The sequence below is a fragment of the Candidatus Enterococcus myersii genome (assembly GCF_017316025.1).
Taxonomy (GTDB): domain Bacteria; phylum Bacillota; class Bacilli; order Lactobacillales; family Enterococcaceae; genus Enterococcus_C; species Enterococcus_C montenegrensis.
Genome location: NZ_JAFLVT010000007.1, coordinates 57,672 through 115,342, shown reverse-complemented (window position 1 = coordinate 115,342; position 57,671 = coordinate 57,672). Strand labels below are relative to the sequence as shown.

General features: G+C 37.2%; 48 protein-coding genes (2 of these 48 cut by a window edge). 40 read left to right on the top strand and 8 right to left on the bottom strand.

What is annotated here, in order from left to right:
* The 3 genes from JZO76_RS05410 to hpf all read left to right on the top strand — a co-directional run.
* Positions 1 to 1,085, top strand: the 3' portion of a protein-coding gene (locus JZO76_RS05410; RefSeq protein ID WP_206903162.1) for a helicase-related protein. It extends 226 nt beyond the left edge of the window; 1,085 of the gene's 1,311 nt are visible here — the last part of the coding sequence; its start codon lies beyond the left edge, outside the window; it ends in the stop codon at positions 1,083 to 1,085.
* Complete coding sequence (locus JZO76_RS05405; protein WP_206903161.1) at positions 1,075 to 1,755, top strand: ComF family protein; 681 nt, start codon at positions 1,075 to 1,077, stop codon at positions 1,753 to 1,755. The genes JZO76_RS05410 and JZO76_RS05405 overlap by 11 nt, the downstream gene beginning before the upstream one ends.
* A 158-nt stretch (positions 1,756 to 1,913) precedes the next feature.
* Positions 1,914 to 2,468 carry a ribosome hibernation-promoting factor, HPF/YfiA family gene (gene hpf, locus JZO76_RS05400; protein WP_206903160.1) on the top strand — a complete coding sequence of 185 codons (555 nt, stop codon included), beginning with the start codon at positions 1,914 to 1,916 and terminating at the stop codon, positions 2,466 to 2,468.
* 92 nt (positions 2,469 to 2,560) lie between these two features.
* Here the strand turns inward: hpf and JZO76_RS05395 are convergent, their stop codons facing one another.
* A complete protein-coding gene (locus JZO76_RS05395) occupies positions 2,561 to 3,058 on the bottom strand; it encodes a hypothetical protein (RefSeq protein ID WP_206903159.1) in 498 nt (165 codons plus the stop codon).
* Between the two features lie 320 nt (positions 3,059 to 3,378).
* On the opposite strand from JZO76_RS05395, the gene secA reads away from it, so the two are divergent.
* The 11 genes from secA (at position 3,379) to phoU (ending at position 16,310) form a co-directional block, all read left to right on the top strand.
* Positions 3,379 to 5,886, top strand: a complete 2,508-nt coding sequence (gene secA / locus JZO76_RS05390) for a preprotein translocase subunit SecA (protein ID WP_206903169.1) — start codon at positions 3,379 to 3,381, stop codon at positions 5,884 to 5,886.
* A 133-nt stretch (positions 5,887 to 6,019) separates the two neighbouring features.
* A protein-coding gene (gene prfB, locus JZO76_RS05385; protein WP_206903158.1) for a peptide chain release factor 2 occupies positions 6,020 to 7,133 on the top strand; the annotation gives its coding sequence in 2 pieces (ribosomal slippage) (positions 6,020 to 6,091 and positions 6,093 to 7,133; 1,113 coding nt in all).
* Positions 7,134 to 7,235: 102 nt separating this feature from the next.
* Positions 7,236 to 7,922 carry a cell division ATP-binding protein FtsE gene (gene ftsE, locus JZO76_RS05380; protein WP_206903157.1) on the top strand — a complete coding sequence of 229 codons (687 nt, stop codon included), beginning with the start codon at positions 7,236 to 7,238 and terminating at the stop codon, positions 7,920 to 7,922.
* Positions 7,915 to 8,799: a permease-like cell division protein FtsX gene (gene ftsX / locus JZO76_RS05375; RefSeq protein ID WP_206903156.1), complete on the top strand. Its 885-nt coding sequence runs from the start codon at positions 7,915 to 7,917 to the stop codon at positions 8,797 to 8,799. The genes ftsE and ftsX overlap by 8 nt, the downstream gene beginning before the upstream one ends.
* A 167-nt stretch (positions 8,800 to 8,966) precedes the next feature.
* Positions 8,967 to 10,418 carry a cardiolipin synthase gene (gene cls / locus JZO76_RS05370; protein ID WP_431520966.1) on the top strand — a complete coding sequence of 484 codons (1,452 nt, stop codon included), beginning with the start codon at positions 8,967 to 8,969 and terminating at the stop codon, positions 10,416 to 10,418.
* Positions 10,419 to 10,916: 498 nt separating this feature from the next.
* Entirely contained in the window at positions 10,917 to 11,771 is an 855-nt protein-coding gene (locus JZO76_RS05365) for a phosphate ABC transporter substrate-binding protein PstS (protein WP_206903155.1), read from the top strand.
* Between the two features lie 387 nt (positions 11,772 to 12,158).
* Positions 12,159 to 13,079: a phosphate ABC transporter permease subunit PstC gene (pstC, locus tag JZO76_RS05360; RefSeq protein WP_206903154.1), complete on the top strand. Its 921-nt coding sequence runs from the start codon at positions 12,159 to 12,161 to the stop codon at positions 13,077 to 13,079.
* The gene (gene pstA / locus JZO76_RS05355; RefSeq protein ID WP_206903153.1) at positions 13,079 to 13,963 is read left to right on the top strand and encodes a phosphate ABC transporter permease PstA; all 885 of its coding nucleotides are present in this window, start codon (positions 13,079 to 13,081) and stop codon (positions 13,961 to 13,963) included. The genes pstC and pstA overlap by 1 nt, the downstream gene beginning before the upstream one ends.
* Positions 13,964 to 14,024: 61 nt before the next feature.
* Positions 14,025 to 14,831: a phosphate ABC transporter ATP-binding protein PstB gene (gene pstB / locus JZO76_RS05350; RefSeq protein WP_206903152.1), complete on the top strand. Its 807-nt coding sequence runs from the start codon at positions 14,025 to 14,027 to the stop codon at positions 14,829 to 14,831.
* A 32-nt stretch (positions 14,832 to 14,863) separates the two neighbouring features.
* Entirely contained in the window at positions 14,864 to 15,622 is a 759-nt protein-coding gene (gene pstB, locus JZO76_RS05345; RefSeq protein ID WP_206903151.1) for a phosphate ABC transporter ATP-binding protein PstB, read from the top strand.
* Between the two features lie 10 nt (positions 15,623 to 15,632).
* Positions 15,633 to 16,310 carry a phosphate signaling complex protein PhoU gene (phoU, locus tag JZO76_RS05340; protein WP_206903150.1) on the top strand — a complete coding sequence of 226 codons (678 nt, stop codon included), beginning with the start codon at positions 15,633 to 15,635 and terminating at the stop codon, positions 16,308 to 16,310.
* A gap of 186 nt (positions 16,311 to 16,496) precedes the next feature.
* On the opposite strand, the gene JZO76_RS05335 is transcribed toward phoU, so the two are convergent.
* Positions 16,497 to 17,783 carry an MFS transporter gene (locus JZO76_RS05335; protein WP_206903149.1) on the bottom strand — a complete coding sequence of 429 codons (1,287 nt, stop codon included), beginning with the start codon at positions 17,781 to 17,783 and terminating at the stop codon, positions 16,497 to 16,499.
* Positions 17,784 to 18,002: 219 nt separating this feature from the next.
* On the opposite strand from JZO76_RS05335, the gene liaX reads away from it, so the two are divergent.
* Genes liaX through JZO76_RS05320 form a run of 3 tightly spaced genes read left to right on the top strand, consistent with a single transcriptional unit; the run spans position 18,003 to position 20,248 of the window.
* Positions 18,003 to 19,523 (top strand): daptomycin-sensing surface protein LiaX, encoded by a 1,521-nt coding sequence (gene liaX, locus JZO76_RS05330; RefSeq protein WP_206903148.1) that lies wholly within the window; start codon positions 18,003 to 18,005, stop codon positions 19,521 to 19,523.
* A gap of 57 nt (positions 19,524 to 19,580) precedes the next feature.
* Positions 19,581 to 19,886 (top strand): PspC domain-containing protein, encoded by a 306-nt coding sequence (locus JZO76_RS05325; RefSeq protein WP_206903147.1) that lies wholly within the window; start codon positions 19,581 to 19,583, stop codon positions 19,884 to 19,886.
* A complete protein-coding gene (locus tag JZO76_RS05320; protein ID WP_206903146.1) occupies positions 19,886 to 20,248 on the top strand; it encodes a phage holin family protein in 363 nt (120 codons plus the stop codon). Before JZO76_RS05325 ends, JZO76_RS05320 begins: the two co-directional genes overlap by 1 nt.
* Positions 20,249 to 20,300: 52 nt before the next feature.
* Here the strand turns inward: JZO76_RS05320 and icd are convergent, their stop codons facing one another.
* Positions 20,301 to 21,566: an NADP-dependent isocitrate dehydrogenase gene (gene icd / locus JZO76_RS05315; protein ID WP_206903145.1), complete on the bottom strand. Its 1,266-nt coding sequence runs from the start codon at positions 21,564 to 21,566 to the stop codon at positions 20,301 to 20,303.
* 21 nt (positions 21,567 to 21,587) lie between these two features.
* Positions 21,588 to 24,275: an aconitate hydratase AcnA gene (gene acnA, locus JZO76_RS05310; protein WP_206903144.1), complete on the bottom strand. Its 2,688-nt coding sequence runs from the start codon at positions 24,273 to 24,275 to the stop codon at positions 21,588 to 21,590.
* 153 nt (positions 24,276 to 24,428) lie between these two features.
* Here acnA and JZO76_RS05305 point away from each other — a divergent pair, with 153 nt between their 5' ends.
* From JZO76_RS05305 to JZO76_RS05275, 7 genes are all read left to right on the top strand, one after another.
* Positions 24,429 to 25,805, top strand: a complete 1,377-nt coding sequence (locus JZO76_RS05305; protein ID WP_431520967.1) for a citrate/2-methylcitrate synthase — start codon at positions 24,429 to 24,431, stop codon at positions 25,803 to 25,805.
* Between the two features lie 173 nt (positions 25,806 to 25,978).
* Complete coding sequence (gene hprK, locus JZO76_RS05300) at positions 25,979 to 26,914, top strand: HPr(Ser) kinase/phosphatase (protein ID WP_206903142.1); 936 nt, start codon at positions 25,979 to 25,981, stop codon at positions 26,912 to 26,914.
* 61 nt (positions 26,915 to 26,975) lie between these two features.
* Complete coding sequence (gene lgt / locus JZO76_RS05295; protein ID WP_206903141.1) at positions 26,976 to 27,806, top strand: prolipoprotein diacylglyceryl transferase; 831 nt, start codon at positions 26,976 to 26,978, stop codon at positions 27,804 to 27,806.
* Positions 27,807 to 27,925: 119 nt separating this feature from the next.
* Positions 27,926 to 28,945: an NAD(P)H-dependent glycerol-3-phosphate dehydrogenase gene (locus JZO76_RS05290; protein WP_277988639.1), complete on the top strand. Its 1,020-nt coding sequence runs from the start codon at positions 27,926 to 27,928 to the stop codon at positions 28,943 to 28,945.
* Between the two features lie 20 nt (positions 28,946 to 28,965).
* The gene (gene galU / locus JZO76_RS05285) at positions 28,966 to 29,856 is read left to right on the top strand and encodes a UTP--glucose-1-phosphate uridylyltransferase GalU (RefSeq protein ID WP_206903139.1); all 891 of its coding nucleotides are present in this window, start codon (positions 28,966 to 28,968) and stop codon (positions 29,854 to 29,856) included.
* Between the two features lie 190 nt (positions 29,857 to 30,046).
* Positions 30,047 to 30,481 (top strand): DUF948 domain-containing protein, encoded by a 435-nt coding sequence (locus JZO76_RS05280; protein ID WP_206903138.1) that lies wholly within the window; start codon positions 30,047 to 30,049, stop codon positions 30,479 to 30,481.
* A 24-nt stretch (positions 30,482 to 30,505) separates the two neighbouring features.
* Positions 30,506 to 31,183 (top strand): YtxH domain-containing protein, encoded by a 678-nt coding sequence (locus JZO76_RS05275; protein WP_206903137.1) that lies wholly within the window; start codon positions 30,506 to 30,508, stop codon positions 31,181 to 31,183.
* A gap of 283 nt (positions 31,184 to 31,466) precedes the next feature.
* On the opposite strand, the gene JZO76_RS05270 is transcribed toward JZO76_RS05275, so the two are convergent.
* A complete protein-coding gene (locus tag JZO76_RS05270; RefSeq protein WP_206903136.1) occupies positions 31,467 to 32,573 on the bottom strand; it encodes an aminopeptidase P family protein in 1,107 nt (368 codons plus the stop codon).
* Positions 32,574 to 32,771: 198 nt separating this feature from the next.
* Between JZO76_RS05270 and ccpA the strand changes: the two genes are divergently transcribed.
* The gene (gene ccpA, locus JZO76_RS05265) at positions 32,772 to 33,773 is read left to right on the top strand and encodes a catabolite control protein A (protein WP_206903135.1); all 1,002 of its coding nucleotides are present in this window, start codon (positions 32,772 to 32,774) and stop codon (positions 33,771 to 33,773) included.
* 180 nt (positions 33,774 to 33,953) lie between these two features.
* On the opposite strand, the gene JZO76_RS05260 is transcribed toward ccpA, so the two are convergent.
* Entirely contained in the window at positions 33,954 to 36,443 is a 2,490-nt protein-coding gene (locus tag JZO76_RS05260) for a transglycosylase domain-containing protein (RefSeq protein WP_206903134.1), read from the bottom strand.
* A 253-nt stretch (positions 36,444 to 36,696) separates the two neighbouring features.
* Here JZO76_RS05260 and JZO76_RS05255 point away from each other — a divergent pair, with 253 nt between their 5' ends.
* Together JZO76_RS05255 and JZO76_RS05250 are read left to right on the top strand one after the other, a co-directional pair.
* Positions 36,697 to 37,602, top strand: a complete 906-nt coding sequence (locus JZO76_RS05255; protein ID WP_206903133.1) for an AEC family transporter — start codon at positions 36,697 to 36,699, stop codon at positions 37,600 to 37,602.
* 75 nt (positions 37,603 to 37,677) lie between these two features.
* Positions 37,678 to 38,568 carry a deoxyribonuclease IV gene (locus tag JZO76_RS05250; RefSeq protein WP_206903167.1) on the top strand — a complete coding sequence of 297 codons (891 nt, stop codon included), beginning with the start codon at positions 37,678 to 37,680 and terminating at the stop codon, positions 38,566 to 38,568.
* A gap of 233 nt (positions 38,569 to 38,801) precedes the next feature.
* On the opposite strand, the gene ndk is transcribed toward JZO76_RS05250, so the two are convergent.
* Positions 38,802 to 39,236, bottom strand: coding sequence for a nucleoside-diphosphate kinase (gene ndk / locus JZO76_RS05245; protein WP_206903132.1), 435 nt, complete (start codon positions 39,234 to 39,236; stop codon positions 38,802 to 38,804).
* 155 nt (positions 39,237 to 39,391) lie between these two features.
* On the opposite strand from ndk, the gene JZO76_RS05240 reads away from it, so the two are divergent.
* From JZO76_RS05240 to JZO76_RS05220, 5 genes are all read left to right on the top strand, one after another.
* Positions 39,392 to 39,613 (top strand): YneF family protein, encoded by a 222-nt coding sequence (locus JZO76_RS05240; RefSeq protein WP_071863680.1) that lies wholly within the window; start codon positions 39,392 to 39,394, stop codon positions 39,611 to 39,613.
* A gap of 144 nt (positions 39,614 to 39,757) precedes the next feature.
* Positions 39,758 to 41,509: an ABC transporter ATP-binding protein gene (locus tag JZO76_RS05235; RefSeq protein WP_206903131.1), complete on the top strand. Its 1,752-nt coding sequence runs from the start codon at positions 39,758 to 39,760 to the stop codon at positions 41,507 to 41,509.
* Complete coding sequence (locus tag JZO76_RS05230; RefSeq protein ID WP_206903130.1) at positions 41,509 to 43,284, top strand: ABC transporter ATP-binding protein; 1,776 nt, start codon at positions 41,509 to 41,511, stop codon at positions 43,282 to 43,284. Before JZO76_RS05235 ends, JZO76_RS05230 begins: the two co-directional genes overlap by 1 nt.
* 390 nt (positions 43,285 to 43,674) lie before the next feature.
* Complete coding sequence (licT, locus tag JZO76_RS05225; RefSeq protein WP_206903129.1) at positions 43,675 to 44,544, top strand: BglG family transcription antiterminator LicT; 870 nt, start codon at positions 43,675 to 43,677, stop codon at positions 44,542 to 44,544.
* Positions 44,545 to 44,564: 20 nt separating this feature from the next.
* Entirely contained in the window at positions 44,565 to 46,469 is a 1,905-nt protein-coding gene (locus JZO76_RS05220; protein ID WP_206903128.1) for a beta-glucoside-specific PTS transporter subunit IIABC, read from the top strand.
* A gap of 63 nt (positions 46,470 to 46,532) precedes the next feature.
* Here the strand turns inward: JZO76_RS05220 and JZO76_RS05215 are convergent, their stop codons facing one another.
* Entirely contained in the window at positions 46,533 to 47,447 is a 915-nt protein-coding gene (locus JZO76_RS05215) for a MurR/RpiR family transcriptional regulator (protein WP_206903127.1), read from the bottom strand.
* 179 nt (positions 47,448 to 47,626) lie between these two features.
* Here JZO76_RS05215 and JZO76_RS05210 point away from each other — a divergent pair, with 179 nt between their 5' ends.
* The 8 genes from JZO76_RS05210 to thrC form a co-directional block, all read left to right on the top strand.
* Positions 47,627 to 49,015 (top strand): 6-phospho-beta-glucosidase, encoded by a 1,389-nt coding sequence (locus JZO76_RS05210; RefSeq protein ID WP_206903126.1) that lies wholly within the window; start codon positions 47,627 to 47,629, stop codon positions 49,013 to 49,015.
* A gap of 95 nt (positions 49,016 to 49,110) precedes the next feature.
* Positions 49,111 to 50,544 (top strand): 6-phospho-beta-glucosidase, encoded by a 1,434-nt coding sequence (locus JZO76_RS05205; protein WP_206903125.1) that lies wholly within the window; start codon positions 49,111 to 49,113, stop codon positions 50,542 to 50,544.
* Between the two features lie 88 nt (positions 50,545 to 50,632).
* Positions 50,633 to 52,093: a glycoside hydrolase family 1 protein gene (locus JZO76_RS05200; RefSeq protein ID WP_206903124.1), complete on the top strand. Its 1,461-nt coding sequence runs from the start codon at positions 50,633 to 50,635 to the stop codon at positions 52,091 to 52,093.
* Between the two features lie 272 nt (positions 52,094 to 52,365).
* On the top strand, positions 52,366 to 53,301 hold the full coding sequence (gene trxB / locus JZO76_RS05195; protein WP_206903123.1) for a thioredoxin-disulfide reductase: 936 nt from the start codon (positions 52,366 to 52,368) through the stop codon (positions 53,299 to 53,301).
* A gap of 302 nt (positions 53,302 to 53,603) precedes the next feature.
* Entirely contained in the window at positions 53,604 to 55,331 is a 1,728-nt protein-coding gene (locus JZO76_RS05190) for a phospho-sugar mutase (protein ID WP_206903122.1), read from the top strand.
* A 20-nt stretch (positions 55,332 to 55,351) separates the two neighbouring features.
* Entirely contained in the window at positions 55,352 to 55,639 is a 288-nt protein-coding gene (locus JZO76_RS05185) for an ArsR/SmtB family transcription factor (protein WP_206903121.1), read from the top strand.
* Positions 55,640 to 55,821: 182 nt separating this feature from the next.
* Positions 55,822 to 57,099, top strand: a complete 1,278-nt coding sequence (locus JZO76_RS05180) for a homoserine dehydrogenase (protein WP_206903120.1) — start codon at positions 55,822 to 55,824, stop codon at positions 57,097 to 57,099.
* Positions 57,100 to 57,101: 2 nt separating this feature from the next.
* Positions 57,102 to 57,671: the 5' portion of a threonine synthase gene (gene thrC / locus JZO76_RS05175; protein ID WP_206903119.1), read on the top strand. Its footprint extends 489 nt past the window's final position; only the first 570 of its 1,059 coding nucleotides appear in the window; its start codon is at positions 57,102 to 57,104; its stop codon lies off the right edge, out of view.

The following is a 57,671-nucleotide window of genomic DNA, read 5'->3' as shown; positions in this document are numbered from 1 at the left end:
TGCCACTAGCAAACCCGAAAAAAAAGACAGTAGACTTGATTTTTTGCGGACAACTGACTGCTGCGCAGAAAAAAATCAGTCAAGGATTAGTAGAAAATTTTAAACAACAGCGAGCCAGTTTAGTTTATGCAGTCACTGGAGCCGGTAAAACCGAAATGTTATTTGAATTACTTCATTATTGTTTAGCTAAAGGCCTGAGTGTGGCATTTTGTAGTCCGCGTGTTGATGTCTGTTGTGAAATTCAGCCTCGTTTGCAAGCTGTATTTCCAAAGCTTGAAATCGGGTTGCGTCATTATGGTGCTAAACCCTATCAGCCAACTTCGCTTTTGGTTTGTACGACCCACCAATTACTCTACTTTAAAGCAGCATTTCATTTGATTGTCGTTGATGAAATTGATGCCTTTCCTTACGCTGGTGATCAGAGACTACATTTTGCTGTAAACAATGCCTTACACAAAACAGGTTCTTGTGTCTTTTTAAGTGCGACCCCTAGTGAAACTGAAATTAAAGTTGCTCAAAAGACAGGGGGGTTATTTTGTCTACCTGCACGATTTCATCGTCGCCAGTTACCTCTTCCAAAACTAATAAGAATCAAGACACAAAAATTACCACTATCCTACCGAATTAAAAAGAAGTTTTTAAGTCAAGTGATGCAATTATTACAACACAATCACTTACTCTTATTTTGCGCCACAGTACAGCAAGTGTTGGCCATGGAAAAATTTCTCAAAATGGAATTAGGCAACGTCGCTGTTGGCAGTGTGCATGCGGCAGATTGTGAGCGCCAAACAAAAGTAAAACGTATGCGACAAAATAAATTTCAAATTTTTTGCTGTTCGACTGTCATGGAACGCGGTGTGACCTTTGCCAATGTTTCCGTTTTGGTTTTTGGTGCAGATCATCTAATTTTTACCCAAGCTACCCTCTTACAGATTGCTGGAAGAGCGGATCGTAAAGGTGATTTTTCAAATAGCGAGGTCGTTTTTTATTTTACGCAAATGACAAACGCAATCAGAAAAACGCTTCAAACAACTAAAAACTTGAATCAGCAAGCAAAAAAGGCAGGGTTGCTTAATGAAATGTAGTAATTGTCAGCAAAAAATTAGCCGTAATCTTTTGATACAAGAAATCATCTTTCCTTGGTTACTTGCAAATGAAGAATTATGCGAAGACTGTCTGGCTCGCTTTCAAAAAATTGAAGCCAAGCGCGCCTGTGAAGGGTGCATGCGTCCAAATTGCGATAAACTTTGCCAAGATTGTCAAAAATGGCGAAAAATGTATCCTGACTTTGTTCTTTATCACCAAGCACTTTATCACTATAATGATGCTTTTAAAGACTGGCTGTATCGCTATAAATTTGAAGGGGATTATCCATTGTGTCACACGTTTTCTTTATCGGTAAAGCAAGCACTAAAGAGGTATCGTGGCTTTATTATTGTTCCGTTGCCGTTATCAAAAGAACGTCAAAAAGAGCGTGGCTTTAATCAAGCAGAAGAACTATTGAAAGCTGCTGGGATTACTTATGAAAATATTTTAATTCGTAAACAACACGATCCTCCGCAAGCAAGTAAAAAAAGAACGGAACGGCTGGGTTTAAAACAACCTTATATTATCAAAAAAGATGTGATAATTTCAGGACGTAAATTTTTGTTAGTAGACGATGTTTATACGACAGGACGTACGCTTTACCATGGTGTAGCACTTTTATACGCCCACAATGCAAAGGCCGTTGCAACTTTTACATTGGCACGTTAAAGCCTTATGTTAGGCGTCATGAATAGATTTGAGAAATTCATGAATTTGTTAGCGTTTAACTTTGCAAATAGGTTAGAGTTCGCTATAATAATAGTAAGAAGAAGGCAAAAGAGTGGTCCTTTTACCTTCTTTAGTGGTAGACGAAAGGGGCAATTGTTATGTTTAGATACAATGTACGCGGAGAAAATATTGAAGTTACAGAAGCTATTCGCGATTATGTAGAGAAAAAAGTCGGTAAGTTGGAGCGTTACTTTACAGATGCGCCCGATGCAACGGCTCATGTGAACTTAAAGGTTTATACTGAAAAAACAGCGAAAGTGGAAGTGACAATCCCACTACCATATTTGGTATTGCGCGCAGAAGAAACTTCACCAGATTTATATGCAAGTATCGATTTGGTCGTTGATAAACTAGAACGTCAAATTCGTAAATTCAAAACAAAAATCAATCGTAAATCTCGTGAAACAGCAGTTCCTGCAGCAGAAGCAGCGGTTTTATTTAACAATGAAGCAGGTGACGATGAAACAGAAGCAGCATTAGATATCGTCCGCACCAAACGCTTATCATTAAAACCAATGGACAGTGAAGAAGCTGTTTTACAAATGAATATGTTGGGACATAACTTCTTTATTTTTGAAGATGCTGAAACCAATGGCACTAGCATCGTTTACCGCCGTAAAGATGGTAAATACGGTTTAATTGAAACAAACTAAAAAATAAAAAAAGGTTCAAGCCAGGCGTCTTAAGTCGTCTAGCTTGAACCTTTTTTATTTTTGCTTTTTGGGGAATTTCGTTACTCGCTTTTTTATTCGTTATATTTTTCACTTTGAAAAATTTTGGTTAATAGCCGATTTTTCCGGGCATCATTTAAACGATAATGAACATGGTAAAGACCTGCTAAAATTAAAATACAGTCAAAGACAATCATGGAGATGAAATGCTCTTGTAAAGAAAACACAGCGAATAGTTCATGGGTCGCAACAATCCCATTTAGCACCCCAGCAATAGCGATGTAATACCAAGCTACCGCCTTGTTGAAATAACGAAAAAGTCGATCCATTTCTTTTTTGCTGCTGATATTATCCCGCAACATTTTTATGCCTCGGATTTTTTCTTTGTGAATTTTTAAAGGGGGAAAAAGCCAATACCAAGGGGATACTTTGGGATATTTATGCCCGCTTTTTTGAAATCTCTTTAGCATTTTGTTAGGTTCAGATAACTCTAAGGCTCCTTGGTACAAAGGAAAAACATAAAGTAACCAAACTCCGCAAAACGTTAAGATAGCGTAAATTTTTTCAGCCACAACAATTCACTCCTTTTGGTTTGGTTTTAGCATGTAAGCTTATTTTTGTAAAATAAGCAAAATAGGCTTTCACAAACTTTATTATAGCGTGAAATAAAAATAAATTTCACCTAAAAGCTTGATTACGAAAAATAAAAGGTTAAATATCTTCTCATATTTTGTCTTATTTTCCTTATTTAAAAAAGATAAAATAATAAATTAGAGTAAAGCTTCTTGATTCTAATGCTAAGTATTTCATTTGTTTCAACTTAATGCTAAAATATATGGGAGAGTTTCTAATTGAAACGAGAATTGATGCAAAGAAGGGGAATTATTCACTAATGGCCAACTTTATACGTAAGTTAATTGAAAATGATAAAAAAGAATTAAAACGGTTGGATAAAATTGCCAATGAGGTCGAAACGTTTGCCGAAAAAATGGCGGCATTATCTGATCTTCAGTTAAAAGAAAAAACCGATGAATTTCGCGGACGCTATCAAAAAGGTGAAACGCTAGATCAGCTATTACCAGAGGCGTTTGCAGTTGTACGTGAAGCTGCAAAACGGGTCTTGGGGCTTTATCCTTACCATGTTCAATTAATGGGGGGGATTGTTTTACACGATGGTAATATTTCTGAAATGCGAACTGGTGAAGGGAAAACATTGACTGCAACAATGCCCGTCTACCTAAACGCCCTAAGCGGCGAAGGGGTACATGTGGTAACAGTTAACGAATACTTAGCCACTCGTGACTCGCAGGAAATGGGCGAATTGTACAATTTTCTTGGGATGACGGTTGGTTTAAACATCAACTCTAAAACACCAGAGGAAAAACGGGCTGCCTATGCTTGTGATATCACGTACTCAACGAATAATGAATTAGGTTTTGACTATTTGCGAGACAATATGGTAGTTTATCGCAATCAAATGGTGCAACGACCACTAAATTATGCTGTTGTCGATGAAGTGGACTCGATTTTAGTCGATGAAGCTAGAACACCGTTGATTATTTCTGGACAAGCTGAAAAATCAACCGCACTTTATACGCGCGCTGATAACTTTGTCAAACGCTTGAAAGAAGAGGAAGATTATAAGATTGATATTCAGTCTAAGACAATTGGGTTAACAGAAGCTGGGATTGAAAAAGCTGAAGAAAACTTTGGTCTAAAAAATCTTTATGATATTGAAAATACAGCCTTAACACATCACTTAGATAATGCATTACGCGCTAATTTCATTATGATTCGCGACTTTGATTATGTGGTACAAGAAGGAAAAGTTTTAATCGTTGACCAATTTACAGGGCGGATTATGGATGGACGTCGGTATTCTGATGGCTTACACCAAGCGATTGAAGCTAAAGAAGGCGTTGAAATTGAAGATGAAACAAAAACAATGGCAACCATTACCTTCCAAAACTATTTCCGGATGTATAAAAAATTAGCCGGGATGACAGGTACAGCCAAAACCGAAGAAGAAGAATTCCGGGAAATCTACAACATGCAAGTTATCCAAATTCCAACTAACCAACCGGTAATTCGTGATGATCGAGCTGATTTGCTTTATCCAACGCTACATTCTAAATTCGATGCAGTTGTTAAAGACATTAAAGAACGTTACCGTAAGGGACAACCTGTATTAGTTGGTACCGTTGCCGTTGAAACATCAGAATTGTTATCTAACATGTTAGATAAAGAAAAAGTTCCCCATGAAGTCTTGAATGCTAAGAACCACTTTAAAGAAGCGGAAATTATTTTAAATGCCGGACAAAAAGGTGCAGTCACAATTGCAACCAACATGGCTGGTCGTGGTACGGATATTAAATTAGGTTTAGGTGTGGCAGAATTAGGCGGTTTAGCTGTTGTCGGTACTGAACGCCATGAATCACGCCGGATTGATAACCAATTACGTGGCCGTTCAGGTCGTCAAGGGGATCCAGGGGTTTCACAATTTTATTTATCCCTTGAAGATGATTTGATGAAACGTTTTGGTTCTGAACGAATTAAGGCCTTTATGGAACGTATGAACTTGGATGAAGAAGATCAAGTTATTCAAAGTAAAATGTTGACTAAACAAGTGGAATCAGCACAAAAACGGGTTGAAGGTAATAACTACGATACTCGTAAAAATGTCTTGCAATATGACGATGTAATGCGGGAACAACGTGAAGTTATTTACGGTCAACGACAAGAAGTAATTATGGAAGAAAAGGACTTGTCACAAACGCTAATGAACATGGTGAAACGTACGATTAGCCGTGTCGTAGATGCGCATACTCAAGTTGAAGATAAGAGTCAATGGAATTTAGCTGGGATTGTTGATTTTGCAGGTAACGCCATTGTTCACGAAGATAGTATCGCAGTGGCTGATCTGGAAAATAAATCACCCGAAGAAATGAAAACTTTCTTAATGGAGAAAGCACAAGCTATTTTTGATCAAAAGAAAGAGCAATTAAATAGTCAAGAACAATTATTGGAGTTTGAAAAAGTTGTTATCTTGCGAGTAGTTGACTCTAAATGGACAGACCATATCGATGCGATGGATCAATTGCGTCAATCCATTGGCCTGCGGGCTTACGGACAAAACAATCCACTCGTAGAATATCAAACTGAAGGCTATACGATGTTTGAAGATATGGTGGGGGCAATTGAATACGAAGTGACACGTCTGTTTATGAAGGCTGAGATTCGTCAAAATGTGCAACGAGAGCAAGTTGCACAAGGTCAAGCGGAACAAGAAGAAGAAGTAAAACCGCAAAAACCACAACAAGTTAAAAAAGTTGGACGTAACGATCCATGTCCTTGCGGCAGCGGTAAAAAGTATAAAAATTGCCACGGCAAAAACGCATAGTTAAAATCATTCATAGACTAAGGCTGGTACGCGACTTGTACCAGCCTTATCTTTTGGTTATGATAGAACCATAAAAATATCTCTACTATAAAAAGAAAAAGCAAAAAGCTGTTTTTAACAGGAGGAATCTTCAATGGAATTAAGTGAGATGAAACAACAGTTAAATACCATGAAAGACCAAATTCAATCATTTAGGAGGTCTCTTTGACTTAGACGAGTTGGAAGAGGCGATTGCTCAAGCTGAACATCAAATGGCTGAGCCAGGTTTTTGGGATAATACAAAAAAAGCGCAAAAAGTTATTAATGAAAATAATGCTAATAAAGCAACTTATGATCAGTTTAATCAATTAGCAGCAGAAGAAGAAGAATTAGCGGTAATGGTAGAAATGTTAGAAGAAGAAGACGATTTAGAAATGAACGCAGAACTGGCAACCAGATTACCTGCGCTAAAAGAAAAATTACAAACTTATGAACTTTCTTTACTATTAGATGAACCTTATGATCATAATAATGCAATTTTAGAACTACACCCTGGTGCTGGCGGGACAGAATCCCAAGACTGGGGAAGTATGCTTTTAAGAATGTACACCCGCTGGGCAGAAAAGCATGGTTATCAGGTAGAGACATTGGATTACCAAGCCGGTGATGAAGCAGGAATTAAAAGTGTAACCTTGTTAATTAAAGGCCATAATGCTTTTGGTTATTTAAAATCAGAGCGTGGCGTACATCGCCTAGTTCGGATTTCACCTTTTGACTCAAATGCAAGACGACATACTTCTTTTTGTTCGGTGGATGTAATGCCGGAATTAGATGATACGATTGATATCGCAATTAATCCCGATGATTTAAAAATTGACACGTATCGGGCTAGCGGTGCTGGTGGACAGCATATCAATAAAACTGAATCTGCTGTACGTATTACCCATATTCCAACAGGTGTTGTAGTGGCTAGTCAAGCGCAACGTTCCCAGTTAAAAAATAGAGAACAAGCAATGGGCATGTTAAAAGCAAAATTGTATCAACTAGAAGTTGAGAAAAAAGAACAAGAAGCAGCTGCATTAAGAGGCGAACAATTAGAAATTGGCTGGGGTTCGCAAATTCGTTCTTATGTTTTTCATCCTTATTCAATGGTTAAAGATCACCGTAATAATTACGAAACCGGAAATGTCACAGCTGTAATGGATGGTGATTTGGATGGTTTCATTGATGCCTTCTTGAAAATGAAACTACGTCAAGGTGAGGATTAATTTTCTTTTAAATGAAATCAAAATGTAAACTTGTGAAAGATTACTGCAATATTGACATGTTATAATGAGCGGGTATGAAAAAAATGAGATGGAGAGATAGCCATGATTGAAATGAAGGATGTAATGAAGAAGTACTCCAACGGTACGACTGCCATCCGTAATATCACTATCGATATTGATCAAGGTGAATTTGTCTATGTGGTCGGACCTTCCGGCGCTGGGAAATCAACCTTTATTAAATTGATGTATCGGGAAGAAAAAGCTACCAAGGGCGTTTTAAACGTTGCTGGTTATGATTTATTAAACATCAAAAACAAAGAAGTTCCTTTGTTGCGCCGAGAAATCGGAGTAGTTTTCCAAGATTATAAATTATTGCCAAAAAAAACAGTCTATGAAAATGTTGCCTATGCAATGCAAGTAATTGGACGTAAGCCACGAGATATCAAAAAACGGGTAATGGAAGTTTTGGATTTAGTTGGTTTAAAACATAAAGTCCGTGTTTTCCCAAGTGAGTTATCTGGTGGGGAACAACAACGGGTTTCCATTGCGCGGGCAATTGTGAATACACCTAAAGTATTAATCGCCGATGAACCAACTGGTAACTTGGATCCAGAAAATTCATGGGAAATTATGAAACTATTGGATCGGATTAATGGACAAGGAACGACAATTGTAATGGCTACCCATAATAGTACAATTGTAAATACGATTAGACATCGGGTTATTGCAATTGAAAATGGACGCATTATTCGCGACCAAGCGGAAGGAGAATACGGCTACGATGATTAGAACTTTTTTCCGCCACTTATTGGAAAGTATTAAAAGCTTAAAACGTAACGGCTGGATGACAATTGCTTCTGTCAGTGCGGTTACCATTACCCTGACCTTAGTTGGTGTCTTTATGGGTGTTATTATGAATGCTACGAAATTGGCACAAGATATTGAAAAGAATGTGGACGTTTCAGTCTTTGTTGATATTGGAACCAAACAACCTGATATGGATAAATTAAAAACCGAACTAGAAGGATTGGATCATGTTAAAGGGGTGCATTTTTCTAGTAAAGCTGATGAATTGAAAAAAATTCAAGACGCGATGGGGGATGCGTGGCAACAATTTGAAGGGGATAGTAATCCGCTTTATGATGTTTATGTTGTGAGTGCAGAAAATCCTAAATATACAAAGACAATTTCAAAAGAAGCTGGAAATTTAAGCAATGTTTTCCGGGCAGATTATGGTGGTACCAACTCAGATCGAATCTTTAAAATTGCCGATGCAATTAAAACATGGGGCTTGGCTGCAGCAGTCTTGCTAGTTTTTGTCGCAATGTTCTTAATTTCCAATACGATTCGAATTACCATTTTATCCCGTCAAAGAGAAATTCAAATTATGCGTCTAGTAGGCGCAAAAAACGGCTATATCCGTTGGCCATTCTTTTTAGAAGGTGGTTGGATTGGCTTACTTGGTTCAGTCGTACCCGTATTGATTATGGTATTTGGTTACAATCAAGTTTACCGTTGGGTTAACCCGTCTTTATTACGTTCAAACTATAGTTTATTAGCACCGGACACTTTTACTTGGCAAATTTGTCTTTTAATGGTGGTTGTCGGTGTGGTTATTGGTTCAATTGGTTCGGTGATGTCTATGCGCCGTTTCCTAAAAGTTTAAAAACTCTTTACGACCGGTTTTTAGCCGGTCGTTTTTTTTGACCACAAGGCAAGTATAAAATTTTCAGATAAGGTATAAAAATCAGTTGTATTGTGTTGTTCTTTACTTTGTTTGCTAAGTCCGCTATCCTTTATAAGGAGAATTCAAATGAAGTAAGGAGAAAAAAGGTGTTGGATTATCTTACCCAAAACATATCGACTATTTTAGTAATCGCCAATATGCTTTTGTCTTTTATTATCATTTTTCGAGAACGAAAACAAACAGCGCAAACATGGGCATGGCTTTTGGTTTTGATGTTTATTCCCGTGTTAGGTTTCATTTTGTATATTTTCTTTGGGCGGGGAATTTCCAAAGAGAAAATCTTTGACTTGAAAATGCAAGGAAAAGTTGGGATGAATGTTGAAATTGAGGAGCAGCGACAAGCCTTAATGCGGAATTTATTTCCCCATCCTAATACTGCGCAAGTGGATGTTAAGCAAATTGTTTATATGCTCACTGTTTTTGAACGGTCCTTATATACAACAACGAATGATGTACAATTATTTACCGATGGCCGGCAGAAATTTGATCGTTTGATTCGAGATATCGATGCGGCTAAAAATCATATTCATATGCAATACTACATTTATCGAAGTGATAATCTCGGCGTAGAAGTTCGAGATGCACTAACGCGGGCAGCTAAAAGAGGGGTAAAAGTAAGAGTTTTGTTGGATGCATGGGGGTCTACCCAAGTCAGCTTGAATTTTTTTAGTGAGTTAAAAGAAGTCGGAGGCGAGGTCTCTTTATTCTTTCCTCTTTTTGTCCCCTACATCAATCCCCGTATTAATTACCGAAATCACCGTAAAATTGTGGTGATAGATGGAACGATCGGCTATACAGGTGGCTTTAATGTGGGAGATGAATATTTAGGAATTGTAGAGAAATTTGGCTATTGGCGGGATAATCATTTGCGCATCTTTGGTCCAGCGGTCTATTCTTTGCAAAACCGATTTTTAATGGATTGGAACTCACAACATAAAAATGAAGTGTTATTTGCAGAAGATTATTTTCCTGTAGTTGAAGCCAGTGGAAACGTGCCAATTCAAATTATTACCAGTGGCCCTGACTCAGAATATGAGCAAATCAAAATGACATATTTGAAAATGATTGGTATGGCAAAAAAAGAAATTCTTATTCAAACACCGTATTATATTCCTGACGAATCTATTCACGAGGCCTTAAAATTAGCGTTGTTATCTGGGGTTCATGTGCAAATTCAAATTCCCAATAAACCAGATCATCCCCTCGTGTATTGGGCAACTTATTCTTTTGCTGCGGAATTATTGGAATATGGGGCGGTGATTGAAACTTATGAAAATGGTTTTATGCATGCTAAAACAATGATTATTGATGCTGGAATTGTTTCCGTTGGGTCAGCCAATATTGATGTGCGTTCTTTTCGACTGGATTTTGAAGTGAACGCTTTATTATATGATGAGAAAATGGCGACTAAAGTACGACAGGCTTTCTATAATGATTCCTTAAAATCCAAGCTTGTGACAAAAGAATTGTACAACAAACGAAGCGTGATAGTGAAATTTAAAGAAGGTTTGGCACGCTTGATTTCCCCCTTGCTATAAAAAAGCTGAGGAATCATTTAGCCTTGAGCCATAAAACCAGGATTTGCTGGAATGTTTTTTCATTTGCGTAATTTTTGATTTATGGCTCAGGGAGTTAGCTTGAAAAGCTGGACAGGGCTAAAGCAGCCAACCAATTTTTTTCTTGTAAAAATTTATCCTTTGTTTCTAGATAAAAAAAGACCGGCAGTCGGCCAGTCTTTGCTTTCATTTCACTGCATATGGGGAGAATGCTGTTGAAATGGTGAAAAGTGAAGTTAATCTTGATTTGGGGTATTTCTTATTTTGGGGAAGTAAGAAAGAATCAATTATCAAATGACACTTTTCACAAAATAGTATAGCATAGTAAAAAATAACTGGGTAGTATTTTTGTAACCCTTGCCAAGGGCAGCTAAAAATTTTTCATTTAAATGGCTGTCACTTAATGTTAAAATAATGACTATCGATAAAAGACTTGAATACGTAATGTAAATTACAAGGATGAAAGACAAGGAGCAGATGATGAAAAAAGCATTATTATTTGTAGCATCTTGTAGCCTATTATTGGCTCTGACGGGTTGTGCAAAATGGATTGATCGTGGTGAGTCAATTACCGCCGTAGGATCATCGGCGTTACAACCTTTAGTGGAAACGGTCGCCGAAGAATATCAAAATAAATATCCAGGTAAATTTGTAAACGTTCAAGGGGGCGGCAGCGGGACTGGTTTAAGCCAAGTACAATCAGGTGCCGTTGAAATTGGAAATTCGGATTTATTCGCTGAAGAAAAATCCGGCATTAAAGCCAAAGATTTAGTTGACCACAAAGTTGCAGTAGTGGGAATTACACCGATTGTAAATAAAGGTGTGGGCGTTGATGCGTTGACGATGACGCAATTGCGGGATATCTTTTTAGGGAAAATTACCAATTGGCAAGAAGTTGGCGGTAAAAATCAAAAGATTGTCATTTTAAACCGAGCTGCTGGTAGTGGCACGCGGGGAACTTTTGAAAAGTGGGTGTTGGATGGAAAAACCGCTATTCGCGCTCAAGAACAAGACTCTAGCGGAATGGTACGTCAAATTGTTGCAGATACTCCGGGGGCAATTAGCTATGTGGCCTTTTCTTATGTAACAAAAGATGTGGCGACTATAAAAATTGACGGTATCACACCAACTGATGAAAATGTTACAACCAATGATTGGAAAATTTGGGCCTATGAACACATGTATACAAAAGGAAAACCAACCAAGTTAACCGAGGACTTTTTAGCTTATATTTTATCAGATGATGTCCAAAAAAATATTGTCGGAAAATTAGGCTATCTTCCTGTTTCAGGTATGAAAGTTGAACGAGACTGGGAAGGTAATGTGATTAATTAAGGAGTTTTTACAAAACACTTTGTCTGTGAGACAAGGTGTTTTTTTTATAGGGATAGGATAACATTTTCCTAAGAATAAATCGCTTTACAGCAGACTACTTCAAGCAGGCTTTAGCTACAAACTTTTGTCGATTGTAAGTAAGAGTCTGCGAAGCTTTTTATCAATTTGTCAGCATATTTGCCTATTTGGAAGAATGAAAAAGAAAAGGATTTTTTTGACTCAAAAAATTTAAAAAGCAAAAATCGTAAAGTTTACACAAAATTTACAATAAGTTAAAAGCAAATTGACTTTGACGAGGTAGACTGTACAAGTGTGAAAGTATGTCACAAAACCTCTAACAAAAAAATAAATGAGTATAATACGTGAAGTATTAAGGAGGAATTCTTTTTGGAAGATGTAAAAAAAGCACTACTAACCAAATCGAAACGGGCCAAAATGGAAACGCGAGGTAAAATAATTAGTTTTTTATGTATCGCTTTAATTGTTCTAGTGGTTTTATCAATTTTTTATTTTGTCGCCAGTAAAGGTTTGGCAACTTTTTTCACCGATAAAATTAATCTATTTGACTTTTTATTTGGAACCCAGTGGAATCCAAGTCAATTAGGGGCAGATGGAAAACCAATGGTAGGAGCACTTCCAATGATTGCAGGCTCTTTTATCGTTACTTTTTTATCCGCAATTGTTGCAACGCCTTTTGCCATTGGGGCAGCAGTTTTTATGACTGAAATTTCTCCAAAGCAAGGACAAAAGATATTACAGCCAGTTATTGAATTACTTGTCGGGATCCCTTCGGTTGTTTATGGTTTTATCGGCTTGTCTGTCATCGTACCGGCCGTCCGTTCGGTCTTTGGTGGCACAGGTTTTGGTATTTTGGCGGGAACATTTGTCTTATTTATTATGATTTTACCGACTGTAACAACGATGACCGTTGATGCGTTAAAAGCAGTCCCAAGACATTATCGGGAAGCATCTTTGGCATTAGGGGCAACGCGTTGGCAAACGATTTATAAAGTGGTTTTACGTGCAGCTGTGCCGGGAATTTTAACGGCCGTAGTTTTTGGTATGGCGCGAGCTTTTGGAGAAGCACTAGCCATTCAAATGGTAATTGGTAATGCGGCTTTAATGCCAAACAGTTTAGTAACGCCTGCTTCCACTTTGACATCGATTTTAACGATGGGAATTGGGAATACGATTATGGGAACAGTGGAAAATAACGTCTTATGGTCATTAGCACTCATCTTATTATTAATGTCATTAATCTTTAATATTGTTATTCGTTTAATCGGGAAGAAAGGGGCCTTGAAATAATGAATGCAAAACGTTCTGATAAAATTGCAACTGGCGTTTTATACGCAATTTCTGGTATTATCGTTTTGATTTTAGCCTCTTTACTTTTATATATTTTAGTTAGGGGCGTCCCCCATATTTCATGGGATTTTTTAACACAACCTTCTAAAGCCTACCAAGTTGGTGGTGGGATTGGTATTCAGTTGTTTAACTCGTTTTATTTACTTTTTATTACGATGCTGATTAGTTTTCCGATTTCTCTTGGCGCAGGAATTTATTTATCTGAATATGCCCAAAAAAATTGGATTACAGATGTGATTCGGACGTCAATTGAGATTTTAAGTTCACTACCTTCAGTTGTAGTTGGTTTATTTGGTTTCTTAGTTTTTGTTATCCAGTTTGAATATGGCTTTTCGATTTTATCAGGTGCTTTGGCATTAACTTTCTTTAACTTGCCACTTTTAACCAGAAACGTCGAAGAATCTTTACAAGCGGTTCATTATACGCAACGAGAAGCAGGGCTAGCTTTAGGTCTGTCTCGTTGGGAAACCGTGACACGTATTGTTGTACCTGAGGCAACACCGGGAATTTTAACTGGGGTGATTTTGAGCTCAGGCAGAATCTTTGGTGAAGCGGCGGCTTTGATTTACACAGCTGGACAAAGCGCCCCTGCCCTTGACTTTACCAACTGGAATCCTTTAAGTGTTTCCAGTCCGATTAGTATTTTCCGGCAAGCTGAAACATTGGCTGTCCATATTTGGAAAATCAATACAGAAGGTACTATGCCTGACGGCGCGGCCGTTTCGGCGGGAGCTTCTGCGGTATTAATTATCGCGGTATTGCTCTTTAACTTCGGCGCGCGGGCAGCGGGTAAACGACTATACAAAAAAATGACTTCAGCATAAAATGTGTCCAATTAACAATAAGACAGAAAAAATCCTTACATTTTAAACAAGGAGAAATGTTATGAGTGCCTATAATTTAGAAGATCGCCACATTATTACATTAAATGAAAACCAAGAAAAAGCTTTATATACAGATGACTTACATGTTTGGTATGGTCAAAACGAAGCGATTAAAGGTGTCGATTTAGAATTTGAAAAAAATAAGATTACTGCTTTAATCGGACCTTCTGGTTGCGGTAAATCAACCTATCTACGCTCATTAAATCGGATGAATGACGGTATTGCCAATACGAAAGTTACCGGTAAAATTATGTATAAAGGCGTAGATGTTAATCAACCAAACGTTGATGTGTATGAAATGCGTAAAAGGATTGGCATGGTATTTCAACGTCCCAACCCTTTTTCAAAATCTATTTATGAAAATATTACCTTTGCCTTAAAGCGTCATGGTGAAAAAGACAAGAAAAAATTAGATGAAATTGTAGAAACTAGTTTGAAACAAGCCGCTTTATGGGATCAAGTTAAGGATAGTTTGAATAAAAGTGCCTTGGCGTTATCTGGGGGCCAACAACAACGCTTGTGTATTGCAAGAGCGATTGCGATGAAACCAGACATTTTATTGTTGGATGAACCTGCCAGTGCCCTAGATCCAATTTCAACCGGTACGGTTGAAGAAACGCTAGTAAACTTAAAAGAAAACTATACGATTATTATCGTGACACACAATATGCAACAAGCTGCCCGAATTAGTGATTACACATCATTTTTCTACTTGGGCAAAGCGATTGAATACGATGAAACCCGTAAAATCTTTACGCGGCCGAAAATTAAAGCCACCGAAGATTATGTTTCCGGGCACTTTGGTTAACAGCAAGTTTAATAGGATTATGGAGGAATAAAATGTCAGATGTAATAATCCAGTCAAAAGATTTACACTTGTACTACGGTGAAAAAGAAGCTTTAAAAGGGATATCCCTTGCAATTAATAAAGGTGAAATTACTGCGATGATCGGACCTTCTGGTTGCGGCAAGTCAACATATCTGCGTTCTTTAAATCGGATGAATGATCTAATTCCAAACGTGACGATTACTGGTAATGTCATCTATAAAGGAAAAGATATTTATGCGCCAAAACAAGATACGGTTGAATTGAGAAAAGAAATCGGCATGGTTTTCCAACAACCCAATCCTTTTCCTTTTTCGATTTACGAAAACGTTATTTATGGGTTAAAATTAAAGGGTGAAAAAGATAAACAAAAACTCGATCAAGTAGTTGAGGAAAGTTTAAAAGCGGCCTCTGTATGGGATGATGTCAAAGATAAACTACATACCAGTGCTTTATCTTTGTCTGGCGGTCAACAACAACGGGTTTGTATCGCCCGCGTATTAGCTGTAAATCCTGAAATTATTTTATTGGATGAGCCTACTAGTGCACTAGATCCAATTTCTTCAGGGAAGATTGAAAATACGTTGTTAGAACTAAAAGAAAACTATACTATGATTATGGTTACTCATAACATGTCACAGGCATCGCGAATTTCAGATAAGACAGCCTTTTTCTTAGATGGTAATTTAATCGAATTTGACGATACAAAGAAAATCTTTTTACAACCGGGTAAAAAAGAAACAGAAGACTATATCTCAGGAAGATTTGGCTAGGAGGGAAAACATGTTACGGACACAATTTGAAGAAGAATTATTAAACTTGCATAACCAGTTTTATGAAATGGGGATGATGGTGAGTTCTGCTGTTCATAAATCCGTGCGAGCTTTTATTAAGCACGATAAAGAGCTGGCAAATGAAGTAATCGACAATGATGAAGCCATCAACGACATGGAAGTAAAACTAGAGAAAAAAAGTTTTGAAATGATTGCCTTACAACAACCAGTAACTACCGATTTGCGTATGATCATTACGGTCATGAAAGCAAGTTCTGATTTAGAAAGAATGGCTGACCATGCTGTTTCAATTGCAAAATCAACGATTCGCGTAAAAGGTGAAACACGGATTGCGGAAATTGAAAAAGATATTTCTGACATGTCTGACTACGTCAAGAAAATGGTAGATAATGTTTTAGTTGCCTACGTTAAAACCAATGAAAAAGATGCCCGTATGATTGCACAAATGGATCAGCGGATCAACGATTACTATGCTTCGATTTATGAAAAAACCATCATCAGCATGAAAGAAAATCCTGAAACTGTCATCAGTGGTACCGACTATTTGTCAGTTGCCCAATATTTGGAACGAATTGGGGATTATGTAACCAATATTTGTGAATGGATTGTTTATCTTGCAACCGGGAAAATCACCGAATTAAATTCCAATCATGATGAGAGCTTCTAAATAAAAATACTAAGCTAAACTTTTCTTGCTGTCATGACGTCAGTTTTAGAATTTTTTGATTTTAGTAACTTGAATTTCTAACCATACTAAAAACACCACAATTCAGCTTCGCAGATAATTTTGCTTGGCGATGATTTGTTGGTGTTTTTATTTTGTAAGTATGAAAGCTAAGTAGCGGTGCTCGTTTTAATCACCGTCAACTTCTGGCTGTTTTTCATTAGCAAGGGCGGCCTTTAAAGTCTGATCATAATTGCGGGCTACAGGTAAAAACAAGTTTATCAAACCACACAGCACCGTACCAACTCCAGCGATTAAAAATAATTTTTCAACGCCCAATTGATCGGCTAAAGGGCCAGCAAAAATTAAACCCACCGGTCCAGTGATACTCATAATGGCGTTTAGCACGCCTAAAACCCGACCTAAATATTGCGGTTTATAACTTTGTTGAATCATGGCCATTAATAAAGTGTTGAAAAAAGGTGTGGCTAGACCACAAAGAGCGTTTAATAAAATGAAGTAAAAGAAGCCCTTTTGATTTCCTGGGAGATAACCACAGATAATGTAGCTAATTCCGATAATAAAATAAGCTAGTAAGATTGGCTTCATGCGATCTTGCCATTTGCCAAAAATCCCGATTACAATCCCACCAGCTAACATTCCGACAGAATAAATGACTTCAATTAAACCAGCTTGTTGAATTGTTCCTTGAAAATAGGTTAACGTCATGAGAGGATACATACTTACAGCCGGCATAAAAAGCAGAGTAAAAAATGTACCAATTAAAGTAATGGCCCACAAACCTTTATTTTCAACTAAAAGTTTAAACCCCAACTTACTGTCAGTTAAAAGATGGACCGCTTCTCCTTGCGTTTTAATTTTAGGAATTGTAACTTGTAACAGTAGACTAATCCCTAAAACAGCACCTAAAACATCCAATAAAATTAGAACATTCATTGGGATAACAGCAAATAAATAAGCACCTAGGGCAGGGGCAATAATCATATTAGCTGAACTGACCATCCCAAGTTGCCCGTTGACTCGGGTAAGCTCTGTTTCTGGTACCATAGTTGGTAAAATGGATTGAATTGTAGGCATTTGAAAGGTTTGTGCGACAGAACGGATAAATAAAGAAACAAAAACCAGCCACAGAGGAAACTCTTTGGTAAAGGTGCCAACAAAAGATAAAAGTAAGGCAAACATGGCTACGATTAAGTCGGTTACAATGAGTAATTTTTTCTTATTTAAGCGATCGACAAAAGGGCCGACAAAAGGACTTAATAAAACCATTGGCAGCATCCCTAGTAAAGTCGCAAAACTTAATACTGTTGCGGAACCGGTTTTTTCAGTTAAATACCAGATAATGGCGTATTGTACGACCATACTGGTAATGCCTGATAAAAATTGCCCAGATAAAAAGAAGATAATGTTTTTTTGCCAGTTTAAATTGGTGTTTGGTGATGATTTATTAGCCATTAAAATTTCCTCGTTTTCTTTGTTTACCGTTATTTTATCCTGTTTGAATCCCAGTTACAATCTTTTGATAGCTTTTTTCAAGTGTTTTTAGTAGTGTAAGAAACTTTGGCTTGAGGTGGAGAAAAAGTTACGTCTTAAGTCCTATGACAAGTTGGCGTAAAGAAGGCATAATATACGTGTAAGGAAAACTTGCAAATAATAATTAAGGAGGCAATTTCCATGAATGAAAGAGAACGAATTTTGGATTTAGTGAAAAAAGGTGTGCTTTCAACGGAAGAAGCCTTGGATTTGCTGGAAAGCATGGCAACTGCCAGAGACGAAAAACAAATCAAGCAGGCTAGTAAAACAATTCATGCCGATAATGCCAATACTGTAGAAGATAACCATGATACTGCTGATGAAAAATCAGCTGCCGAAAAAGAAGTTGAAGATATTTTAGATAATTTAGCCACAGAAGCGGGAAAAGCTTCGGCTGAACTAGATGAACTAAATGTAGAAATTGCGGGTGTCAAAGACCAACTAACCGAAGTTCGCCACGCTTTAATGGAGTACAACACAAAAGAAGAGTTGGAAATATTAAGTGAGGCAGAAGTAGCCGAACGTCAATTGCTAGAAGAAGATATTAAAGATTTAGAATCTTCTTTAGATGATTTGATTGCGGAAAAAGTTGCGTTAGAAGCACAATTAAAAGACATTAAAAAAGATCAATGGCAAGAAGCCAAAGATAAGATTTCGGCTAAAATTGATTTACCAGATGATTGGAAAGAACAAGCAACTGATGCAATCAATCAAGCTGGAGAAAAAATGGCTGAAGCAGGAACCCACTTAGGTCGCTTTTTAAAGCAAACTTTCCAAACCGTTTCAGAAACTGTGAATGATAACGTGGAGTGGAAAGATATCAATTTAAAAGTTCCTGGTGTGGCGACTACAAAATTTGAACACACATTTGAATACCCTGAAACAGCAGCTAGCATTTTGGATGTTAAAGTTGCAAACGGAAATATTCGTTTTGAAATGTGGGAAGAAGACAGCGTCAAAGTAGATGCTAAAATTAAACTCTACGGCAAAATGAATGAAGCAACTCCTTTTGAAGCGTTTGAAGCTCGCAGTAAAATTGATGTGGATGATGAACATATCTCTTTTCAAGTGCCCAATAAACGAGTACGGGCTGATTTAGTCTTCTATTTACCAAAACGAATTTACGATCATGTTTCAATCCGTTTATTAAATGGGGATGTGACCGTTAAAGAATTGGATGCAAAAGATGTTTATACGAAATCAACTAACGGAAACATCGAATTTCAAACGGTTAATGCCACAATGCTGGAAATTGAAGGTGTCAATGGCGCAATTGATGTATTTAAAGGTAGCATTCTAGATAGTATTATTGAAACAGTCAACGGGACTGTAACGATGACGACTACACCGCAAACATTAGGAGTCTCCTTGGTTAATGGTGATGTTCGCTTAACTTTTAAAGAAAATAATTTGAAAAAAGCGAATGCCAGCTCTGTAAATGGCAATGTTAAAATTGCTTTACCACCAACACTGGGTGTGGAAGGAAATGCCAGAACAAGTTTGGGGAGTATTAATTCACGAATGTCAGCTTATGATGTTGTCAGAGAGAAAAAAGAAAAAATGAATCAAATGCTACAATTTCGTCGTATCAGTGAAGATGAAGTTGCCCATGTAGAATTAACGACTACAACTGGCAATATCTTCTTGAAAGATGCCGATTAAAACAAAAGACAAATCAAAACATGCTAGTGTATTATATAGAGGATAGAGGTGAGAATGATGAAAAAAAGACTGACAAAATCAAGTAATAATGTTGTGTTGACAGGAACTTTGGGAGGAATTGCTGAATTCTTCGGCATTGATCCAACCATCGTACGTGTAATCTTTGTGTTCTTCACTTTGTTTGGTGTTGGCTCAACAATTCCTTTATATATTATCCTGGCGATTATCATGCCTTCTGGGCGTAGTAATCAAAGTGGTTATGGACAATCAAAACGCAACTATCATCCAAATTACAGTGAGCCTAAAGAACGTCCAAGAAAACCAGCTGAAAAAATTGACGATGACGATTGGAGTGATTTCTAATGACTTACTTCCAACGTTTAGTAGTGAATACATTGACGTTTATTGCCCTGGCAGTTTTACTGCCAGGGATGGTTCATGTTAGTAGTTGGCTCATGGCTTTAGTCGCGAGTTTCGTTTTGTCCATTTTAAATGGCTTTGTAAAGCCGATTCTTTCGCTATTGTCACTACCTTTGACGTTTTTGACACTGGGCCTTTTCAGTTTTGTCATAAATGCAGCAATGTTAAAGTTAACGTCAACTTTTGTTGGTGAAATGAACTTTGGTTTTTCATCTTTTGGCGCTGCGATTATGGTGGCTGTAATTATGTCGTTGGTAAATATGATCGTAACGGAACACAATATGCAAAAATATCAAGATGATTAAAAAATCCCGACCTTTTTGGTCGGGGTTTTTGTTTTATCAAAATTTTGCTGTATTATGCTTCTTCAATAAGCTTTTGCAAATGAGCACCGAATTGTGCTGTCGTTTGTAAAGTTGCTGCAGGTAACATCGCAGCAAAATCAGCAGTTACGTAACCTTGTGCCAGAGCTTTTTCAATGGCAGCTGTGATTAAAGCACCCGCTTTAGAGCAGTCTAAATAATCGAGCAGCATGACAGCAGAAAGTAATAATGAACAAGGATTGGCTTTTCCTAAGCCCGCAATATCTGGCGCAGTCCCGTGGGTCGCTTCAAAAATAGCATGACCGGTATTGTAGTTAATATTAGCACCTGGGGCAATTCCAATCCCGCCCACTTGCGCTGCCAGTGCGTCAGAAATGTAGTCACCATTTAAATTGCAGGTAGCGATAACAGAAAAATTAGCGGGATTTAGTAAAATTTGTTGTAAAAAATTATCAGCGATAACATCGTTGACGATAATTTTATGTGTCATCGCTTCATTTAACGCGTTTGTGGCTGCTTCTTTGCCATCTTTTAATAAGATACTTTGGTATTGATTCATTGTAAAACAATAATCAGCATATTTTGTTTCCGCCAGTTCGTAGCCCCATTTTTTAAAACCGCCTTCGGTAAATTTCATGATGTTTCCTTTATGAACTAAAGTAACGGTTGGTAATTTTTGTGTGATAGCATACTCAATTGCTGCACCAATTAACCGTTGACTGCCTTCTTTTGAAATTGGTTTAATTCCAATCGCACTGGTTTTGGGAAAACGAATTTTTGTTACATCAAATTGGTTTGTTAAAATTTCAATTAATTCTTTAACCTCAGGGCTATCTTTTTCAAATTCAATTCCAGCATACACATCTTCGGTATTTTCACGAAAAATCACCATGTCTGTTTTTTCTGGTTCTTTCAGCGGGCTTGGTATGCCAGTAAAGTAGCGAACTGGCCGCACACAAGCAAATAAATCCAGTTCTTGGCGTAAAGCGACATTTAAAGAGCGGATGCCGCCTCCCACGGGTGTTGTTAAGGGACCTTTTAGTGCAACTTTTGCTTCATAAATTGCGTGTAATGTTTCTTTTGGTAACCATTCACCGGTTTTTTCAAAGGCTTTCTCACCAGCTAAAACTTCTTGCCAAATAATTTTTTTGCGCCCTTGATAGGCCTTATTGACTGCGGCATCTATGACAGGGTACGTTGCCTGCCAGATCTCTTTACCAATGCCATCACCTTCTATAAAGGGGATAACAACATGATTTGGAATTTGTAATTTTTTGTTTACTACTGAAATTTTTTCCATGAATACCTCCTATGAAATGTTTTAAGCGTCTAATTTTTTACGAATCACCATAGGTAAAATTCCTTGGTTTTGCCAATAACGAATATCAGCTGGTGCATCAAACCGTAATTTAGCAGAAAAATTGATTGTGCTACCATCACTTTTTTTAGCGACTATTGGAACAATAGCGCCAACTTGTGGTGTTTTGTCTAATAAAATACTGAAATTCTCACTACCGTCTAGTCCCAGACTACAAGCATTTTGATTGGCAAGATATTCGAGTGGAATAATTCCCATCATCACTAAGTTGCTGCGATGAATCCGTTCAAAACTTTCGGCTAAAACAGCTTTAACTCCTAATAGTTGTGGTCCTTTAGCCGCCCAATCACGAGAAGAGCCCATTCCGTAATCTTTTCCTGCTAAAACAATGGTACCTTGATTTTTGCCCTGGTAATACATTGCAGCATCATAAATAGACATCGCTTCACCTGTGGGTTGCAATCGCGTGTAACCACCACTTTTTTCTGGTATTAATTGGTTTTGCAAACGAATATTGGCAAATGTTCCCCGCATCATAATTTCATGATTGCCACGACGCGCACCATAAGAATTAAAATCAGCAACACCAACGCCAAGCGTCTGTAAGTAACGACCAGCTGGAGTATCCAGTGCTATGGCACCAGCAGGAGAAATATGATCGGTTGTAACAGAATCGCCCAGTTTTGCCAAAACGGCTAAATTGGTTAAGCTGCTAACATCAGATAACTCTTTTTTGAGATTGTCAAAAAATGGTGGATTTGCGATATAAGTTGAGTCATCTTCCCACGTGTAACAATCACTAGCAGAGGTTTTAATAGCGTTCCAACGCTCGTTTGCATCAAAAAGATTGCCATAGGCTGCCTTGAAAGTTTTAGGACTGATAAAATCAGCAATCGCTTGATTAATCTCTGCACTTGTTGGCCAAATGTCTTTTAACATAATATTATTTCCACAAGCGTCGTAGCCTAATGGTTCGCACGTCAAATCCTTTTGCATTGTTCCTGCAAGTGCATAGGCTACGACAAGTGGCGGAGAGGCCAGATAATTTGCTTTTATTAGTGGGTGAATACGTCCTTCAAAATTACGATTTCCCGATAAGACTGAAGCTGTCAAAAGATCATTTTCCTCAATGGCGCGACTAACATTTTCTTGTAAAGGTCCTGAATTTCCGATGCAAGTTGTGCAGCCATAACCTACTAAGTGAAAGCCTAACTTTTCCAAATAAGGTAAGAGACCACTTTTAGTTAAATAGGCTGTTACAATTTTTGAACCTGGGGCAAGAGAAGTTTTGACATAGTCTGGTACTGTTAAACCCTTTTCAACTGCTTTTTTAGCTAACAAGCCAGCTGCTAACATGACGGAGGGATTACTCGTGTTGGTACAGCTAGTAATAGCAGCTAATACGACTGCCCCAGTTTGCAAAGATTTTGTTTGATTGTCACAGGCCATAAGTGGCACTGATTTATTTAATGTAATTTCTGGCAGGCCAAAGCCTTTAGGTCCAATTGTACTACTGACGCTTTCTTTAAAATCTGTGGCTGCTTTAGATAGGACAATGCGATCTTGCGGTCGTTTAGGTCCGGCTAATGATGGCTCAACTTGGCTTAAATCTAAGTCAACTACTTTGGTGTAGTTTATTTTATCTGCATCGTTTAAAAAAAGTCCGTTAGCTGTGGCATAGTCTTTTACTAGCGCAATTAAATTCTCGTTACGACCGGTTAGAGCTAAATAAGCTAAAGTTTCTTCATCAATGGGACAATAGCCACAAGTGGCACCGTATTCTGGCGCCATGTTGGCAATGGTCGCGCGATCGGATAAACTTAGCGTTTTGTAACCACTGCCAAAAAATTCAACAAATTTTCCGACCACATTTTCTTTTCGTAGTTTTTCTGTAACCGTCAATGCTAAATCAGTTGCAGTTGTTCCGGCTGCTAAAGTGCCAGAAAGATTTACACCAATAACTTCTGGGGCTGGAAAATAAGAAGCTTCTCCTAAGATTGCTGCTTCTGCTTCAATTCCCCCCACGCCCCAACCTAAAACACCTAAGCCGTTGATCATGGTGGTGTGGGAATCTGTCCCTTGTAGTGTGTCAGGAAAAATAAGCGCATCTTCAGCATCATTTTCTTTTTTTACCAAAACAACATTCGACAAGGCTTCAATGTTGACTTGATGAATAATGCCAGTTTCTGGCGGAACTACTTCGAAATTTTGAAAAGAACTTTGTGCCCATTTCAAAAATTGATAGCGTTCAGTGTTACGTTCAAATTCTTTTGCAGTGTTATAACTCAGTGCTTCTGCAGATTTTGCGCAATCTACTTGAAGGGAATGATCCACTACAAGAGAAACAGGAATGGCTGGATTAATTTGATTTGCATCGCCACCAAGAGCTACCAGTGCATCTCGCATTGCGGCCAGGTCTACGACAGCTGGAACGCCGGTAAAATCTTGTAAAATGACGCGGGCAGCTTTGAAGGGGATTACTCCTGTTGGTTTTTCTGCTTGCCAATTGGCTAAAGCAGCTACATCTGTTTGTGTAATATCTTCGTCTACATTACGGGCGACACTTTCTAAAAGGATGCGAATTGCATAAGGTAGTTTTTTTAGGTCGCTATTAAATGTTGCACAAACCTTTTTCAAATCACAATAACGATACGTTTTCTCTGCTAGCTTTAGCTTATTTTTCCAGTTCATAAAAACACCCCATTCACGATAATTAGCATAATTATACGTTTTTATGAAAAGAAAGTAAATATAAAATTATTTATGTTTTTTTCAATAAAAGCGTGTTATAATCATTTTTAACGATTTTTTAGCGAATAATCGCAATAAATTTTATAGGATGTGATGTTATTTATGGAAAAAGAGGATTTTAAAAATGACGATTACCAAAAGTTAGCAAAGCAATGTCAGGATATTTATAAAATCGATATGTATAATTATTCTAAATATAACGTTAAAATCGGGTTGCGAGATGTCGATGGAAAAGGTGTCTTAGCTGGTTTAACAACAGTCTCTACGATTTATCCAGAAAAAAAAGTCGCTGGTAAAATAGTTCCTGGTATTGGTGAATTACGCTATCGGGGAATTGATATTAATCAGCTCGTGTCAGGTTTTGTTTCAGAAGGTCGCTTTGGTTTTGAAGAAGTGACATACTTATTATTATTTGGAACGCTGCCAAATGAACAAGAATTAGCAGAATTTCAACAATTGCTTGCAGATAAACGTACATTGCCAACAAATTTTGTCCGTGACGTGGTGATGAAAGCGCCATCATGTGATTTGATGAACAACTTATCCCGCAGTATTTTGACCTTAGCGTGTTATGATGAACAGCCAGATGATACCTCGATAGAAAATGTTTTAAAACAAAGTATTATGTTAATCAGTGTCTTTCCATTGTTAGCCGTTTATGCCTACCACGCCTATAATCATTATACTCTGGGAGAAAGCATGTACATTCATCGTCCTGCGGCTAATTTAAGTACAGCAGAAACGATTTTAACGATGCTGCGACCAAATAAAAAGTACACCAAGCAAGAAGCTCAGACTTTAGATATGTCTTTAGTTTTACACATGGAACATGGTGGCGGGAACAATTCGACTTTCACCACAAGGGTCGTGACTTCTAGTGGGACCGATACGTATTCCACGATTGCAGCTGCGCTTGGTTCGTTAAAAGGACCAAAACATGGCGGTGCGAATATTAAAGTTACCAACATGATGGAAGACTTAAAAGCAAATGTTGCAGATTTAACAAACGAAGCTTGTGTAAAAGCTTATTTAGAAGCTGTTATAGAAAAAGAAGCCTTTGATCAAAAAGGATTAATTTATGGCTTTGGTCATGCGGTGTATGGTGACAATGATCCCCGTGCTTCCATTTTTAAAGGATATGTAGAAAAGCTAGCCGAAGAAAAAGGGCCAGAAGAAAAAGCAGAATTTGATTTGTATGCACTAGTGGAGCGGCTAGCACCAGAAGTTATCGCTAAAAAGCGAAAAATATATAAAGGCGTGAGTGCCAATATTGATTTCTTTAGTGGGTTTGTCTACAACATGTTGGGGCTACCAAAAGAATTGTACACCCCGATGTTTGCAGTTGCCAGAATTGTAGGTTGGTCAGCTCACCGTCTAGAAGAGTTGATTAATTCGAGTAAAATTATGCGTCCGGCTTATATGGAAATTACCGAAGACAAAAATTATACGCCTCTTTTTAACCGAGAGTAAAAAAGTAAGCAGTGGCAAGTTAGATTATCTATTACAAAGTCGTCTTTTTTTTAGACTTTATAATAGAAGTAAAAATCGACTTGTCACTGTTTTTTTCGTGCGCCTATCCTAGTAACTTTAGGGATACAATGGTAAAATGAGGCAGATTATACTTTTAGAAATGAGGGAATTATATGGCAGAAGTTGTCAAAGTCATCCAAATGGTTGAAAAATTAAATTTGGAAGTAGTGACAGGTTCGGAAAAAGCGTTAAATCGATTAATTAAAACTGCTGATATATCACGCCCCGGTTTAGAATTAACGGGCTATTTTAATTATTATTCTTATGATCGGTTGCAATTATTTGGAAGTAAGGAAATTACTTTTGCAGAGCGGATGATGCCAGAAGAACGTTTAATGGTATTACGTCGCATGTGTAATGAAGAAACACCAGCTTTTATCGTTTCAAGGGGATTGCCAATACCAAAAGAAATGACTGATGCCTGTGAAGAATTTGATATTGCGATTTTACGTTCACCAATTTCAACATCCCGACTTCTAGGCGAAATGTCGACCTACTTAAGTAGTCTATTAGCCCCGCGAACTAGTGTCCATGGTGTATTAGTCGATGTTTATGGTTTAGGTGTTTTAATTCAAGGTGATAGTGGTATCGGGAAAAGTGAAACCGCATTAGAATTAATTAAAAGAGGACATCGGCTAATCGCAGATGATCGCGTTGATGTTTATCAGCAAGATGAATTGACCCTTGTGGGAGAACCACCAAGAATTTTACAACATTTAATTGAAATTCGCGGCATTGGGATTATCGATGTCATGAATTTATTCGGTGCGAGTGCGGTTCGCGGAAGTATGCAAGTACAATTGGCTGTTTATTTAGAAGGTTGGTCAAAAGAAAAAACTTATGATCGCCTTGGTTCAGCATCTACAACTATTCAAATTGCTGAAGTAGATGTACCTCAAATTAAAATCCCAGTAAAAACAGGACGAAATGTGGCGATTATTGTAGAAGTTGCAGCGATGAATTTTCGGGCGAAGGCGATGGGGTATGATGCAACGAAAACTTTTGAACAACGCTTAAGTCAGCTGATTGAAGAAAATTCTGATAGTTAATGAGACTGGGAAAAACAAGTCGTTTACAGTAGTAATAATTTAATTGAATAGGAGTTTTTTCATGTTAGCAGTAGTTGATCGCGTCGCTTTTGAATTTTTTGGGATAGCCATTTATTGGTATGCCATTATTATTGTTACTGGCGTCATTATTGCGATGTTTTTAAGTTCACGAGAAGCTGTCCGGGTCGGTTTAAAGGCTGATGACGTGACAGATTTCATGTTAGTTGGGTTGCCCGTTGCATTAATTGGTGCCAGACTTTACTATGTATTGTTTGATTTGCCGACTTATTTAAACGATCCCCTGCAAATTTTTAACGTGCGTTCTGGTGGACTTGCAATATATGGCGGCTTAATCGCTGGTGGGATTTGGCTGGTTATTTTTTGTCGGCATCACTTTATTCCAATTTGGAAATTTTTAGATATTGCAGCACCAAGTATTATCTTAGCGCAAGGCATTGGCCGTTGGGGAAACTTCATGAACCATGAAGCATATGGTGCTATTACTACTAAAGATTTTTTGCAAAATTTACATTTGCCACAATTTATTATTGATAACATGTACATTGAAGGCCATTTCCGACAACCAACCTTTTTATATGAATCTGTTTGGAATGTATTGGGCTTTTTAATCTTAATTATTTTAAGAAATAAAAATGTCTTTAAAGAAGGCGAAGTTTTCTTAAGTTATATCATCTGGTATAGTTTAGGCCGTTTCTTTATTGAAGGCATGCGCAGTGATAGTCTTTATCTATTTGGTTCGATTCGCATTTCGCAGGCGTTATCCTTTATCTTGTTCTTTGGTGCCTGGGGGATTTTAATTTATCGGCGTAAAAATAACCAAAAGTTAAAAGATTATGACCGCAGTCACGGCAGTAATCGCTTTTTAATTTAACTAACAGCTGTTAGTCAAATTGTGCTAAAATGAAGTTTGTGCAGTACCTTTCCATTATGGAAAAATAGTTTTTTATGACGTTTTGTTATAGAGAACTTTACAATCAAGGAGGGTTTATTTTGAAACAAAAAATTGCTGTCTTAGGACCGGGTTCATGGGGAACGGCGTTAGCGCAAGTTTTATCTGAAAATGGTCACGAAGTAAGAATTTGGGGGAACAATCCGGCACAAATTGATGAGATTAACACTTATCACACCAATCGTCATTATTTGCCTGATGTGAAGTTACCGGAAAATATTGTCGCAGTAAAAGATATTAATGAAGCAATAGACAACTGTGACGCAGCCCTTTTTGTCGTACCAACCAAAGCAATGCGAATTGTTGCAAAAGAGTTTGCTAAAAATGTAAAACATCAACCTGTCATTATTCACGCTTCTAAAGGTTTAGAACAAGAAAGTCACAAGCGTATTTCTGAAATTTTAACCGAAGAAATTCCTGCTGAAAATCGCAAAGCAGTTGTCGTTTTATCTGGCCCAAGTCACGCTGAAGAAGTGGTGCGTCACGATATTACAACAATTACGGCTGCTAGTGTGGATCAAGCAGCAGCACAATATGTTCAGGATTTATTTATGAATGATTATTTTAGAATTTATACCAATGATGATGTTATTGGGGTAGAAACTGGAGCTGCGTTGAAAAATATTATTGCCATTGGAGCTGGCGCAATTCATGGTCTAGGCTATGGTGATGATGCAAAAGCTGCAATTATGACCCGCGGTTTAGCTGAAATTAGTCGATTAGGAGTCGCAATGGGAGCTAATCCTTTAACTTTCATCGGTTTAAGTGGTGTAGGTGATTTAATTGTAACCTGTACAAGTGTTCACTCCCGTAACTGGCGTGCGGGTAATTTATTAGGTAAGGGTCATTCACTAGATGAAGTTTTAGACAATATGGGCATGATTGTTGAAGGTGTTGCCACAACGAAAGCCGCAATGGAATTGGCTCAAACGTTAAAAATTGAAATGCCAATTACAGAAACTATCTATAGTGTTTTATATGATAATAAACCAATTAAAGATGCTGCTCGGGACATCATGTTGCGGGATGGTCGCAAAGAAAACGAGTTTACTTTAAAATAAAAATTGAGGAGCCTTGGAAAATGCAAGTTAAAAAAGCTGTTATTCCCGCTGCTGGACTTGGTACCCGGTTTTTACCGGCAACAAAAGCGATGGCAAAAGAAATGTTGCCGATTGTGGACAAGCCAACAATCCAATTTATCGTTGAAGAAGCGCTAAAATCAGGAATTGAAGATATCTTAATTGTGACCGGTAAAGCAAAACGTCCTATTGAAGATCATTTTGATGCGAATATTGAACTAGAAACCAATTTAAAAGAAAAAGGTAAGACAGAATTATTAAAATTGGTGGAAGAAACCACAGACGTTAATTTACATTTTATTCGGCAATCACATCCAAAAGGCTTGGGACACGCCGTTTTACAAGCTAAAGCCTTTGTTGGTAATGAACCATTTGTTGTTATGCTAGGCGATGACTTGATGGAAGACAAGGTGCCGCTAACAAAACAACTCATCAACGATTACGAAAAAACCCATGCTTCTACAATTGCAGTTATGAAAGTACCACATGAAGATACATCTAAATATGGTATTATCAACCCGGGTGAACAAGTTCAGCCTGGTTTGTACAACGTTAAAAACTTTGTAGAAAAGCCAGCGCCAGAAAAAGCGCCAAGTGATTTAGCGATTATTGGTCGTTATTTACTAACACCAGAGATTTTTAATGTTTTGGAAGTACAAAAACCCGGTGCAGGTAACGAAATCCAATTAACCGATGCCATTGATGAATTAAATAAAACACAACGGGTCTTTGCTCGGGAATTTAAGGGCCAACGTTATGATGTTGGCGATAAATTAGGTTTTATGAAAACAAGCATTGACTATGGCTTGAAACATCCTGAAGTTAAAGATGGCTTAAAAGATTATATTTTAGAATTAGCTGATGAATTTAAAAAAGATACAAAAACAAAATAAGCGAACAGAAAAACTTGCGTAAGATTTTTTCTTACGTAGGTTTTTTGTTTTTGGAAGCGGCTTACAAATAGATTGCAATAGGAAAATAGAAAAATTCATTTGTTCTTTTTATTTGTTTCAAAAGTTACCTCGTGATATGCTTAGTATGACGGAATTTAAAAAAATTTCAGTGTTGGAAAGGAGTTTTGGCATGAGTGGAGGAGAAATTGCAGCATTAATTGCAGCGATTGCCTTTGCTGTTTTAGTGGTATTTGTTATTCGTTTACTAGCCCAAGTGCAAAAAACAGTAGCAAGCGTCAGTACAACTGTGGAGGAAGCAAACAAAACAATTCGTGTTGTTACCAAAGATGTGGATGTTTTAACTAGTGAGGTAGAAGGGTTATTGGTTAAAACCAATACTTTACTTAATGATGTCAATGGAAAAGTTGCTACCATTGACCCGTTATTTACAGCAGTTGCTGATTTAAGTGAAAGTATTTCAGATTTAAATCGCTCTGGTAAAAATGCCGTAGCCAAACTAGGTGCGGTGGGTAAAACGACTGCTCAAGCAACAGTAGCAGGAAAAGTTGGTCAAACAGCATTAAAATTTTTCAATAAACAACGCGCAAACTCAAAAAGCGAATAGATAAAAATAAATGGAGGGATTCAAATGGGAAAAACAAGTGGATTTTTATTAGGCGCAGTAGTAGGTGGTGCGGCAGCTGCAGCAGCGGTGATGCTGCTGGCACCAGAATCTGGTCAAGAATTACGTAAAAAAATAGCAGCACATACTGATGATTTATTGGACTTTGCTAGCGATTATGCAGATATGGCAAAAGAAAAAAGCCAAGATTTAACGGAGATTGCCAAAGATAAGGCGGCCAAATTATCACAACAAGCAGAAGAAACAGCAGATAGCTTGAAAAATAAAACAAGTGATTCTTTGGAGGATTTACAAGACTCATCAGCAGACTTGATTGCCAATTTGAAAAAACAAACCGGAGATCTGTCTGAAAAATTTAAAAAATCAGCTGCAGAAGTAAAAGAACAAGGTCAAGACATCGCAGAAGAGAAAAAAGATGATATGCAAGACATTATCATTGATGCAACAAAGGGTGCCAAAGATATGCAAGAAACAGTTGAAGAAGGCATATCAGAAGCCAAACCGGTGGCAGAATCCTTAAAAGAAAATACAAAAGCGGCTGCAAAAGAAGCAAGTGTAGCAGCCAAAGATGCTGCTGACAAAACAAAAGATGCGACGGCTGAAGAAACCAACATGGCAGCACAAGATTTTAAAGCGGCTGAAAAAGAATTAAAAGAAAAAGTGGAAGAAAATAATCCTGAATAATAAAGAAGCACCTCTGCCAAATAATTAGCAGAGGTGTTTTTAATGTATCAAACAAATGTAAGCTAAAAGGCATCTACTCGCCTACTGGACTTAAATTTCCAGTTAAAAATAAATTATGCGTAAAACAGATTATTCTCTTTAAATCAATAAGTGACACTAAAAATAAAATAAACTGGATAATTCCACAACAGCAGTAGCTATTTTTGAAATTATCCAGTTTCTTATTTGCAATAAAAGATACCAGTTTTAGCTTCGATAGTTCGATAAAAGGGCAATTAAAAAATTATTTTGTGATGATTTGCAATTCTTTTGGTGTTTTGGTAAAGGCTGCACATCCTTTTTGGGTCACGTGGATGCAATCTTCAATACGTACACCAACTTCACCTGGTAAATAAATACCAGGTTCAATTGAAAAGCACATTCCTTCTTCAATCACTAAATCGTTACCTTCAACAAGGGATGGGAATTCATGGACAGTAGTGCCGATGCCATGTCCCAGACGGTGGTTGAAATATTTTCCATAACCGGCTTTTTCAATTACATCGCGGGCAACTTTATCAATTTGAGCCGCAGTCACACCGGGGCGAACAAAATCTTGTGCGGCTAATTGCGCTTCTAAGACAATTTGGTAAATTTTTTCTTGTAACGCTGTGGGTTTTTGAAATGCAACAGTGCGCGTTGCATCACTGCAATAGCCTTTCCAGATAACACCTAAATCAAAAAGAACTAACTCATTTGGAACAATTTTACGCGCTCCAGGGGTACCATGGGGATTTGCAGCATTATCACCAGCCAAAACGATGGTGTCAAAGCTCATTTGGCTAACGCCACGTCGTTTTAATTGATATTCAATTTCTGCGGTAATTTCTGCTTCAGATGCACCTGCTTTGATAGCGGCAAAACCGATTTTAAATGCTTCATCTGCCCAGTCACCAGCTTCTTCTAACAGTTTAATTTCACTAGCTGTCTTACGTAATTGACTTTGTTGAATGACAGAGGTTAAATCAAAATTAAAATCAGTGTGGAGTAAAAGAGATCGGAGTATCTCAAGCCGATCAACGGTTAAATGATTCTTTTCAATAGCCATTTTTTTTGGTTCATCAAAACGTGCTTTAATAGCGGCTACAATTAATTGCCAAGGGTTTTCATTATCCGCATAACCTAAAACATCAAATTGCCAGCTGCTGTTTTTGGCTGTTTCAACCTCTAAAGCTGGGGTAAATAAAAATGGATCGGCAGTAGCCGAAATAAACAGCGCCAAAACACGTTCATGGGGATCACTTTTATAACCGGAATAATAGGCAATGTGATCTGGATTGGAAATATAGGCCAAAGGAATATCGTGAGATTTTAACCAAGTCTTTAACTCTTCAATTTTTGCTAAATTCATAAGGAAACCTTCTTTCAAAATAGTCACTTTTATTTTAGCATACTTCTTTCAAAAAAGAATTTTTGAAAAATGATAAAAATTTTCAGGAAAGGAAAGTAAAACGGTTGCATTCTGATTCTTTCCATGCTATTCTAACAAAGAAATGTAAATGGTATTTTCAGAAAATACAAATCACGCTATCAAATAAGGAGATATGAAATGGACAAACAAACAATTACAATTTATGACGTTGCCCGTGAAGCCAATGTTTCAATGGCTACTGTTTCGCGTGTTGTCAATGGCAACCCCAATGTGAAGCCTGCTACTCGCAAAAAAGTCTTAGAGGTTATCGATCGCCTAGACTATCGGCCTAACGCAGTTGCCCGTGGCTTAGCAAGTAAAAAAACGACAACGGTAGGGGTTATCATTCCTGATGTTAGCAACATGTATTTTGCTTCATTAGCTCGCGGGATTGATGATGTAGCGACAATGTACAAATACAATATTATTTTAGCTAACTCAGATGGTGATACACAAAAAGAAGTGAACGTTTTAAACAATTTATTAGCTAAACAAGTAGATGGCGTTATTTTTATGGGACACCGTATTACCGATGAAATTCGTGGTGAATTTTCCCGTTCTAAGACACCAGTTGTGTTAGCAGGCTCAATTGACCCAGATGAACAAGTAGGTAGTGTAAACATTGATTATACAAATGCAACAAAAGATGCTGTTAATTTATTAGCAAAAAACGGCAATGAAAAAATTGCTTTTGTCAGTGGTGCATTGATTGATCCAATTAATGGTCAAAACCGTTTACAAGGTTATAAAGAAGCGCTAAAAGAAAATAATTTAACCTACAATGAAGGGTTAATTTTTGAAGCAAAATACAACTTTAAAGATGGTATTTCTTTAGTTTCACGTCTTAAAAACAGTGGTGCTACAGCAGCTTTTGTTACAGATGATGAACTGGCAATTGGTATTTTAGATGGTTTAGTTGATGAAGGTGTTAATGTACCCGAGGATTTTGAAATTCTAACAAGTAATAATTCATTACTAACAGACGTTGCCCGTCCACGTCTATCTAGTATTACCCAACCATTGTATGATATCGGGGCAGTTTCAATGCGTTTGTTGACCAAAATGATGAATAAAGAAGATGTCGAAGAAAAGACAATTATCTTACCTTATGGTATTGATGAAAAAGGCTCAACAAAATAATCGAATAAGCTAAATAAGCGTCCGTGCTATTTTATGGACGCTTATTTTAATAATTGGGATAAAGAAAAAGAAAAAATTTCGTAAAGCATTTGGCTTATTTGTTTTTTAGCATGTGTTTTGCTGATCGGTATTAATAATACAGGACAATAATAAAAGCAGGCGAATTTTCGCCTGCTTTTATTATTGTCCTGTATTATTGTTGGTAGTCCCGTTGCTATTTGCATTGTTATTTGTAGTACTACCATTGTTGCTTGTTGAATTATTGTTATTATTTGTATTGCTGTTGCTATTTGAATTATTATTGGTACTATTTCCGTTAGTTGTCGTGTTGTTTTTTTGTTGATTATTATTGGTCTTTGGTTTTGCATAAATTTTATTCCAATAATCAGCGTAATTAGCATCTGTGCCACCAATACCAAAGCGGTAATTACTTTCACCTGGTCCATTTTTTGCCCACAGAGAAGTTGTGGTATCGTTTGGAACTTGCATTGTAGCTCCGTTGTAGCTGATGCTTCCTGGTAATTCACCGGTAGCTTTGGCAACTGTTTCTTGTTTTACCGAACCATCTAATTTGAATTTTTGATCTGTGCCAAAAATATCAGGATTAGCCATATAAATTCGATTAATCAAATATGCCATGTAATTTCCGGTTCTACTGCCGGCGCCATCATCATTTTTTTCTTTTTGACTATCCATCCCAGACCAGCTACCAATCGTAACTTTTGGTGTCGAGACAATTAACCATGAATCACGGTAATAATCAGAAGACCCAGTCTTACCAACCCAGTCTGCTTGACCTAGGTACCAGTTCAAATTACTAATCGTCGATTTAAACGGGGTAGTGATTCCTTGGCTTAAGACATTACGCATCAAATTGTTCATGATGGAAGCTGTTGCCTTAGAAAAGACGCGAACGGGTTTGTTTTCATGTTGATAAATAGCTTTACCTTGGCTGTCAGTAATCGATTCAATCAAGTAACCTTGTTGGTAGACGCCGCCGTTGGCTAAAGCTTGGAAACCATTTGTTTGTTGAACCGTTGTCACATCCATTGGTCCAAGCGGAGCAGATTCAACATTCCAAGAATTGTTGGCTGGGAAATTCATTTTAGCCAAATAATTGTCATAGACGAAATCCGCAGATTTTTTTTCTTGTAATTCTTGATACACATGGTAGGCTGTAATGTTGGTTGATTCAGCTAATGCATCTTCGACGGTTTGGAAAGTTTTGGATCCTTTATTGGTTGCATTGACGATTTCTTTACCGGCATCTTCGCCAGCTTTCCATTTCGCTGGATAATCTGAGATGCGACTTTGGCTGCCGATTAGACCTTGGTCAATGGCTGGGCCATATACTAAAATCGGTTTAATCGTTGAACCGGCAGCCCGTGAAGTATCAAAGGCGTGATTGTTTTGGTTATCGCTGAAATCGCGACTTCCGATAAAACCTAAGATTTTGCCGGTGGCATTATCCATCATGACATTTCCGACTTCGATTTTATCACCACTGTAATTATCTAACATGTAGCCGTATTCTGCGACACCTTTTTGCATGGCGTCATAAATCTTTTTATCAATAGTTGATTTAACCGTGTAACCACCATTAACTAACTCATTTTGTGCTTTTTCAAGATAAGCTTCTTTTGTTTTTTTCTTTTCGTAATCTTGTGTTGAAACGCCGTCATCTTTAGCTAACTTTTGTGCGACGATACTTTTAGCTTCGTTCATAACGGTATAATATAAGAAACCGTGGTCGTCATTATTTTGTGTTTGTTGTTTTAAGAAATCTTTTTTCAAATCATACTTTTTCGCTGCTTCGTATTCTTTTTTACTAATGTCGTGGTTGCGATACATACTAAATAGAACAAAATCTTTTCGTTCTAGGCCGGCAGTGACGTTTTCTTTTAATTTGCCAGTATTATCAAAGGGGCTGTAAACGATAGGACTTTGCGGTAGACCTGCAATAAAAGCTGCTTGCGGTAAGTTGACGTCTTTGGCATCTTTGCCAAAAATACCTTTTGCTGCTTCTTGAACACCCGCGATATTTTGACCCTTATTATTTCGCCCAAAAGGAGAGACATTCAAATACATTGTCACAATTTCGTCTTTACTAAAGAACTTCTCAACTTCCATGGCCAAAAGAATTTCATTGGCTTTGCGCTTGAAGGTGGTTTCGCTAGTTAAAACCTGCTGCTTGACCAATTGTTGGGTTAAAGTAGAACCACCTCCACCGCCAAAACCAGTTGCTTCTGATAGCAGCGCACGGACAACAGCTTTTGGTACAACGCCATTATGTTCATAAAAATATTCATCTTCGGTGGCAATAATAGCTTTTTTTAGTAGGTCAGAAACTTGATCTGACTTTACTGATGTTCGAAATAAATCAGAACGGATAGTAGCGATCGAACTGTTATCGGCGTATGTTAACTTGGAAGTTTGCGAAACATCTCCCAGTTCTTTTTGCATTGTGGTTTTATTAGGAGCAGGTGTGTCTTCGACTAAGTAAGCGAAATAACCGGCACCAATCCCTAGCGCTAATGCACCACCAATAATCAGACACGAAATTCCAACTAAAATTAAGGAATGTAAGACCCGTAATGAAATATTAAAGTAAAACCAGCCCTTTTTTCGATCAGAAAAAGGCTCATCATGATGTTTTTGCTTTTTAGGCAATGACTTTCACCTCAGTTTTAAATTTACCGTGTCATTATAGCAAAAAAGTTCTTAAATAGATAGATTTCTACTATTATGGTGGGGAAATACTAAGAAAAAACCAAACTTTTAAGGATTGAAATGGGGGTAAAATACTTTTTTGCAGCAGTTTTGGACTTGTTAAAAGAGCTGAAAAAGAAAAATGTTAAAATAATTAATAGGGAAAACAGTGCCAAATCCAAATAAAGAATTGAATTTTTAAGGAGAAATAGAAATGAAAGAGATTTTAATCAGTGCGTTTAGTTTATTATTTATTATTTTTTTAGGATATCTGTTTAAACGCTTCGGGATTTTTAGTAAAGCCGATGGCAACCGTCTTTCACAGATCATTTTAAATTTAACGCTCCCGGCGGCGATTGTGGTGAACTTAGCGCAACTGAATGTTTCTTTTAACATCACAGCATTAATCGCAATTGCAGTTTTCTTTACGTTAGTTCAATTGCTTTTTTTACGCCTTTTTAAAGGACGACAAAGCCAAAGGGAACTTTCCTTTAGCCTTTACATGGGATCTGGTTTTAACATTGGCAATTTCACTTTACCTTTTGCGCAAAGCTTTATCCCGCAAGCCATTCCCTTGATTTCACTTTTTGATATTGGCAACTCGATAATGTTAGCAGGGGGAACAGGTTTAGTAGTTGAGGCGTTGACTGGAGAAAATTATGTCTTTAATTTAAAAGCATTCCTGCAAAAACTAGGGCGCAGTGTCCCTTTTATGTGTTACCTCGTGCTGCTTTTGTTACGGACAGCCAGTATTGCAATCCCTGAAATGCTGATAACGGTGGTAGCACCTATCGCTAGCGCCAATACTTTTTTATCAATGTTCATGATTGGGCTGTATTTGGAGTTTAAGCTGCCTCACTATGCTTGGTTATTAGTTTTAAAAACACTTCTTTTAAGATATACAATCGGTCTTATTTTAGTTGTAATTGTCTGTTTTACACCAATAAATCACTTAATGAAGTTAGTATTGAGCATTTTAGCAGTTACGCCCATTCCAATTTTTAATGTCATGAATGCCGTATTATCTGGAAGTGATGAAGAAAGTGTGGGCTTTTGTTCTTCGCTTAGTTTTTTAATTAGTTTACCACTTATGACGGCTTTGATTTTTATTTATCGCTAAAATTGAGCGTAAAGATTTCTTTTTGCTAAAAGCTTGCTTACAATAATAAAAAATAGTTATGAAAGAAGTGAAGATATGTTAATCGGTTCTCATGTTTCCTTTAAAGCTAGTCAGGCCTTAGCTTCTTCGGTTGAAGAAGCATTAAGTTATGAAGCGAATACGTTTATGCTTTATACTGGCGCTCCCCAAAATACACGTCGTAGTGAGATGGACCAAGCTAGTATTGCCGCGGGTAAAAAAATGATGGTAGAAAACGAGATGCACGAATTTGTCGTTCATGCACCTTATATCGTCAACTTAGGGAATACAATTAAGCCTCAGAATTTTGGATTTGCCATTGAATTTTTACGTTCAGAAATTATGCGCGCTCAAGAACTTGGTGCCAAACAAATTACCTTACATCCTGGTGCCCACGTTGGCGCAGGGCCACAAGCGGGGATTGGACAAATTGTTAAAGGATTAAATGAAGTTTTAACAAAAGACCAAATTCCTCAAATTGCGTTAGAAACGATGGCAGGAAAAGGCACAGAAATCGGCCGTAGTTTTGAAGAATTAGCAGCAATCATTGACGGCGTCACGCTAAATGATAAACTGTCCGTTACCTTTGACACGTGTCACACTAACGATGCTGGTTATAATGTGAAAGACGATTTCGATGGCGTGTTAGCGGAATTTGACCGCGTGATCGGGTTAGAACGTTTAAAAGTCGTTCATTTAAACGACTCTAAAAATATACGCGGTGCAAAAAAAGACCGGCATGCCAATTTAGGTTTTGGAACAATTGGGTTTAGTGCACTACATTATATTGCCAATCACGAAAAATTAGCAACATTGCCTAAAATCCTTGAAACGCCATATGTTGGAGAAGATAAAAAAAATAAAAAGCCTCCTTATAAATTTGAAATTGCCATGTTGCGTAGCGGTGTTTTTGATCCAGATTTATTAGAAAAAATTATGGCGCAATAAATTTAAATTTCTAAAATATAAAAGTCAAATACCGCCACAACTAATCGTGGGGCGGTATTTGACTTTTTTGTAGATTATAAGGAAAGTATAAAATTTTCAGGTGAATAAAGCACGTAGAAGATATATTCATTTCTAGTTTTTTTGCATTCATCTGATTTTTTTTAATAAAGCAAAATTTTCAAAGCTTCACAAACTAGTTCTTAGTGACTAAAAGCTAGTTTGTGAAGTCTTTTTTAAGAGGAATGTTTGGCTGTCGCCAACTGCGCTTTGCTAAAGAAGCGTTTTATTTCCACGTCTGCTGCAGCAGCGCAGTCAGAAGCGTGAATAACATTTTGCGACTTATTGGTGGCAAAATCGCCACGAATTGTGCCAGGTGCAGCTTCTAAGGCATTAGTCGATCCAATCATTTTACGCACCATTTCAATTGCATTTTCACCTTTTAAAACGATAAAAACAACAGGACCTGATGTCATGTAGTCAATAATATCTTGAAAAAAAGGCTTATCAGCAAGATGAGCATAGTGGGCTTTGGCGGTTTCTTTAGTTAACAAACCGTAGCGCATTGCTTCAATTGTCAGCATGCGTTCTTCAAAGCGACTGATAATACGACCGACTAAATGACGTTTGACGCCATCTGGTTTAATAATAATTAAAGTTTTTTCTTCCATTGCACTCACCTCAAAAAAATTTATAAATTTAGCATAGCATGTTTTTTATAATTTGAAAACGCTTACTTTGTTTTACCTTGCGAAAAGCTCTTTTCATTTGCTTGCTTTTCTAGTAAAATGACACAGTGAGACTATAGAAGAAAGGAGAGATTTTCATGTCAACATCAATCGTAGTACTTATTGCAATTATTGCGGCTTTACTAGGTGCAGTCGGTGGCTTTTTCTTAGCCCGTAAATATATGAAAGACTATTTGGAAAAAAATCCTCCCGTTAACGAGGAAATGTTACGTTCAATGATGATGTCGATGGGCCAAAAACCATCAGAGAAAAAAATTCGTCAAATGATGCAGCAAATGAAAAACCAAGGGAAAAAATAATCTTTTGGTTTTCTGTCGTGACGGGCTGAATTTTTCAGTCCGTCTTTTTTGTGCCCTTATTCAAAGGTACAAAAAAATTTAAACAGAATTTTCAAATTATTCTTGTAATAGTTAAAGATAGCAGGAATTTAAAAGGAGGTACTTATGTCAATTTTTAAAAAGTTAGGTTGGTTTTTTAAACAGGAAAAAAGGCACTACATTATCGGTGTAACATCTTTAATTTTAGTGGCCATTTTTCAATTAATACCCCCAAAAGTAATTGGAATTATTATTGATGAAATTGCTGAAGATAATATTCACTTAAAGATTATTTTAGGTTGGGTTGTAGTATTAGTTTTAGCTGCTGTCGCACAATATATTTTTCGCTATATTTGGCGCACTAATATCTGGGGCAGTGCTGCTCGCTTGGAAAAAGATCTTAGACGCCAGCTTTTTGATCATTTTACGAAGATGGATCAAATCTTTTATCAGAAACACCGTACAGGAGATCTAATGGCCCATGCAACCAATGATTTAAACGCCATTCAAAATGTTGCTGGCGCAGGAATATTAACCTTTGCTGACTCATTTATCACCGGTGGAATAACTATTATTGCCATGATTTTATTTATCGATTGGCGGCTAACGCTGATTGCATTATTACCATTACCTTTGTTAGCAGTGACCTCACGTGTACTAGGCACAAAACTCCATGATGCTTTTCGGGATGCACAGGAGGCTTTTTCAAATATTAATGATAAGGCACAAGAAAGCATTACCGGGATGAAGGTTTTAAAAACTTTTGGTCAAGAGCAAGAAGATATTGCTGATTTTTCAAGGAAGATTGATGATGCAATCATCAAAAATAAACGAGTCAATTTTTTAGACGCCTTATTTGATCCTTTTATCACATTAATTATTGGGCTTTCTTATGTTGTAACAATTATCATAGGCGGGAATTTTATTTTGAATGATACGATTACAATTGGACAATTGGTATCATTTATAAGCTATATCGGGATGTTAGTTTGGCCGATGTTTGCGATTGGTCGACTCTTTAATGTTTTAGAAAGAGGCAACGCCAGTTACGATCGGGTAGCGGAGTTATTAAGCAACAAGACACATATTATTGAAAAAGAAAATGCAATTCATGAGGCGCCAAAAGGAACTTTGGAATTTTCAATTCGCAATTTTTATTATCCCGATAGCAAAGAAGAAACACTAAAGAATTTGCAGTTTGTCGTAAATGAAGGTGAAACATTAGGCATTGTAGGGAAAACCGGTAGTGGCAAGACCACGATTATGAAATTATTACTGCGAGAATTTGATGATTACGCAGGCCAAATTACATTTGGTAGCCGTAATATTAAAGACTACACCTTAGATGCTTTGCTGGGCTCGTTAGGCTACGTTCCACAAGATCATTTTTTGTTTTCGACTACGATTCGCGACAATATCCGTTTTATCGACCCAACCCTGCCACAAAGTGAAGTCGAGCAGGCAGCGCAATTGGCCGACATTGCCACGGATATTGAAGAAATGCCAGCAGGTTATGATACCTTAGTAGGAGAACGAGGTGTTTCGTTGTCCGGTGGGCAAAAACAACGATTATCCATCGCGCGTGCGTTAATTGCCAAACCAGAAATTTTAATTTTAGATGATGCACTTTCTGCGGTTGATGCGAAAACAGAAGAAGCGATTTTAAGCAACTTAAAAGCCGCACGGCAAAATAAAACGACCATTATTGCTGCCCATCGTTTGAGTAGTGTTATGCATGCTAAAGAAATCATCGTAATTGAAGAAGGGCAAATAATAGAACGGGGAACGCATCAAGAATTACTAGCTTTAGGTGGTTGGTATGCTAAGATGTGGGCCAAACAGCAACTTGAAGCCAAGATTACTAGGGGGGATATTTAATGGAAGAATCTGCATGGTCCAAATCACTTTCATTTAAAGAGCAAAAACAAATTGTAAAACGAATGTTTAAATTTGCGAAGCCTTTTGCTAAAACATTTATTGTAGCGATCGTTTTTGCCTTGGCCTTAGCAGTTGTCAATATTTTACTACCACGTATTATTCAAACCTATATGGATGATTACTTAACCACTAAAACTGCTACACAAAAAATTATTTATTTTTTTGCTGCTCTGTATTTTTTTGGTGTCCTGTTAAAAGCGATAATTTGGTTTTTCCAATGGTTTTTATACTCCATGGCATCACTGAAAACATTTCAGTATATCCGTGTAAAACTTTTTGAAAAATTGCATACGCTAGGAATGCGCTATTTTGATCAAACACCAGCTGGTTCTATCGTTTCTCGGGTGACCAATGATACGGAGACATTGTTTGAATTTTGGTATGTTTTTTTGATGGTGCTTACCGGTATTTTTGCGATAATTTCATCTTTTGTGGCGATGTTTTCAATCAATCGAAAAATTGCTTTGATTAATTTAATCTTTTTACCAATTTTAGTAATCGTCATTTGGTATTATCAAAAATTCAGTTCAAAAATTTATCGACAAATGCGGGAAAAATTAAGTCAATTAAATACCAAGCTAAATGAATCTATTTCAGGAATGCAAATTATCCAACAATTTCGTCAAGAAGCGCGACTGAAAAGTGAATTTGAAACAATCAATGATGACTATTTAAAAACACGCTTTGCCATGATTAAAACAAATTCACTGCTTTTAGCACCAATTATTAATTTGTTATATGCTTTAGCAATTGCGTTATCTTTATCTTTATTTGGCTTTGATGCTCTTGATTCTCCAGTGGAGGTGGGGATGATATACGCTTTTACCACGTATGTGCAGGGATTTTTTAACCCTATGACGCAAATGATGGACTTTTTGAGTGTTTTCACCGACGGAATTGTAGCGGCTAGCCGTATTTTGAAGATCATGGACACAACAGAAGCAACGCCAGCTCAAAACCCTAAGGCCAATGCTAAAATTGGCGCTGGGAAAATTGAATTTCGTCATGTTAGCTTTTCTTATGATGGTAAGCATGATGTGTTAAAAGATATTTCCTTTGTTGCTAATCCCGGTCAAACAATTGCACTCGTAGGGCATACTGGTAGTGGGAAAAGTTCGATCATTAATGTTCTCATGCGTTTTTATGAATTTCACGCGGGGGAAGTTTTGATCGATGATAAAAATATTAAAGACTACCCTATGAGTGAACTACGAGAAAAAATGGGTCTAGTTTTACAAGACGCCTTCATGTTTTATGGCGATATTGCCACAAATATTCGTTTGTTAAATACAAATATCAGTGACGCTGAAATTAAAGCAGCGGCAGAATTTGTCCAAGCAGATAAATTCATTAATCAACTGCCAGGAAACTATCACGCTAAAGTAATTGAAAGAGGAGCGAGTTATTCGAGTGGCCAGCGCCAACTTTTATCTTTTGCCCGGACGATGGTTACAAATCCTAAAATCTTAGTATTGGACGAGGCAACTGCAAACATTGATACTGAGACAGAAAGTTTGATTCAAGCTAGTTTGGCCAAAATGCGTAAAGGTAGAACGACCATTGCCATTGCGCACCGCCTCTCTACGATTAAAGATGCTGATTTAATTTTAGTATTAGACAAAGGTGAAATTGTTGAAACTGGAAATCATGCTACCTTGTTGGCAGAAGATGGATTATATGCTGCAATGTATAAATTGCAAAGTAGTGAAGTTTAATTAAAAATAAAATGGCAGGATTTCCGGTGATAAAGAAATTCCTGCCATTTTCTATTTTTTTGAATTAAAATGAATAAAATTTGCAATAGCCATTGACAGCGCTTTCTAACGTCTGTTACAATAACTTTAAATTAAATAGACCAAACAAATGGATAGTGATTGTTTAAATACAAGCTAAACCTAATGAGATGACGCCTTTATTTTGTGCGCGCTCATTAGGTTTTTTGTTTGTCCATTTTTTGAAGGGAGGAATAAAAATAGAATTAAGAAACAAAAAAGTTTATGTAAGCGTTGACAAAGATAACGCTTATTAGTATCATCAAATTATAATCTAAATGAGTCAAAGATTAATTTTAGATTAGTTAAAGCGTGACGTGGAGGCCGACACTGATGCAAATCAAAAAAATCTTAAATAACAACGTAATTATTACGACTGACAAGCGAAATAACGAGCTTGTCGTGATGGGAAAGGGGATAGCATTTCAAAAAAAGATTGGCGATGAAGTAGTTGAAGGACAAGTGGATAAAACTTATCGACTGTCTAATACAGATTTAAATGCCAAGTTACAAGAACTATTAGAAGATGTACCAATTGGTTATTTAGAACTGGCAACAGAAATAATTGATTGTGGTAAAGAAAAATTGAATGCACCATTAAATGATTCCATTTATATCTCTTTAACAGATCACTTGCATACTGCTGTCGAGCGGGTAAAAAAGAAAATACGAGTACCCAATTTATTACTTTGGGATATCAAACGCTTTTTTACGGCAGAATATAGCATTGGTAAAGATGCTGTGGCGATGATTCAAAAACGTTTTAAAGTTGATTTGGGCGTTGATGAGGCTGGATTTATTGCCTTACATCTCGTGAATGCCCAAACTGAAATTGATAATGATAATGTTTATGAAATGACCGAATTGATGCAAGAAATTATTCGGATTGTCAGCTATTATTTTAAAGTTCAATTTGATGAAGAATCTGTTTATTATTATCGTTTCACTACCCATTTACGTTTTTTTGCATCCCGAATTATGAACCATCGTCAAAATGAAGGTGAAACAGACGAAGAGTTGCTTTTGATTATTCAAAAAAAATATCACAACGCCTATAACTGTGTAGAAAAAGTTAATGAATACGTTACAAAAAAATATAACTACCTCATGTCAAATGATGAGAAATTATATTTGACCATTCACGTGGCACGACTAGTACAAAAATTGGGTCAAGATGAAGGTGGCACAGCCACCAAAAAATAAAAATAACTGGAGGAATTAGTGTGGGTAAATATCACGATTTAGCCGAAAAAATTGTTGAAAATGTAGGCGGAAAAGAAAATATCAATAGTTTGACACATTGTATTACGCGGTTGCGCTTCAAGTTAAAAGATGAAGGCAAAGCAAACGATGATATCCTAAAAAATATGGACGGCGTCGTAACTGTAATGAAAAGTGGCGGTCAATATCAAGTTGTAATCGGAAATCATGTTCCAGATGTCTATGCAGACGTTTTAGAAGTAGCGGGAATTTCAGGTGAGACAGAAGAAGCAAGCGGTGACGGCAATATCTTTAACCGCTTAATTGATATCTTAAGTGGTTGTTTCCAACCATTCTTAGGCGCATTAGCTGCAGCCGGTATGATTAAAGGGCTAAATGCATTACTAGTTTTCTTAGGAACGTTAGGTTGGTTTACCTACACGGCGCAATCTGGCACTTATATGATGCTAAATGCAATTGGGGATTCGATTTTTTACTTTATGCCAGTTATCTTAGGTTATACAGCTTCAAAAAAATTCAATTTAAATCCAATGATCGGGATTACAATTGGTGCGGCGTTAGTTTATCCAACGATTCAAGGATCTGCATTACAAGCCTTGGTCGAAGAAGGCGCTGCTGCTCCTTATAGTATCTTTGGTTTGCCAGCATTTACTACTTTCTTAGGTATTCCTTGGGTAGGGGCAAATTATACAAGTAGTGTTGTACCGGTAATTTTCATCATCGCCTTTGCTGCACAAGTACAAAAATTGATGAAACGTGTCATTCCTTCTGTTGTTCAAACATTCTTAGTACCATTTTTTGTACTATTAATTTCATTGCCAGTTGGCTTTTTAGTTATTGGCCCAATCATTAGCATGCTAACTGATTTATTAAGTGCTGGTTTCCAAGCGTTAATGACATTCTCACCAGCTTTATATGGTGCAATTTTAGGTTTCTTCTGGCAAGTGTTGGTAATCTTTGGATTACACTGGTCAGTTGTACCATTGGCAATTATGCAAGTAACACAAGAAGGTTTCTCACAAGTGTTAACAGGTTCATTTGCTGCTAGCTTCTCACAAACAGCAGTTGTCTTAGCAATGTTCTTCAAACTTCGCGACAAAAAATTAAAAGCACTATGTCCACCAGCAATCATCTCAGGTATTTTTGGGGTAACAGAACCAGCTATTTACGGGATTACATTACCGAAAAAGACGCCGTTTATTTTCTCTATGATTGGTGGGGCAATCGGCGGGTTGATTTTAATGTTAAATGATGTCACTTCTTACACAATGGGTGGTTTAGGAATCTTTGGTTTCTTTAACTTCATTACCCCAGAAGGTAATGCGTCTACTGTTATCCCAGCAGTAATTGCAGTCTTAGTAGCCTGCGGTGTCAGCTTCTCACTAACTTTCTTCTTCTGGAAAGATGAAACAGTCGAAGTTGAAGAAGGACAAGCCGCAATGGAAGTTAGAAAAGAAATTGTTACAGCGCCAATTAACGGTGCCATCATGCCACTAAGCACATCAAAAGATGAAGCATTTGCTCAAGGTATTTTAGGTAAAGGTGTATTGATCCAACCAGAAAGTGGTGAAGTTGTCGCACCATTTGACGGTACAGTAATGACACTGTTTCCGACAAAACATGCAATTGGCTTGGTTTCTGATAATGGTTTAGAATTATTAATTCACATTGGAATTGACACTGTACAACTAGACGGTAAATTCTTCACACCCCATGTTAAACAAGGGGATAAGGTAAAACGCGGTCAAAAATTAATGAGCTTTGATATTAAAGCAATCCAAGCTGCAGGTTACAGTGTTGAAACACCAGTCATCGTAACCAATTCAGCAGACTATTTGGATATTTTAGAAAGTGATAAACCAAATGTTGCCAGTGGTAGTGATGAATTAATCACAGCTTTAGCATAAGAAAATAAGACGAGCTGACTATTTCGTCAGCTCGCCTTTTTCACCTGAAACTTATTTGAGTCATTAGTTTGGGGTAAAGGAATCGTGGATTTGAACCGGAACTTGATTTTTTTCGGACATAATGGTGGAACTAATCTTACGATGATCAATTTGTTGCCCGATTTTAATTAGATGTTCTAATTCTTGCTGGTAATTTTCAGCAAAAACAACACTGTATAAGACATCGAGTAAATACGTGATCGATAGATTAGTTGTGAAATTACCAATCTTTGAATAGAGGCGTTCTCTTGTTGTCATTTGTAAGGTGCAAGTTGCTATTTCCATTAAAGAATTATCGCCAATACTGGTAATTGCAATAAAAGGTACTTCTTGTGCAGCTAAAATTTTAGCAGTCTGTAAGATAGTGCTATTTTCGCCAGTATAAGAAATTAAGATTGCCGTATCATTTTTTGTTAAATTATAGGCCTCATAAGCCGTTTCCCCTTGGATTTGACTGGTAGTAACGATTTTTCCAATGCGATTCATTTTCACAGCAAAGTCTTGCGCGATTAATGTATTGGCGTTGTTACCAAAAATTCTTGTGATACGCGCCTTTAGTAAAAGATCTTTTGCCATTTTTAAGGTGTCGTGTTGTATTAAAGATAATGTATCGCTAATGGTCGTTTGTTCTAATTGAGCCAATTTACTGGCGATGCGCAATAAACCGTCATTTGGCGTGAAAGGAAGATTAGCATCGACTGTTTGAAAGTGATGGGTTAAATAGTCTTGCTCTTTTAAAAACGCATTTTTAAATTCGACCCAACCCTTAAAATCCAGTTTTTTGGCAATGCGAATTAAGGTGGAAGGATGAACAAAAGTCGCTTCTGCCACTTCTTTAATGGTTAAGTTCAAACTTTGGGGCCGCTTTAAAATGAAGGCGACAACATTTTGTTCAGCATCAGAAAAACTTGTTTGGCGAATTTTTTCTTGAATCAGCATAAATAACCTCTTTTAACTTTATTTACAATTATTATATCGTATTTGTAAATTTTATTTACAAAAAATAAAATGAATTTTCTTTAATTTGTAAACGTTTTAGCAATTCGTTGTTATTCTATTGTTTTTAGACTAAAACTCATCAATAATTAAATTATCAAGTAAACAAAGGAGCTGTCGGTATGAAAAAAGGCGTAAAAATTGCGACAATTGGTGGCGGAAGTAGTTATACACCAGAATTAATGGAAGGATTTATTAAACGGTATGATGAACTACCAATTTCTGAAATTTGGTTAGTGGATATCGAAGCCGGAAAAGAAAAATTAGAAATTGTAGGGGCGATGGCACAACGAATGTGGGATGCTTCACCATATGATGTGAAAATCCATTTAACCTTAGATCGCAAAGAGGCATTAAAAGATGCAGACTTTGTTACAACGCAATTTCGTGTCGGTCTATTAGATGCTCGTGTTAAAGATGAGCGCATTCCAGCGTATTACGGTATGTTAGGGCAAGAAACAAATGGCGCTGGTGGTATGTTCAAAGCTTTTCGGACAGTTCCGGTTATTTTAGATATCGTTGAAGACATGAAACGCCTGTGTCCAAATGCTTGGTTAGTCAATTTTGCAAATCCAAGTGGCATGGTAACTGAAGCAGTCGTGCGCTATGGCAAATGGGATAAAGTAATTGGTCTTTGTAATGTACCCGTAATGGCAACCATGCTTGAACCAGGTTTGATTGGCAAGCAAACGGATGAATTAATTTACAAATTTGCCGGTTTAAATCACTTCCACTGGCATAAAGTTGCCGCTAATAATGGTCAGGATGTAACGATGGAACTGATTGATAAAATGTATGAAGAAGATAATGGTTTACCAAAAAATATTTATGACATTCCTTTTGAACGGGATTTATTAGAGCAAATGAAAATGATTCCTTGTGCGTATCATCGTTATTATTATCAAGAAGAAGAGATGTTAGAACATGCGTTAGAGGAATATCGCACAATCGGAACGAGAGCACAGCAGGTGAAACGCACGGAACATGAATTATTTGAACTTTACAAAGATGAAAACTTAGATCATAAACCAGAACAATTGCAACAACGTGGTGGTGCTTATTATTCTGATGCTGCTTGTGAAACAATTGCCTCGATTTATGCGAATAAAGAAACACAAATTGTCGTGTCAACTAAAAATAATGGTGCTGTACCGGATTTACCAGCAGATTGCGTTGTTGAAGTAACTGCTTACGTAGGGGCACAAGGAGCTCGGAATGTAGCCTTTGGTGAATTGCCAACTGCAGAAAAAGGCTGGTTACAAGTAATGAAAGCAATGGAATTATTGACTATTGAAGCTGCGGTAACAGGAGATTACGGGACAGCGTTACAAGCTTTCACATTAAATCCATTAGTGACTTCAGGAAAAACAGCGAAACGCGTGATGGATGAGTTATTCATTGCCCACAAAGAGTATTTACCAAATTTCAAAGAAACAATTGAACGTTTGGAAAAAGAAGGCGTTGAAGTGCAAGATGAAGTTGTTCGATCGTTAGATTTAGTAAACGTATAAAGCGATAAATAGATATTTTCTAAGAAAATAGTGTAATGAACTTGGCATAATAATGACTTGAATTTGAGAAATTAAGAAAAATTGGAGGCTTTACAATGGGATTTAGAAAAGACTTTTTATGGGGCGGCGCAACAGCAGCCAATCAATGTGAAGGCGGTTATAACGAAGGTGGGCGTGGTTTAGCCAACGTAGATGTGGTGCCAATTGGACCAGATCGCTTTCCCGTTATTACCGGCGAAATGAAAATGTTTGATTTTGATGAGGAGCATTTTTATCCGGCCAAAGAAGCAATTGACATGTATCACCGTTGGCAAGATGATATTGCGTTATTTGCGGAAATGGGCTTTAAAACATATCGCTTATCCATTGCCTGGAGTCGTATTTTTCCAAATGGTGATGAAAAAGAACCTAATGAAGAAGGTTTGAAATTTTACGAAGATATTTTTAAAGAGTGCAAAAAATATGGGATTGAGCCTTTAGTTACAATTACTCATTTTGATTGTCCCATGCATTTGATTAAAGAATACGGTGCTTGGCGTAGTCGCAAGCTCGTTGATTTTTACGAAAATTTATGTCGTGTGATTTTTAATCGCTATAAAGGCTTAGTAAAATATTGGTTGACTTTTAATGAAATTAATATGATTTTACACGCACCGTTTATGGGGGCGGGTCTTTACTTTGAACCAGGAGAAAACAAAGAACAAGTGAAGTATCAAGCGGCGCACCACGAATTAATCGCTTCTGCTATTGCTACCAAGATCGCCCATGAAGTGGATCCTGAAAATAAAGTAGGCTGTATGTTAGCCGCTGGAGCCTACTACCCTTATTCATGTAAACCAGAAGATGTTTTTGCATCTCGAAATGACGATCGCGAAAACTACTTCTTTATTGATGTTCAGTCTCGCGGTGAATATCCTGCGTATGCGCTAAAAGATCTAGAACGCAAAGGTATTGAACTGAAAATGGAAGATGGCGATTTGGAGTTATTAAAAGAAAATACTGTCGACTTTATTTCATTTTCTTACTACTCCTCACGCGTTGCAACAACTGACCCAGAATTATTGGAACAAACAGCTGGCAATATCTTTGCTTCAGTTAAAAATCCATATTTGAAAGCTAGCGAATGGGGTTGGCAAATTGATCCACTAGGTTTACGGATTACATTAAATGATATTTATGATCGCTATCAAAAACCATTATTCATCGTAGAAAATGGCTTAGGAGCAGTGGATACTCCAGATTCAGATGGTTATGTTGTGGACGATTACCGAATTGAGTATTTAGCTGCTCATATCGCGGCTATGAAAGATGCTGTGGAATTAGACGGTGTTGACTTGTTAGGTTACACCACTTGGGGTTGTATCGATTTGGTTTCTGCTGGAACCGGTGAAATGAAAAAACGTTACGGCTTTATCTATGTTGATCGGGATAATGAAGGCAATGGCACTTTAGCTCGGACTAAGAAAAAATCATTTGACTGGTATAAACAAGTGATTGCGACAAATGGCGAAGATTTAAGTGCAGAATAAACAAGCAAATTTTGCTACTACTTTTACAAAATAAATGAAAAGCCAGCTCACTTGGGCTGGCTTTAAAAAAGTTGCAGGAGGAAAATATATGGCATTTAGTAAAGATTTTTTGTGGGGTGGCGCAACGGCAGCCAATCAATATGAAGGCGGCTATTTATCTGGTGGAAAGGGCCTGGCGACTTTAGATGCTATCACAGGTGGCAGTAAAGATAATCCCCGTATGATTACCTTTAAAACAGAAGATGGAAAAATTCATGAGGTAACAAGAGAAGAAGGTCTACCAAAAGGCGCGACAGGGTATATTGACCCAGATAAATACTATCCTAGCCACGTTGCAACTGACTTTTATCATCATTATAAAGAAGATATTGCCTTATTTGCAGAGATGGGTTTTAAGTGTTTCCGACTATCATTGTCTTGGGCGCGTATTTGTCCGAAAGGAACTGATGAAATCAATGAAGAAGGTTTAGCTTTTTATGATGCAGTTTTTGATGAGTTATTAAAATATGGTATTGAACCGGTTGTCACCATTAATCATTTTGATATTCCAATGTATTTAGCGGATAAATTGGATGGCTGGAATAATCGTAAAACAGTTGATTACTTTGTCTTCTTTTGTGAAACAGTCTTTAAACGATACAAAGATAAAGTGAAATATTGGATGACCTTTAATGAAATTAACTTTTTGAGAAGTTGGACCCAAATTGGTATTCATCAAAATGACAATCAGCATCGCTATCAAGCTATTCATCATTTGTTTGTAGCTAGTGCTAAGGCAGTAATATTGGGTCACAAAATTAATCCAGCTTTTAAAATCGGCATGATGGTGGCTTATATTCCAAGCTATCCGATGACAAGTAATCCTGAAGATGTGATGGCAGCTTTAGAATTTAATCGTGGTCAAGAATTTTTCATTGATGTTCAAGTGAAGGGGACTTATCCTGCTCACAAATTAAAATGGTTTGAGCGGGAAAATATCACCATTAAAAAAGAGGCTGGTGATGATGAGCTGATTAAAGAAGGTACCGTGGACTATATTGGCTTTAGTTACTACATGTCAACGGCCTCTTCTGCTAATCCAGAAAATGTGAAATATGTTGGCGATAACCAGCAGCCAGCAGTGAAAAATCCTTATTTAGCTGAATCTGAATGGGGCTGGGCAGTTGATCCATTAGGACTTAGAATTTCTTTATGTAACTTGTATGATCGTTATCAAGTACCATTATTTATTGTTGAAAATGGTTTTGGTGCAGTAGATGTTGTGAAAGAAGATGGTAGTATTGAAGATGATTACCGCATCGACTACTTCAAGAAACATATTGCCGCTATGAAAGATGCTGTGGAATTAGACGGGGTTGATTTAATGGGGTACACGCCTTGGGGCTGTATTGATTTGGTTTCAGCCGGAACTGGTGAGATGAAAAAACGCTATGGCTTCATTTATGTCGATTTAGATGATCACGGTAAAGGGTCACTGGCGCGTTCTCGCAAAAAATCTTTCCATTGGTATAAAGAAGTAATTGCTTCAAATGGAGAAAAACTAGCTTAATTAATCATGTGATATAAGCACTTTTTTGTAATCATCAGATTATAAAAGGTGTTTTATATCACATTTTTTTATTGGGAGGAATGCGTGCTACAAGCTTGTTAAAAAAAAGTCGCCAAATGTGAAAAAAATTGCGAGCTAGGGATTTAAATTGTAAGAAAAAAGTAATATAGTTTTAGGTAATATGATTTTTCTTATAAGCAGATTATTAGACAGCTAAGTTTATTTCAACTAGAGTTAGCTTACTAATAGAAAGTAAGTGGAGGTAAAAAATAATGTATGATGTAATCGTAATCGGCGCCGGCCCCGCCGGTATGACAGCGGCTTTATATGCGTCTCGGTCGAATTTATCCGTTTTAATGATTGAAAGAGGTGCTCCGGGGGGGCAAATGAATAACACTGCCGAAATTGAGAATTATCCAGGCTTTGATTCCATTATGGGACCAGAACTTTCTATGAAAATGTATCAAAATGTTGAGAAATTTGGAACTAAAAATGAATACGGCATTGTACAAGATGTGGTAGATCATGGTAGTTATAAAGAAGTTATCACCGAAGAAAATAGTTACAAAGGCAAAAGTGTCATTATTGCAACTGGCTGTGTTCACCGTAAATTAGGTGCCCCTGGTGAAGAAGAGTATGCTGGTCGTGGGGTTTCTTATTGTGCAGTTTGTGATGGAGCCTTTTTCAGGAATAAAAAACTAATTGTTGTAGGCGGCGGCGATTCTGCTGTAGAAGAAGCAATTTATCTGACACAATTTGCAAGTGAAGTTGTCATTGTTCATCGCCGGGATGAATTACGGGCACAAAAAATTATCCAAGATCGCGCTTTTGCAAATGAAAAAATTAGTTTTATCTGGGACTCGGTAGTAGAAGAGATAACAGGTAACGACATGGTAGTAACCGGGGTTAATATTCGCAATGTTAAAACAGATGAAGTTTATGAAACAACAGCAGATGGTGTCTTTATCTATGTTGGTTTAGAACCTCTATCAGCACCTTTTACTAAATTGGATATTTTAGATGAGGCTGGGTGGTTATTGACAGACAGCTTTATGAAGACTGCTATTCCAGGTATTTTTGCAATTGGCGATGGCCGGGCAAAAGATTTACGTCAAATTACCACCGCTGTTGGTGAAGGTGGTATTGCAGGACAACAGGTCTTTCAATATTTAGAAAACTTAAAGGATAGCCAAAGTGTTGGTCAATAAAAATTTTTAAAGTCGATGCTAAAATAATTTGAAAATCCAGCTGAGATGAATGCAAGCGATAAGGCAATCATTTCTCTGGATTTTTTTGTGATCTTTAAAAACAATTATTAAAAAAAGACAGCTACATTATTGACTCAGCTTTTTCTAATTTTTATCAACAAAAGCACTTTTTTATCAGTACGTGTTTTGTTTGGATAAATTGCCAATATTTTAAAAACATTGTTATGAAAGATTGTTGGCGTTATCAAGGTGAAATGATATACTTAAAAAGTAATTAGAAAAATTGAAAGAGGTGTTATTTCATGTCTTGGGAACAAGTCTATGAACAATGGGTAAACGATGGAAATTTAGAAGAAAATTTAAAGCAACAATTAGCTGATCTAAAAGAAGATCCTGAGAAACTAGAAGACGCGTTTTACGCACCTCTGGAATTTGGTACTGCTGGTATGCGAGGAATTTTAGGCCCGGGTATTAATCGTATGAATATCTATACTATCCGACAAGCCACAGAAGGTTTAGCTCGCTTTATGGATGAACAAGATGACAACACAAGAAGACGCGGTGTAGCCATTGCCTATGATTCTCGCCATATGTCGCCAGAATTTGCAATGGAAGCGGCCAAAACATTAGCAAAACACGATATTCCTTCCTACGTTTTTGAAAGTCTTCGTCCAACGCCAGAATTATCTTTTGCGGTGCGTTACTTAAAAGCTTTTACCGGTATTATGATCACAGCTTCTCATAATCCTGCTGCATACAATGGTTATAAAGTCTACGGACAAGACGGTGGTCAAATGCCACCTGCTGATGCAGATGCTTTAACAACGTTTGTGCGCTCAATTGATAATCCATTAGAAATTCAAGTTTTATCTGATGAAGAAGTAGAGCACAGTGGCTTAATTAATATTATTGGTGAAGAAATCGATACCGCATATCTAAAAGAAATTAAAACAGTCACTATTAATCAAGATTTAATTGATGAAATGGGCAAAGACTTAAAATTAGTCTATACGCCACTACACGGAACTGGCAAAATGTTGGGAGAAAAAGCTCTAAAACAAGCTGGCTTTGAAAAATTTGCTTTAGTGCCAGAACAAGCGGTCGCCGATCCTGACTTTTCTACCGTAAAATCACCAAATCCAGAAGAACATTCTGCTTTTGAATACGCAATTGCTTTAGGTAAAAAAGAAGATGCCGATCTTTTGATTGCCACAGATCCGGATGCTGATCGCCTTGGAGCAGCAGTACGCTTACCAAATGGTGAATATCAAGTCTTAACAGGTAATCAAATTGGTGCACTCTTTACGGAATATATTTTAGCCGCTCATAAACAAGCAGGGACACTCCCAAGCAATGCTGCTGTCTTAAAATCAATCGTTTCAAGCGAATTGCCAACTGCTATTGCAGCTAAATACGATGTTGCCATGCTCAATGTTTTAACTGGCTTTAAGTTTATTGCCGAAAAAATTAAACAATTTGAAACAGATCATAGCCAAACTTTTATGTTTGGGTTTGAAGAAAGCTACGGCTATTTAGTTAAACCTTTTGTTAGAGATAAAGACGCGATTCAAGCTTTAGTTTTATTGGCTGAGGTTGCAGCTTACTACAAAAAGCAAGACAAGACATTATTTGATGGTTTACAAGATATTTTTGAAACCTATGGCTATTATGCTGAAAAAACTATTTCTGTAACCTTAAGTGGTTTAGAAGGACCAGCTAAAATTAAAGCGATTATGAGTAAATTCCGCACTCAAGCGCCAAGTGAAATTGGTGGCGTAAAAGTCGTGCAGACAGAAGACTTCAAAGCGCGAACAATTATGGGTCTAGATGGCAATGAAGCAAAAATGACAACTCCTGCTTCTGATGTGTTGAAATACGTCTTAGAAGATGAAAGCTGGATTGCCGTCCGTCCGTCTGGTACAGAACCAAAAATCAAGTTCTATATTGGTGTAAAAGGTGAGAATCAAAAAGATGCGATCGAAAAAATTGCTGTCCTTGAAAAAGCAATTAACGAAATAACTGCGGATTAAGAAATAAAAGAGGTGTCTACATGGAGCAAGAAACAGAAATTCTGCAAGTTAGTCGTCTTTTTAAAGTTTTAGCAGATAAAACACGACTTAAAATTTTACTAGCGTTAAAAAAAGGTGAATTGAATGTGACAACTATCGGTGAAGTAGTTGAAATGGAACAGTCAGCTGTCTCCCACCAGTTAAAACTTTTACGAGATAATCGTGTAGTAAAGTCTCGCCGAGAAGGCAAAACTGTTTTATATAGTTTAGATGATCATCACGTATTGGATATATTAGAACAGACCTTTGAACATATTCATCATAGCTAATTATTAATGAAAGACTTTTTGCACAAAATTCATTATGTTTCTTGTCTTTACTGAAAAAAACTAGGACTTTCATTTACGAAAGTCCTAGTTTTTTTGCATCATTTTTGGTATGCTTAAAGAAATTTCTTTGAAAACAACGAATGTATTCTAATTCATTTGAATGACAACTTTTAGGAGGTAGTATGGAAAAGCGATTGAAAATTGGTCTATTAGGTTTAGGTGTGGTCGGCTCCGGAGTAGCAAAAGTGATAGCCCAAAATAGCACGAAAATCTTGTCTGCTACCGGTATTAAACTAGAAGTTGCGAAAGCTTTGGTACGAATCGGAGAAGATAAAAAAACTATTGCAGCTGAACATGGTTTTTCTTTAGTCCATGACATTAAAGACATCACCGATGATCCTGAAATTGATATTGTAGTAGAAGTCATGGGAAAAATTGAGCCAGCGAAATCTTTTATTCTAGCAGCTCTTAATAGCGGCAAGCATGTTGTTTCAGCAAATAAAGATTTGATTGCCCAACATGGCAATGAATTAGTTGCAACAGCCCAAGAAAATGGCTGTTACTTCTATTATGAAGCGAGTGTTGCCGGGGGAATTCCAATTTTACGAACACTCGTAAATAGCTTTTTAGCAGATGAAATCACTGAAGTTTTTGGTATTGTAAATGGGACAACCAACTATATGCTGACGCAAATGCTAGAAAATAATCTTTCTTATGAAGTTTCCTTACAACAAGCCCAAAAACTTGGCTTTGCAGAATCAGACCCAACCAATGATGTTGACGGAATTGATGCTGCTTATAAAGCCGTAATTTTAACCAGATTTGCATTTCATCAGGATTTAGGTATGAAGGATTTTGCTGTTACCGGGATTCGTGGAATGGATTTAGCAGATTTGAAATTGGCCCAACAGTTAGGCTATGAAGTTAAATTAATCGCGCAAACAAAAAACTCTGCTAATGGTGTTTATGCTGATGTCGCACCCAAATTAGTACCAAAGCGTCATCCTCTAGCAAGTATTTACAACGAATTAAATGGTGTCTTTATTAAAAGTTATGGTATCGGAAAGAGTATGTTTTACGGTCCAGGTGCCGGATCAATTCCAACAGCAACAAGTGTCGTAAATGATTTGGCTGTTATTGCCCAGCGCACGGCAGAAAAACTACCGGTAGCGCCTTTTACAGATTACAAAGCACAGGTAAACTTGCAAAATAAAGAAGATGTAACGGGTCGTTTTTATTTAGCTTTAAAAGCGGATACCAAGCAACAGCAAACTCAAATTGCGACAATTTTTTCTGAAATAAACTTGGCTGTTGAACTAGTAGAACAAAAGCAAACCGATGATTTTCGTTTTGTTTATTTAACGCAAAATATATCGTTAGAAAAACGTGATGAGGTAGTAACAGCACTAGCTGACGTTGATGTAAAAGTAACGCAGATGATGGAAATATTGGAGGGATAAAGATGTACGAAGGCTTATTAAAAACTTTTAAAGAGTATTTACCTGTAACAGAAAAAACACCAATGATTTCACTAGCAGAGGGAAATACACCACTTATTCCTTTAAATAGCTTGTCAAAAGAGTTGAAAATTAACTTGTATGGCAAATATGAAGGCTTGAATCCGACTGGCTCATTTAAAGACCGCGGAATGGTAATGGCTGTAGCCAAAGCTGTTGAAGATGGGGCGAAAGCAATTATTTGTGCCTCAACAGGTAATACTAGTGCGGCAGCGGCAGCGTATGCAACTAGAGCAGGTATCAAAGCTTACGTGGTTATCCCAGATGGTAAAATTGCAATGGGAAAGCTAGCTCAGGCAATTATTTATGGTGCTGATATTATTTCGATTCCAGGTAATTTTGATGAAGCTTTAAAAGCAGTCCGTGAAATTGCGGAAACAGAGGCGGTAGCATTGGTAAATTCTGTGAATCCGTATCGTTTAGAAGGACAAAAAACAGCTGCCTTTGAAGTGTGTCAACAATTAGAAAAAGCTCCCGATGTTTTAGCAATTCCTGTTGGGAACGCGGGAAATATT

Coding starts and splice junctions, on each gene's coding strand:
- JZO76_RS05405 (WP_206903161.1), top strand. CDS start 1,075: ATGAAATGTAGTAATTGTCAGCAAAAAATTAGCCGTAATCTTTTGATA.
- hpf (WP_206903160.1), top strand. CDS start 1,914: ATGTTTAGATACAATGTACGCGGAGAAAATATTGAAGTTACAGAAGCT.
- secA (WP_206903169.1), top strand. CDS start 3,379: ATGGCCAACTTTATACGTAAGTTAATTGAAAATGATAAAAAAGAATTA.
- ftsE (WP_206903157.1), top strand. CDS start 7,236: ATGATTGAAATGAAGGATGTAATGAAGAAGTACTCCAACGGTACGACT.
- ftsX (WP_206903156.1), top strand. CDS start 7,915: ATGATTAGAACTTTTTTCCGCCACTTATTGGAAAGTATTAAAAGCTTA.
- JZO76_RS05365 (WP_206903155.1), top strand. CDS start 10,917: ATGAAAAAAGCATTATTATTTGTAGCATCTTGTAGCCTATTATTGGCT.
- pstA (WP_206903153.1), top strand. CDS start 13,079: ATGAATGCAAAACGTTCTGATAAAATTGCAACTGGCGTTTTATACGCA.
- pstB (WP_206903152.1), top strand. CDS start 14,025: ATGAGTGCCTATAATTTAGAAGATCGCCACATTATTACATTAAATGAA.
- pstB (WP_206903151.1), top strand. CDS start 14,864: ATGTCAGATGTAATAATCCAGTCAAAAGATTTACACTTGTACTACGGT.
- phoU (WP_206903150.1), top strand. CDS start 15,633: ATGTTACGGACACAATTTGAAGAAGAATTATTAAACTTGCATAACCAG.
- JZO76_RS05335 (WP_206903149.1), bottom strand. CDS start 17,783: ATGGCTAATAAATCATCACCAAACACCAATTTAAACTGGCAAAAAAAC.
- liaX (WP_206903148.1), top strand. CDS start 18,003: ATGAATGAAAGAGAACGAATTTTGGATTTAGTGAAAAAAGGTGTGCTT.
- JZO76_RS05325 (WP_206903147.1), top strand. CDS start 19,581: ATGAAAAAAAGACTGACAAAATCAAGTAATAATGTTGTGTTGACAGGA.
- JZO76_RS05320 (WP_206903146.1), top strand. CDS start 19,886: ATGACTTACTTCCAACGTTTAGTAGTGAATACATTGACGTTTATTGCC.
- icd (WP_206903145.1), bottom strand. CDS start 21,566: ATGGAAAAAATTTCAGTAGTAAACAAAAAATTACAAATTCCAAATCAT.
- acnA (WP_206903144.1), bottom strand. CDS start 24,275: ATGAACTGGAAAAATAAGCTAAAGCTAGCAGAGAAAACGTATCGTTAT.
- JZO76_RS05305 (WP_431520967.1), top strand. CDS start 24,429: ATGTTATTTATGGAAAAAGAGGATTTTAAAAATGACGATTACCAAAAG.
- hprK (WP_206903142.1), top strand. CDS start 25,979: ATGGCAGAAGTTGTCAAAGTCATCCAAATGGTTGAAAAATTAAATTTG.
- lgt (WP_206903141.1), top strand. CDS start 26,976: ATGTTAGCAGTAGTTGATCGCGTCGCTTTTGAATTTTTTGGGATAGCC.
- galU (WP_206903139.1), top strand. CDS start 28,966: ATGCAAGTTAAAAAAGCTGTTATTCCCGCTGCTGGACTTGGTACCCGG.
- JZO76_RS05280 (WP_206903138.1), top strand. CDS start 30,047: ATGAGTGGAGGAGAAATTGCAGCATTAATTGCAGCGATTGCCTTTGCT.
- JZO76_RS05275 (WP_206903137.1), top strand. CDS start 30,506: ATGGGAAAAACAAGTGGATTTTTATTAGGCGCAGTAGTAGGTGGTGCG.
- JZO76_RS05270 (WP_206903136.1), bottom strand. CDS start 32,573: ATGAATTTAGCAAAAATTGAAGAGTTAAAGACTTGGTTAAAATCTCAC.
- ccpA (WP_206903135.1), top strand. CDS start 32,772: ATGGACAAACAAACAATTACAATTTATGACGTTGCCCGTGAAGCCAAT.
- JZO76_RS05255 (WP_206903133.1), top strand. CDS start 36,697: ATGAAAGAGATTTTAATCAGTGCGTTTAGTTTATTATTTATTATTTTT.
- JZO76_RS05250 (WP_206903167.1), top strand. CDS start 37,678: ATGTTAATCGGTTCTCATGTTTCCTTTAAAGCTAGTCAGGCCTTAGCT.
- ndk (WP_206903132.1), bottom strand. CDS start 39,236: ATGGAAGAAAAAACTTTAATTATTATTAAACCAGATGGCGTCAAACGT.
- JZO76_RS05240 (WP_071863680.1), top strand. CDS start 39,392: ATGTCAACATCAATCGTAGTACTTATTGCAATTATTGCGGCTTTACTA.
- JZO76_RS05235 (WP_206903131.1), top strand. CDS start 39,758: ATGTCAATTTTTAAAAAGTTAGGTTGGTTTTTTAAACAGGAAAAAAGG.
- JZO76_RS05230 (WP_206903130.1), top strand. CDS start 41,509: ATGGAAGAATCTGCATGGTCCAAATCACTTTCATTTAAAGAGCAAAAA.
- licT (WP_206903129.1), top strand. CDS start 43,675: ATGCAAATCAAAAAAATCTTAAATAACAACGTAATTATTACGACTGAC.
- JZO76_RS05215 (WP_206903127.1), bottom strand. CDS start 47,447: ATGCTGATTCAAGAAAAAATTCGCCAAACAAGTTTTTCTGATGCTGAA.
- JZO76_RS05210 (WP_206903126.1), top strand. CDS start 47,627: ATGAAAAAAGGCGTAAAAATTGCGACAATTGGTGGCGGAAGTAGTTAT.
- JZO76_RS05205 (WP_206903125.1), top strand. CDS start 49,111: ATGGGATTTAGAAAAGACTTTTTATGGGGCGGCGCAACAGCAGCCAAT.
- JZO76_RS05200 (WP_206903124.1), top strand. CDS start 50,633: ATGGCATTTAGTAAAGATTTTTTGTGGGGTGGCGCAACGGCAGCCAAT.
- trxB (WP_206903123.1), top strand. CDS start 52,366: ATGTATGATGTAATCGTAATCGGCGCCGGCCCCGCCGGTATGACAGCG.
- JZO76_RS05190 (WP_206903122.1), top strand. CDS start 53,604: ATGTCTTGGGAACAAGTCTATGAACAATGGGTAAACGATGGAAATTTA.
- JZO76_RS05185 (WP_206903121.1), top strand. CDS start 55,352: ATGGAGCAAGAAACAGAAATTCTGCAAGTTAGTCGTCTTTTTAAAGTT.
- JZO76_RS05180 (WP_206903120.1), top strand. CDS start 55,822: ATGGAAAAGCGATTGAAAATTGGTCTATTAGGTTTAGGTGTGGTCGGC.